The organism is Pseudomonas sp. NFACC32-1, from assembly GCF_900101215.1.
GTDB lineage: Bacteria > Pseudomonadota > Gammaproteobacteria > Pseudomonadales > Pseudomonadaceae > Aquipseudomonas.
This window is the reverse complement of the sequence record NZ_FMUL01000007.1, coordinates 229,619-283,507: the sequence shown is the minus strand read 5'-3', so window position 1 is coordinate 283,507 and position 53,889 is coordinate 229,619. Positions and strand designations below refer to the sequence as shown.

Here is a 53,889-nt window from a genome sequence, read left to right as displayed (position 1 = left end):
AGCTGAGGCGTGCTTTCTGCACTCCGTCGGCCAGGGCGGCACACAAACTCAATACGCCATCAATCGCCTGCTCCGGGGTGTCGGCGCTGGCGATATGGTCGATCAGTGCGGAGCCCACCACGACACCATCAGCCAACCGCGCAATAGCGGCGGCTTGCTCAGGCGTACGAATGCCGAAGCCGATGCTGATTGGCAAGTCGGTGTGCCGCCGCAGACGTGTGACGGCCTCTTCCACATGCTCCAGCGTCGCGGCACCAGCGCCGGTCACGCCCGCCACCGATACGTAGTACACGAAGCCCGAACTACCGTTGAGCACCGTAGGCAAGCGCACATCGTCAGTAGTCGGCGTGGTCAGGCGGATGAAATCCAGCCCAGCCGCCTGGGCCGGCTCGCACAGCTCGCTGTTGTGCTCGGGCGGCATGTCCACAACGATCAGGCCGTCGACCCCACTGTCCAGTGCCTCGCCGATGAAACGCTGCACGCCATAACGATGGATCGGGTTGAAATAACCCATCAGCACCAGAGGGGTCTGGGTGTTGTCCTTGCGGAACTCGCGAACCATCTGCAAGGTTTTGGCCAGATCCTGCCGAGCCCCCAGCGCACGGATGTTCGCCAACTGAATAGCCGGGCCGTCGGCCATTGGATCGGTGAAGGGCATGCCCAGCTCGATCACATCAGCGCCGGCCGCAGGCAGGCCCTTGAGAATTGCCAGCGAGGTGTCGTAGTCCGGGTCGCCGGCGGTGACGAAGGTCACCAGGGCGGCACGGTTCTGTTCCTTGAGTTCGGCAAAACGGGTTTGCAGGCGGCTCATCAGTGTTTCTCCTGCTGGGACTGTTCCATGTGGTGCATTACGGTTTGCATGTCTTTGTCGCCACGACCGGAAAGGTTGACCACCATCAGGTGGTCTTTCGGCAGGTTCGGCGCGCGTTTGAACACTTCCGCCAGGGCATGGGAGCTTTCCAGGGCCGGAATGATCCCCTCCAGGCGGCAGCACTTATGGAACGCATCAAGGGCTTCGGCATCGGTGATCGAGGTGTACTGGACACGGCCGATGTCGTGCAACCAGGCGTGTTCAGGGCCGATGCCCGGGTAGTCGAGGCCGGCGGAGATCGAATGGGCGTCGATGATCTGGCCGTCTTCGTCCTGCAGCAGGAACGTGCGGTTGCCGTGCAACACGCCGGGGACACCGCCGTTCAGGCTCGCCGCGTGCTTGCCGGTCTCGATGCCGTAGCCCGCCGCTTCGACGCCGATGATTTCGACGCTCTTATCGTCCAGGAATGGATGGAACAGGCCCATGGCGTTGGAGCCGCCGCCGATGCAAGCCACCAGGCTATCCGGCAGACGGCCTTCCTGGGCTTGCAGCTGATCGCGGGTTTCCTTGCCGATCACTGCCTGGAAGTCGCGAACCATGGCCGGGTACGGGTGCGGGCCGGCCACGGTGCCGATCAGGTAAAACGTGCTATCGACGTTGGTGACCCAATCGCGCAGGGCCTCGTTCATCGCATCCTTCAGCGTGCCGGTGCCGGCGACCACCGGGATCACCTCGGCGCCGAGCAGCTTCATGCGAAACACGTTGGCCTGCTGGCGTTCGATGTCGGTGGTGCCCATGTAGATCACGCAATCCAGACCGAAACGCGCGGCCACGGTAGCGGTCGCCACGCCGTGCATGCCAGCGCCTGTCTCGGCGATGATGCGTTTCTTGCCCATGCGCCGCGCCAGCAGGATCTGGCCGATGCAGTTGTTGATCTTGTGGGCGCCGGTGTGATTCAGCTCTTCGCGCTTGAGATAGATTTTTGCGCCACCGCAGTATTCGGTCAGGCGTTCGGCAAAATAGAGGGGACTTGGACGACCGACATAGTCACGCTGGAAGTAGGCCAGTTCCTCGAGGAACGCAGGATCCTGCTTTGCCACTTCATATTCGCGGGCCAGATCCAGGATCAGCGGCATCAGGGTTTCGGCCACATAACGGCCACCGAAGGCACCGAACAGGCCGTTGGCGTCGGGGCCGCTGCGAAGGTTGAAAGGGGTCGTAGGCTGGGTCATCGGGGCGCTCCAGGCAATGCGTAGAAGAACAATGAGCCCACTCTACCCCTGACATGCCACGCTGAAAACCGATAAGATCGCCGCAACCTGTCAGGAAATCTCACATATAAAATGAGTCATGACCTTCCTCCACTCAATGCCCTCAGGGCGTTCGAAGCCACCGCCCGCTTGAACAGCGTAAGCCAGGCGGCCGAGCAGCTTCACGTTACCCATGGGGCCGTCAGTCGACAACTGAAGGTGCTGGAGGAGCATCTGGGCGTCAGCCTTTTCGTCAAGGAAGGGCGCGGCCTTAAACTCACAGATGCCGGCGTTCGCCTACGCGACGCCAGCGCCGAAGCCTTCGAGCGGCTACGTACCGTTTGCGCCGAACTGACGCGAAGCACGGCGGATGCGCCTTTCGTATTGGGATGTTCGGGCAGCCTGCTGGCGCGCTGGTTCATTCCGCGGCTGGGCCGGCTCAATGCCGACCTGCCGGACTTGCGCCTGCATCTGTCCGCTGGCGAGGGCGACCTGGACCCCAGGCGGCCGGGACTGGATGCCTTGCTGGTGTTCGCCGAGCCACCCTGGCCAGTGGACATGCAGGTCTATGAACTGGTCAGCGAGCGGATCGGCCCGGTGATGAGCCCCCGTTATGCCGGCTTCGCTCGTTTACAGGCCGCACCGCCAAGGGCCCTGTCGGACGAGCCGTTACTGCATACCACCTCACGCCCCCAAGCCTGGCCGACCTGGGCACGACAAAACGGCCTCGACCCACAAACCCTGAGGTTGGGCCAAGGTTTCGAGCATCTCTATTATCTTCTGGAAGCTGCTGTCGCAGGGCTGGGCGTGGCAATCGCTCCCGAGCCGCTGGTCGCCGAAGATGTGCGCGCCGGACGCCTGGTCGCGCCATGGGGCTTCGATGAAACCCCGGCGCGACTGGCGTTATGGCTACCCAAGCGGGCGGCGGATGGCCGGGCGCGGCAATTGGCCCAGTGGCTCAGGCACGAGTTGAATCAACCGGCTCAGTGACCGCGTTTGCACAGCAGATAGGCGGCGAGCAAACCAATCGCCCCCACCGCGACACCTGCCGTGGTCCATGGGTGCTCCTGGGCGTAGTCACGGGTAGCGAGCCCGGTTTCACGGGTTTTAACCTTGACTTCCTCGTAGGCGTCGCTGAGCAGATGACGAGAATGTTTCAGCGCATTTTCGGCATTGGCCTTCAACGACTTGAGGGTCTTACGCGACTCGTCCGAAGCGTCGTCCTTCAGGGTCTCCAACGACTTGAGCAGACTCTCGATCTCCGCTTCCATGCTTTGCAACGAGGCTTTACGTAATGAAGTGCTGGCCATGGTGGCTCTCTCCTGCAGTGGTTGAGTGCGTGTGAAGTTGGGACTGCGAGGGTTTGTGAAAGTGCAGTAAATCTGAACTTCGAAGCGTAAACGGCACCACACGTAAGGCGAAAAATCGCTGCTAGGCTGTTAAAGACAACCAAGGAGAACGTCATGAGTGATCATCACACCTATAAGAAAGTCGAGCTGGTCGGCTCGTCTGCTACCAGCATCGAAGATGCCATCAACAATGCCCTGGCCGAAGCCAGCAAGAGCCTCAAGCACCTGGAATGGTTCGAAGTCACGGAAACCCGTGGTCATATCGAAAACGGCCGGGCCGCGCATTTTCAGGTGACACTCAAAGTCGGGTTCCGGATTGCAAATAGCTGATGAAGCTGTGAACTTGCACGCTGGCGGAGTGCCATAGGGAATGGCGATGCGCTATCCGACAAGCGCATCCGCTTTCTCGATACCAGCCCAGTCTGATCCGACCAAGGAGTGCGAGCGATGAAAAAGTTGATGGTGGCCCTGGGGTTACTGAGCCTTGCAGGTTCTGCGTTTGCGGCCGGTAAACCCTGCGAAGAGCTCAAGGGCGAAATCGCGGCGAAGCTTGATGGTAAAGGCGTGTCAGGTTATTCGCTGGAGATCGTTGATAAAGGCACAGCGTCCGATGGGGAAGTCGTCGGCAGCTGCGAAGGTGGTACAAAGGAAATCGTCTATAAACGTTGATTTCGCGTGTATGCAAAGCCGACGCATTGCGTCGGCTTTTTCATGGGCGCGATTCAGCCTTTCATGACCTGGGCCAGCACTTCATAGGAACGCAGGCGGTCGGCATGTTCATACAGGTCGCTGGTGAAGATCAGTTCGTCTGCCTGGGTCTGCTCGATCAGCACCTCCAGTCTGGCGCGGATCTTCTGCGGTCCACCCACCATGGCCAGGCCCAGGAAGTCGCCCACCGCTTCCTTCTCGTGGGGCAGCCACAGACCATTCATGGTTTCCACCGGAGGGCGCTGCACCAGGCTCTGGCCACGGATCAACGCCAGGATGCGCTGGTACACCGAGGTCGCCAGGTAATCGGCCTGTTCGTCAGTGTCCGCCGCCACTAACGGTACGCCAAGCATCACGTACGGCTTGTCGAGCGTCGCCGACGGCTTGAAATGGTTACGGTAGATGCGAATCGCCTCGTGCATGAAGCGCGGTGCGAAATGGGATGCGAAGGCGTAGGGCAAACCGCGTTCACCGGCCAGCTGCGCACTGAACAGGCTCGAACCCAACAGCCATACCGGCACGTTGGTGCCGGTACCGGGCATGGCGATGATCCGCTGATCGGGAGTGCGTGGGCCGAGGTAGCGCATCAGTTCGGCGACGTCATCCGGAAAATCATCCGCACTGCCGGAGCGTTCGCGGCGCAAGGCCCGGGCGGTCATCTGGTCGGAGCCTGGCGCGCGCCCCAGGCCCAGGTCGATCCGGCCAGGAAAAAGGCTCTCCAGCGTGCCGAACTGTTCGGCGATGACCAACGGCGCATGGTTGGGCAACATCACTCCGCCGGAGCCGACGCGAATGGTCGAGGTACCCCCTGCCAGATAACTCAGCAGCACCGCTGTCGCTGAACTGGCGATGCCATCCATGTTGTGATGCTCGGCCACCCAGAAGCGCGTATAGCCGAACTTTTCCACGTGCTGCGCCAAATCCAGGGAGTTGCGCAAGGACTGGCCGGCGTTGCCGTCCGCACGGACAGGGACCAGGTCGAGGGTTGAGAATTTCACGTCGGACAGCTGTTTCATGGGCCAGGATCTCCAACGGCGCTGGGGCTTTTCCACGGGCAAAAGCCTGCCGTTTACTAAAGGTGTGTTCCATGCAATGTGGGCATATACCCGAGTTTCAATAGCTGGATCGAATTTTCCTACTAAATCGGTCAGCTAATCGACAGGATGAACTTTATCGACCGGTCTATCCTCACAACCCTGACAACGGAAAACACCCTGGCGCGAATTCCTCGCGCCGGTTCTTGAGGAGGCAAACATGGCTATCGTTAAGAAAGCATCGGCACACTGGGAAGGTGACCTGAAAACCGGCATCGGCTCCATCTCGACGGAAACCGGCGTGTTGCGCGAAGCCCCTTATGGCTTCAAGGCGCGCTTCGAAGGCGGCAAGGGCACCAACCCTGAAGAATTGATCGGCGCGGCCCATGCGGGCTGCTTCTCCATGGCGTTTTCGATGATCCTGGGGGATGCCGGGCTCAAGGCCGACAGTATCGACACCAATGCCGAAGTGACCCTGGACCAGGTCGATGGCGGCTTTGCGATCACGGCGGTCAAGCTGATTCTCAAGGCGAAGATCCCCGGCGCGAGCCAGCAGCAGTTCGAAGAACTGAGCAACAAGGCCAAGGAAGGATGCCCGGTCTCCAAGGTGCTTAACGCCAAGATCACCCTGGACGCGACGCTGGTGGGCTGACGCGTGGAAACGGTCGCAGCCTTCAGGCGATAAAGGCTGCGACCTTGCAGGGTATCTGTCAGCCCCGCTCAAATTGTGGTCGAATGCACGCCAGCAGTTTCAGCGCCCAGGCAGTGCGCGCTGCAATGAGGAATTCGAGCATGAAACGACTTGCCCTGATGGTCATCGGTTGCGCATTGGCCTCATCGGCGCTCGCCGCACCCAGGTCCTGCGAAGAACTGAAGGCGGAAATCGAAGCGAAGATCCAGGCCAACAACGTGTCGTCCTACACCCTGGAAATCGTCGCCAACGAGGAAGTCCACGACGAGAACATGGTGGTGGGCAGTTGCGAAAATGGCACCAAGAAAATCATCTACCAGAAGAACGACCGTTAGAACACTTCAGGGGATACAACGGGCCTGGCGATCCTCGGCCACGATTTCCCGCCTGGCGTTATAGAGCCGGGCGCTTGGGGTGTAGGCCAGGTTACGCGCTTCCAGGCGATAGCGCTGGCCCGCCTCGAAATGATCGTACCGCACGGTCAGGTAGCACAGCCGTTCTTGCGGCTCGCTCAGCATTCCCAGGCCACCGCCGCTGAACACTTCAAAATCGAAGCGCGCTTCCAGTTCGTGACTGCCCGGCGAAACCTGGAAGAAGCGTCCGTCCTGCAGTCGCTGACCATCCAGCTTCTCGGCCATCAGCACCTTGCCACCTGGCATGGGCGTCGAAAAATCGATCCAGGCCATGTTCGGATCAACCGCAGGCAACGGGCTCGTGGCGCAACCGCCCAGAGCAGCGAGGGCGAATAACAGCATATGAATGCGCATGATCCAGGCTCTGTTCGAAAAGTCTTGAGACGAAGGTCAAGCAAGGCCGAAACAGCCGAGCAAGCGCAGTGTAGTGGAGTCCATGAGCATTGCGAGGTAGTTTTCAACGCAGCATGAACGAGTGTCAGGGCTTTGCGTACAGAGCCGGGACCTGGGCAGTCAGGCCCTGGGCACAGCGCCGATCAGCTTTGTTGGCAGCCCGCCGGCGTACCTTGGCCTACCACTTTGCGCTGTTGGTCATAAAGCTTGGCCCAGGGCCGAAATCCAATGTTGCCGGCCTGCAATTGATAGCGCTGGCCTGCGTTGAAATCCTCGAACTTCACATTCAGACGGCAATCGCGCCACAACGGCTCGGCATCCGGGCCGATGTTGCCGGGCTCGACGGCGAACTGATAACGCACCGTCAGCTCATGGCTGCCGGGCTGCACTTCGAAATAGCGTCGGTCGACGGATGTCATGTCATCGACCTCCAGAGCCTGCAGTGCGGTGTTCTGCTGGTTTCCCAGGTCGATCCAGGCTTGGGACGGATCAGGGTCAGGCAGACCGGCACAGCCGGTCAGCAACAACAGGCCACTTGTCAGCATCAAGACGCGCATAGCGAAGCTCCGGGCAGGCGGGATAGTCTTGTTGGTCAGACTTTTCCCAAGGTGATTCCAATTGATCAGGCCGCGTTCAAGCCATCGGTTACTCGACCGCGTTTTCCGGATTTTGTTTCCAGGCCTCCTGCTTTTGTTACTCAACGGTTGCTCCAGCGCCGGTTACTACAGCCAGCTCGTCGGTGGACAGCTGCGGCTGCTGCAGGCCCGCGAGCCTATCGACCAGGTCATCGCCGACCCGGCGCGCGATCCCCAACTACGGGCGCATCTGGTCCAGGCCCGGGCAGCCCGGGAGTTCGCCAGTTCGCACCTGCACCTGCCCGAGAACCAAAGCTATCGCCTGTATGCAGACATTGGCCGGCCATTCGTAGTCTGGAATGTCTTCGCCACGCCTGAATTTTCCCTGGCACCGCAAATCCACTGCTTCCCCATCGCCGGTTGCGTGGCGTATCGCGGTTACTACAGCCAGGGCGCCGCCCGTGGCGAGGCCGCGCTGCAGCGCCTGAAGGGCATGGACGTGGCGATTGGCGGTGTAGAGGCCTATTCGACGCTGGGCTGGTTCGACGACCCGATCCTCAGTTCGATGATGCACTGGGGCGATGAGCGCCTGGCAACGCTGATCTTTCACGAATTGGCACACCAGCGCTTCTACATAAAGGACGACACGGAATTCAACGAGTCCTTCGCCACCTTCGTCGAACAGGAAGGCACTCGCCAATGGCGGGCGAGCCGCGGGCTGGCGCCGGACACCGGTAAACGAATGCGTCAGCGCGATCAATTCATCCAACTGGTCCTCGACACACGTCAGCGGCTCGAACAGCTCTACACCCAACCTCTACCGGCCGAGCAGATGCGCCAGCGCAAGGCCCAGGAGTTCCAGCGCCTGCGCACCCACTATGAACACCTGCGCGACAGCCAATGGGCGGGTGACAAATACTTCGACGCGTGGGTCTATGCGCCGCTGAACAACGCGCGACTGTTGCCGTTCGGATTGTATAGCCGATGGGTGCCGGCTTTTGCGGCATTATTCAAGCAGGTAGACGGCGATTGGCTAGCGTTTTATACCGAGGTCGAAAAGCTGGGCAGGCTTGGGGCTCAAGAACGCAAAGCGGCACTGGAGGCGCTGATGGAGCAGGCCACTTCGCGAGCGAGCTGACTTCGCATTCGGTTGTTGGCAGTCAAGCTTTGGGCTTATAGCCAAGCCTTTGTAGACCAGATGACTGGCGAGAACAGACCCGCCAAATGCGGTCATTGCCGAACCAGCATCCCGGCTCATTGAACATAAATGCAGACGGGCACAGTGCAAGCGCCATGCTCGCCCGTTACGGTGATGTATTTGATAAGGCTGTTTTCCGGAATCCTTATGCTGATAGGAGCCTGGGGATAACTCACGCTGTCATAGCCGCGCGTGGGTTCAATGGACACCGGTGAACGGCCTTTCTGGCTGACTTCAATGGGTACTTTGCTTCTGTTCCAGACCTGCGCCGTCACCGGCTTCGTGACATCCGGAGGCTGGACAGTAGCCGCAGGCGTTTCGCCTTCGGGTAGACCGGCGGGTGCAACCGTTGTATCAGCATGGGTAGGTTGCAGGTATGACGCAAAGAGCAGGACCACCCAGCAGTGTCTTTTGACGTCCATTTCCGGTTCCCTTGGTCAGGTTGGAAAGTGCACAAAGCCAACGCGCATCATGGCCTCGATTAAACAATCCGTTTGACCGGCCGTCACCTGTAAGAACTAACAGGGCCTCTAGCGGAAAACGCGATCTTTCCAGGGTCTGGAAACCCTGAAGCTCCAAATGGAAAACCTGCACGTAGCTGGCGTGCAGGTGCACATTGCAAAGACCTGAGCTTGGCAACACCCAGGTCGTAGCCGGTCCTATGCCGTTTTCACGTTCATGGTGATCTTCGCGGTAAACACCTTCACATTCCCTTCATCAAAGATATCCACAGGAACGATCTTGTCTCCGGCTGTCTCCCAATCGATGCCATTGCCATCCGCAACGGCGCGAACATCTGATTTAGCTTTCGCCAGGTATTGCACCGTCATGCCCTTGGGAATCCATCTGGCGCCCGAAGGGATGGAGGCGTCGGTCATCATCCCGCCCGCCAATTCGGCGGCGTTGCACAGCGCGATGGCGTGTACCGAGCCCAGGTGGTTGGTGATTTCCTTGCGAAAGGGAACATTCACCACCGCATGCCCCTGGCTCAGCTCGGAAATTTCGGGCGCGATAGTGCTGAAGTAGGGCGCCATCTGACACGCCAGCTGACTGAACGCAGCGGGACCAACGCTGTTAAACATGCTTAGAGCCTGGCTCATAGGATTTCCTCTTGTTAGTTACAGAATAATATTCTGTAACGGAACAATATTCCGCATTTTCCAGGCCTGTCAAGCATCACTTTCCTCGCCAATCGATGTACCTTTACGCCTCTGGCAACCCGGCATTTTCTTTATGCATTCAAACGATCTGATCGAACGCGCCTTCCCCGGCAGGCGAGGCGAGCTCAAGCGCAGCATTCTGCGCCAGGCACTGGCCTGCTTTAACGAGACAGGTATCGAAGCGACAAATATCGAAACGATCCGCGCGAAATGCGAAACGAGCGTGGGGGCGATCTATCACCATTTCGGTAATAAAGAGGGCATTGTCGCCACTCTGTTTTTCACAGCCCTGGAGGATCAAGGCGCCCTGCGCGACAGCTATCTGCAAAAGGCCCAAACCGCTCAAGAGGGCGTCGTTGCCCTGGTTCACAGCTATGTCGAGTGGGTAGATGAGCATCCAGACATGGCGCGCTTCGTGTTCCAGAGCCGTTTTGCCGTTTCAAGCGGCCCGTTCCAGCAGCAATTGCTTTCGCGTAACAAACAGCGCAATAAGCAGCTACTGGAATGGATAAATGTGGAAGGTCGTAAAGAGTATTTCCGCCATATTCCCGCCGAGCTCTTGCCGTCGCTCATCATCGGTGCTGCAGAAAACTATTCGCGGGCCTGGCTTTCCGGAAGGGTCAGCAAAAGCCCTCGTGAATACAAGGATCTTCTGGCAGAAGCAGCCTGCAGAGCCATCATCTGATCTGCAGGCTTGCCTGCGCCTGCTCGGCAATCTGGTCTCTATCCGTTGTTGCCTGGCCGTGTCACGCGGTGACGGACGGGCACCTGAGGAGTATACCTGTCACCCGCGCATGAATGCCTGGTGCAACGCTTCCAAGGTCTGGAAGTGGAACGCCGGGTTTTGCGCGCTCAACTCTTCATGGCTTCCAAACCCATACCCCACCGCTGCCGCATCCAGCCCATTGCTGCGGGCACCAATCAAATCGTGCTTGCGGTCACCGATCATCAGGGTATTGGCCGGATCCAGGCCTTCCTCAGCCATCAAGTGAGCAATCAACTCGACTTTATTGGTACGGGTGCCGTCCAGCTCACTGCCGTAGATCACCTTGAAATGCCGGGCAAAGTCGAAGTGCCGGGCGATTTCCCGGGCGAAGACCCAGGGTTTGGAGGTGGCGATGTACAGCTGCCGGCCCTGCTCGCCCAGGGTTTGCAGTAAGGGCATCACGCCGTCGAAGACCCGGTTTTCGTACAGCCCGGTGACCTTGAAGCGCTCGCGGTAGAAGTTGACCGCTTCCCAGGCCCTGGCTTCGTCGAAGTCATAGAACTGCATGAATGCCTGCAGCAGCGGTGGACCGATGAAATGTTCCAGGCGAGAGAGGTCGGGCTCGTCGATGCCCAGTTTGCCCAGGGCGAACTGGATCGAACGGGTAATGCCCTCGCGCGGGTCGGTGAGGGTGCCGTCGAGGTCGAAGAGTACGGTCTGGTAATGCATGGCAATTCCTGGGGCAGCGTCACGATGTTTGCGAGAGCAGGCGCCCTTGCCACAATGGAAGGTTCGAACGACTCAGGCCTGGTCGTAGCCTTCGGCCAGGTGCAGATCCTTGAGTTTTACGTAGTTGGCTGCGCTGTAGGTGAAAAAGGCGCGTTCCTTGTCTGTGAGTGGCCGGGCCTGCTTGACCGGGCTGCCCACGTACAGAAAGCCGCTTTCCAGGCGTTTGCCCGGCGGTACGAGGCTGCCGGCGCCGATAATCACGTCGTCTTCGACAACCGCACCGTCCATGACGATGCTGCCCATGCCGATCAGCACCCGGCTGCCCACCGAACAGCCATGGAGCATGACTTTGTGGGCGATGGTTACATCATCGCCCACCAGCAAGGGGAAGCCATCGGGGTTGAAGGGGCCGGCATGGGTGATGTGTAGCACGCAGCCGTCCTGGACGCTGGTGCGGGCACCGATACGGATGCGGTGCATGTCGCCGCGAATGACCGTCAGCGGCCAGACGGAGCTGTCTTCGCCGATTTCGACGTCGCCGATCACCACCGCGGTGCTGTCGACAAAAGCGCCACGGGCGAGCCGCGGGGTGTGATTCTGGTACGTGCGGAGGGTCACGATAGGCTCTCTCTTCTGTATTGATAGCTGCGGTGAGGGGCGATTGTAATTAAGATGGGGCCATGTTTCTTCCAGCCAAGGTGCCCACCGTGAGCGTGAACAACCCTCTTTTGCAGCCCTACGACCTGCCGCCATTCTCGGCGATCCGTGCCGAACATGTGCAACCGGCCATCGAACGGATCCTGGCTGACAACCGTGCCGCCATCGCTGAAATTCTCAAGACCCAGGGCAGCCAGCCTACCTGGGCCGGCCTGGTACTGGCCATGGACGAGCTCAACGATCGCCTGGGCGCGGCCTGGAGCCCGGTGAGCCATTTGAATGCCGTTCGCAACAGCCCGGAACTGCGCGAGGCCTATGAGGCCTGCCTGCCGGCATTGAGTGCCTACTCCACGGAACTGGGTCAGAACCGCGAGTTGTTCCAGGCCTACGAGGCGCTGGCCAACAGCCCCGAAGCCGCCAGCTTCGACGTGGCACAGAAAACCATCCTGGAACATTCCCTGCGTGACTTCCGCCTGTCGGGCATCGACCTGCCGCCCGAACAGCAGAAGCGCTACGCCGAAGTACAAAGCAAACTGTCCGAACTGGGCAGCCGTTTCTCCAACCAACTGCTGGATGCCACCCAGGCCTGGACCAAGCACATCACCGAGGAAGCCGCCCTCGCCGGCCTGACCGACTCGGCCAAGGCGCAAATGGCCGCCGCAGCCCAGGCCAAGGAACTGGACGGCTGGCTGATCACACTGGAATTCCCCAGCTATTACGCGGTGATGACCTACGCCGAAGACCGCGCCTTGCGCGAAGAGGTCTACGCCGCGTACTGCACCCGGGCGTCCGACCAGGGCCCCAACGCCGGCCAGCACGACAACGGCCCGGTGATGGAGCAGATCCTCGACCTGCGTCAGGAACTGGCCCAACTGCTGGGCTTCGCCAATTTCGCGGAGTTGAGCCTTGCGACCAAGATGGCCGAGTCCAGCGATCAGGTCCTGGGCTTTCTGCGCGACCTGGCCAAGCGCAGCAAGCCGTTTGCCGCGCAGGACCTGGAACAGCTCAAGGCCTATGCCGCCGAGCAGGGCTGCCCCGACCTGCAAAGCTGGGACAGCGGTTTCTATGGTGAAAAACTGCGCCAGCAACGCTACAGCGTGGCCCAGGAAGCCCTGCGCGCCTACTTCCCGATCGACAAGGTACTGAGCGGCCTGTTCGCCATCGTGCAACGCCTCTATGGCATCGAGATTGCCGAACTGAAGGGCTTCGACAGCTGGCATCCGGACGTGCGCCTGTTCGAAATCAAGGAAAACGGCCAGCACGTCGGCCGCTTCTTCTTCGATCTCTATGCCCGCGCCAACAAGCGCGGCGGCGCCTGGATGGACGGCGCCCGGGACCGTCGCCGCACGATCGATGGCGTGCTGCAGAGCCCGGTCGCCAACCTGGTGTGCAATTTCACCCCGGCCGACAGCGGCAAGCCGGCGCTGCTGACCCACGATGAAGTCACCACGCTGTTCCATGAGTTCGGCCATGGCCTGCACCACCTGCTGACCCGCGTCGAACACGCCGGTGTGTCCGGCATCAACGGCGTGGCCTGGGACGCGGTGGAGCTGCCGAGCCAGTTCATGGAAAACTGGTGCTGGGAACCAGAAGGCCTGGCACTGATTTCCGGCCACTACGAAACCGGCGAGCCGCTGCCTCAGGACCTGCTGGAAAAAATGCTCGCGGCGAAGAACTTCCAGTCGGGCCTGATGATGGTCCGTCAGTTGGAGTTCTCGCTGTTCGACTTCGAACTGCACGCCACCCATGGCGATGGCCGCAACGTCCTGCAGGTGCTCGAAGGTGTGCGCGACGAGGTGTCGGTGATGCGTCCGCCGGCCTACAACCGCTTCCCCAACAGCTTCGCCCATATTTTCGCCGGCGGTTACGCGGCGGGTTACTACAGCTACAAATGGGCGGAAGTCCTGTCGGCCGACGCGTTCTCCAAGTTCGAAGAGGACGGCGTGCTCAACCCCGACACGGGCCGCGCCTTCCGTGAGGCGATTCTGGCCCGCGGCGGTTCCCGGGAACCGATGGTGCTGTTCGTCGACTTCCGTGGCCGCGAGCCATCGATTGACGCACTCTTGCGCCATAGCGGCCTGAGCGAGGACGCGGCAGCATGAGCGAGGGGCCTGTGATCACGAAGAAACGCTTTATCGCCGGGGCGGTCTGCCCGGCGTGCAGCGAGCCGGACAAGCTGATGATGTGGAACGAAGACGGTGTACCGCATCGCGAATGCGTGGCTTGCGGTTATTCCGATACGCTCAACGAACAAGGCCTGTCGGTGCCCAAGGAACTGGGTACCCGGGTCAATACATCGGCGCTCAAGGTGCCCGATGCGAAGGTCCAGGCGGTGCAGTTCTTCCCCAATCCCAAGTTGAAGAAAAAGACCGACTGAAACGTCATGTATCACCTGCGGGCCGTCCGGGTCGCAGGCGATACATATATACCGCCAACCCGCGCGCCTTCCTGCCCAGACTGTCCCTCCAGTCCAGACAGAGAGGTTTCCCATGCGCGACGATGACAATCCGCTGTTGCAGGCCCATGACCTGCCGCCCTTTGAGCAGATCCAGGCCGAACATTTCCTGCCGGCCCTCGAGCGGATCCTTGCGCAAAGTCGTGCCCAAGTGGCCGCGATCATCAAGACCCAAACGCCGTTTCCCACCTGGGATGACCTGGTGTTGGCCATGGACGAAATCCATGCGCGCCTGAAAACCTTCGACTACGTCCTCGATACCCTGGCCTCCACCCGAACGGAAGACGCCTGGACCCAGGCCTCACTGGACTGCCGGGAACGGCTACACGACTTCCAGCAATCACTGGCGAGGAATCCCGATCTGTTGCGCCTCTACCGACAGTTGGCGGACAGCCAGATCGCCAGGCACTTCGAACCCGCGCGAAAGCGAGCCCTGGAAAAGATCCTGCAGCGTTTTCACCAGCAAGGCCTGAACGGCTTGCCGGACGCTGTCCAGGCAGACTTGAACGCCTTGGAAAAGCGAATGCAGACGGCTCGGAATCTGTTTCTCGATCACTTGCACCAGGCCAACAAGGCCTGGAACACATCACTTGTCGATGAGGCTCAGTTGAGCGGCCTGCCACAGGGTTTCAGGCAGCGAATGGCGAACCAGGCACGGGAAGCCGGGCGCCCGGGTTGGTTGCTGACGCTCGATGATGAGTCGTTCGGCATCGTCACAACCTATGCCGACAGTCGCCTTCTGCGTGAACAGATCTACCTCGCCTACAGCACACGCGCATCGGATCGAGGGCCCCACGCCAGTCAGTTCGACAACGGCCCCGTCCTCTGGCAACTGCTGCAGGACCGCCGTCGCTATGCCAGCTTGCTGGGCTACACGGACTTTGCCCAGATGGCTATCGAGCCGGAACAAGCCGAGTCCACGGCGCAGGTCATGGCCTTCCTGCACGAGCAGCTCCAACGGCACCAGGACGCGTTCAGAGGAGATACCCAACAGCTCGAGGCATTCGCCGCCCGGCAAGGTTTCAGCGAGCTCCACCCATGGGATTACCCCTACCTGGCGGAAAAACTCCGCGAGCATACGACGGGCCTTTCAAGGCAGGCCCTGAGCGCCTGGTTCCCGATGCAATCTACGTTTTCACAATTGCTGCTGATCGCCAAGGACCTGTTCGGCGTGGAGTTCATCGAGCGCCGGGATGTGCCGACCTGGCATTCGGACGTTCGCCTTTTCGAAGCCAGGGAATGGGGAGAAACCATCGGCCATCTCTATTTCGACCCTTTCGAAGAGCCCGGCCGGGACGGTTATCCCAACACCACCACACTGCGCAATCGCCGCATCACCGCGGAGGGACGCCCCCGGCACCCGATCGCGGTCCTGCATGGCTGGTTGCCGCGCCCTGCCGACGACAAGCCGGTGTTGCTCAACCATATGCAGCTGCGCATCCTGTGCCATGAGTTCGGCCATTGCCTGCACCACCTGCTGACACGGGCAGAATATCGCGACATTTCGGGCATCACGGAACTCTCTCGCGATACCTGCGAGTTCGCCGGCATGTTGTTCGAGCAGTGGTGCTTCACCCGCGAGGGCCTGGTCCGCTTGTCGAGCCATCACCCGTCCGGAAAACCGCTGCCCGAGGAAGTCGCCGACCGGATACTGGCCTTCGTCGACACCCAGGCCAGCTGGGAAACCGCCGCGCTCTTGCGTAATGCGTTGTTCGATATCGAGCTGCACCGAAGCCACGGCGACGGGCGGACCGTCCAGCAAGTGTTCGACCAGATCAGTGCACAGGTGGGGCATCTGCCCACCACTGGCCAAGAACGTTGGCCCAACGCCCTGGATTACATGGTGACCGGCTACGCAGCCCGGATCTATGCCTATGTCTGGTCGAAGGAACTGGCCCTGAAAACGTTCCAGAGGTTCAAGCGCGACGGACTGTTCAACGGGACGACTGGCCGGGAGCTGCGTGAAACGGTCTTCGGCCTCGGCGATTCACGGCCGCTGTCAGAATCCGTCAGAGTATTTACCGGATCGGAGGCGATCATTGCCCCGGCAGCGTGAGATGCGGGGCCAGGGGTTGGGCCGTCGTGGTCGAGTTGACCCAGCTCTTGAGGGAGCAAAGGGCGAAGACGCTGGTACTGCAGTCACCGTTCGCCAACGCGGCGCGGAGCTTCTTGACGTCGGCGTGCATGACATAACGAATCCCGTCCTTGAAATGATGACTGTCACCAAAGCCACCTTCGGTCATTTCGTTCAAGGCATCCTCCTTGCTCCAGCCCTGCACCACCACCCGGTACATGGCAGCCACCAGCCCGGTGCGGTCGGAGCCGTGCTTGCAGTGCATCAGCACGGCCCCCTTGGCTTCGCCCGCCTGGATGGCCCGCAAGGCGCTGAGTATGTCGCTGTCATCGACATGATTGGTGCGGTAAGGCAGTTGCACACGGTCTATACCGGGCGTGGATAACCAATCGGCATCCGAGTCGGGCAGGAACGTGATGACCGTGCCGACCCCGAGCTTCGTCAATAACGGCACCGCAGAGCCATCCGGCAAGGCGCTGCGGTAGAGGGTTGGCGACATCTGATACAGGTCGTAGCGCCTCGCCACCGATTGAGCCCATTCGGCAGGCCGCGTCTCAACGGAGTCAGCCGCCTGGGCGGCGGGCTCGGCCAAGGCGATAAGCAACGCCAGGCAGAACAATGAATGGAGCTTGAACATGTAGGGCGACCGGACCTGGAGGATTCGAGGCGTCCAGTTTCGGCCCCGGCCGGTTAAAAACCTGTCGGCCAGACGTCAAAGCCATGTCAACGGATACCCGATCGGGTCTCGACTCGGCCGGGCTGCTCAATGGCACTGGTCTAAATGAATTCCAGCGAATACTGTATGCACATACAGCTTCGCGGAGTATCCCCATGTCAGCCTCTCTTCCACCCCGCGGTCGTGGCACCGCCGCCAACCCGCACAACCGCTTCGCGCCGAGTCGCTCGGTGGCCGAGGACGATGGCTGGTATCAGGAAGTACCGCCGACCCAAGGCACTGAAGTGCGCATCGAAATGGCGAAGACCATCATTACCCGCAACACCTCACCGGACATCGGTTTCGACCGCTCCATCAACCCCTACCGGGGTTGTGAGCACGGCTGCATCTACTGTTATGCACGGCCCAGCCATGCCTACTGGGACATGTCGCCCGGGCTCGACTTCGAGACAAAACTGATCGCCAAGACCAACGCCGCCGATGTGCTGGAAGAGCAATTGTCCAGGCGCGGTTATCAATGCGCGCCCATCGCCCTGGGCTCCAACACCGATCCTTACCAGCCGATCGAGCGCGAACAGCGCATCACCCGACAGATCCTCGAGGTGTTGCTGCGCTACCGTCACCCGGTGACGATCGTCACCAAGGGGTCGCTGATCCTGCGCGACCTGGACCTGCTGAGCGAGCTGGCCCGACAGCGCCTGGTCAGGGTCATGATCAGCCTGACCACCCTGGACGATGAGCTCAAGCGCATTCTCGAACCGCGCGCGGCGGCGCCCAAGGCTCGGCTGCGAGCAATCAGGGTCATGCGCGAGGCCGGTATCGCGGTGGGCGTGTTGTGTTCGCCGATGATTCCGATGATCAATGACAGCGAAATCGAAAGCCTGCTGGCCGAGGCCCATGCCGCCGGCGCGCAAAGCGCGTCCTATATCATGTTGCGCTTGCCGCTGGAGGTCGCACCGCTGTTCGAAGACTGGTTGCAGGCCCACTATCCGCAACGCGCCGCCCATGTCTTGAGCCTGGTGCGCCAGAGCCGCGGCGGCGAGCTCTACGACAGCCGGTTCGGGACGAGAATGCGCGGTGAAGGACCGTTCGCCGACCTGCTGGCCCAACGGTTCGCCAAGGCGCTCAAGCGCCTGGGCCTGGAGCGACGAGGGGGTTACGATCTCGATTGCGACGCCTTTTGTCCGCCGGGCCGACAGATGTCGTTGATTTGATTAAAGTTGACCTTGTGACATGGGCTGAGGATGATCGCACCTGCACTTTAGGTCATGCCTGTAATCCTTGTTCTAGAGCCATCGATTCAGTTTGAGTTAAGTTTCGGTCGCTACCTTGTCCATCGAGTGACTGACAGGTCGGGCAATTCGACCTGGACGTTTTTTAAACAGCCACTAGTGGCCACACAGGCCCCCGTCAAAGAGGATGAATCATGAGTGACAAGGATAAACAGCCGTTGGCTGCGTCGGCTTCAGCCCAACCCGAGGCGGAAACCGCCGATGCAGCGCTGCAGCATATTGTTGACGGCTTTTTGCATTTCCATCACGAGATCTTTCCGCAGCAGGAAGAGCTCTTCAAGAAACTCGCCACCGCCCAGAAACCCAGGGCGATGTTCATCACCTGCGCCGACTCGCGCATCGTGCCCGAGTTGATCACCCATAGTTCTCCAGGCGATCTGTTCGTGACCCGAAACGTCGGCAACGTCGTTCCACCTTACGGACAGATGAACGGCGGCGTCTCCACCGCCATCGAATACGCCGTGCTGGCCCTCGGGGTGCAGCACATCATCGTCTGTGGCCATTCCGATTGCGGCGCCATGCGCGCGGTACTCAACCCCGATACCCTGGAAAAGATGCCCACCGTCAAGGCCTGGCTGCGCCACGCCGAAGTGGCCAAGACCATGGTCCACGACAATTGCCCGTGCGGCGACGAAAAACAGACCATGCCCGTGCTCACCGAAGAGAACGTGATCGCGCAGCTGCAGCACCTGCGAACGCATCCTTCGGTGGCTTCTCGCATGGCCAGCGGCCAGTTGTTCATCCACGGCTGGGTGTACAACATCGAGACCAGCGAGATCAAAGCCTTCGATGCGGACAAGGGATGTTTCCTGCCGCTTGATGGCAGCCATCCGATTCCGGTGGCGACGCCCAAAGCGCGCTTCTAACCACTCCTAAACATCCTTGCATGGTTCAAGCCTTGCTGCTCTTCGAGCGGCCGGGCCTTGCCATGCCTGAAGAAAACTGCGGGAGAGTCGCCATGCGTGCTGCTCAATTGAAAGCTGTTCTGCCACGGGAGCTATTGGCTTCCGTGGTTGTGTTTCTGGTGGCGCTGCCGTTGTGCATGGGCATCGCCATTGCATCCGGCCTGCCGCCAGCCAAGGGGCTGATCACCGGTATCGTCGGTGGCCTGGTGGTGGGTTTCCTCGCCGGTTCCAAGCTGCAGGTCAGCGGGCCGGCTGCGGGCCTGGCGGTGTTGGTTTTCGAGCTGGTGCGCCAACACGGCGTAGGCATGCTCGGGCCGATCCTGCTGCTGGCCGGTTTTCTGCAATTGCTGGCCGGACGCTTTCGCCTGGGGTGCTGGTTCCGCGTAACGGCGCCGGCGGTGGTGTACGGGATGCTGGCGGGTATCGGCGTGCTGATCGTGCTGTCCCAGGTCCATGTGATGCTCGATGCGGCACCCAAGCCGTCGGGCCTGGATAACCTGGCCGCATTCCCTGGCGCGGTGGCCCAGGCGTTGCCGTCCTTCGGCTGGCAGGCCGGATTGCTCGGGCTCTCGACGATTGCAGTGATGTGGCTGTGGGAAAAACTGCGTCCCCACAGCCTGCGCTTCATTCCCGGTGCTTTGCTGGGTGTCGGCCTGGCGACCGCCGCCAGCCTGCTGCTGGCTTTGCAGGTCAAGCGTGTGGAAGTGCCGGCGAACATGGCCGAAGCCATTGATTGGCTGCGCCCCGCGGACCTGCTGAACCTGGCCGACCCCGCCGTACTGATCGCCGCATTCGCAGTGGCCTTCATCGCCAGCGCCGAAACCCTGCTGTCAGCAGCCGCCGTCGATCGCATGCACAGCGGTGAACGTGCCGACTTCGACCGGGAACTGTCGGCGCAAGGTATCGGCAACATGCTGTGCGGCCTGCTCGGCGCCCTGCCGATGACCGGCGTGATCGTGCGCAGCTCGGCCAACGTCCAGGCCGGCGCCACCACGCGGATGTCGACGATTTTCCACGGCCTGTGGTTGCTGCTGTTCGTGTTGTTGCTATCCAGCGTGCTGCAAAGCATTCCGGTGGCGAGCCTGGCGGGTGTGCTGGTGTACACCGGTTTCAAACTGGTGGACCTCAAGGCCTTTCGCGGCCTGGGCCGTTACGGCCGGATGCCGATGTTCGTTTACGCCGCGACGGCGTTGGCGATCATCTTCACCGACCTGCTGACCGGTGTGCTGATCGGTTTCGGCCTGACCCTGGCGAAACTGGCCTGGAAAGCCTCGCGCCTGAAAATCAGCCTGATCGACTTGCCCCAGGACGGTGAGATGGAACTGCGGTTGGTGGGTGCGGCGACCTTCCTCAAGGTGCCAGCCCTGACCCAGGTGCTGAACACCATTCCAGAAGGTGCGACGGTGCATGTGCCGCTCAACAACCTGAGCTACATCGACCACTCCTGCCTGGAACTGCTCGAAGAATGGAGCCGGGCCAATGCCAGCAAGGGTTCGAAGCTGCTGATCGAATCCCGCGGGCTCAAGCGCAGGCTGGAGGGGCGATTGCGCACGACCGTGGGGGTTGGCGCGGCTTCTGCCTGACACCCAGAAAATCCTGTGGGAGCGAGCTTGCTCGCGATAGCGACGTGTCAGCCAGCTGCGAGGTGGCTGGTCCAATGCCATCGCGAGCAGGCTCGTTCCCACAAAGATTTAAGTTGCCCTGATGGATCAAGCCGCCGGCTGGTCCAACTCCAGCCCCACGCCCAGGCGCCGGGACATGCACGGCCAGCGCTTCCAGGCCGCGCCGGTTTCCGGGCTGCTGAGCTTCTCGCGGTAGCTCTCTACCGACTCCAGTGCAAACGTCTCGTCGTTGAGCATCTCATCGAACGTGTGATGCACCACTTCATCGAGTTGGTTGGCGAATTGCTCACCGATCAGCTGGTGAGCAATCAGATTGGCGACCGTCATGTCCAAGGGGATCAGTGGCTGGCCGAAATGCTTGATGTACAGGTCGTTGACCTCTTCGACAAACCGGTGCGCCAGGTAGGCTTCGTCCAGCAGGCTGTCGAGCCCGACGTGCCCGGCCATGATGGTCGGCGGCTGGAGGAAGTACTGTTCGGCGATCTTCAGTACCGGTTTGATCTGCGACTCGATACCCGCTTCCCTGGCGACATCGTTGGCGGCGTCCAGCAGGTCGGGGACTTCGTCGATATAGGCGGCGACAAAACGCGCCAGGACGTCGTTGGCGTTCGCGTCCGGCAATTGAATGGCACGGTGCAGGTTCGGCAGTTGCTCCGTCAATTGACGGGTCAACTGGCCGGTCTCGGCTTCATGTTGTTGGGCTTTTTGGATCTGCTCGCGCAATGCGGCGGTGTTCATGACAACTCCAGGAAAACAAAGGCAATGAAATAGGGAAGACATAACTTAGCTGGCGTAAAAACACTCCTAAGACCCATTTGTCATAAATACCCCTTGCTTGATGCATCAGCGCTATATCGATTTGCCATCACTCAGGTTCGCATCCTTCTCCATTCGCGGGCTCGGGCGCAAGTCCCGTCTGTTTCAAGCGATTTACGCCATCGCGTTGCGAGGTTGCAGTCGCTGTCTATACTCGGGTTGGAATGGAGTTAGCTGATGAACCCGATGTTAGGCAGCAAGGCAACGGCGCAATGAGTTCGTAGTCTGATGTAGCCGCTCCCTTGCCGAAGGCGTGACGCCTACGGGATAACAAGAACGATAAGGGGAACCCGCAATGATGCGACATCCACATGTATGGATGGGCCTCCTGTTGTGTTCGATTTTCAGCCAGGCACAAGCGGCCTGGACTGTGAATATGGCGCCTGGAGCGACACAGATCAGCAATGCAGTATTCGACCTGCACATGACCATCTTCTGGATCTGTGTAGTGATCGGCATCATCGTCTTCGGGGCCATGTTCTGGTCGATGATGATGCACCGCCGCTCGACGGGCCAGAATGCGGCCCACTTCCACGAAAACACCCGCGTCGAAATCCTCTGGACCATCGTGCCGTTCCTGATCCTGGTGGCCATGGCGGTTCCCGCCACCGCCACGCTGATCAAGATGTACGACTCCAGCGAATCGGAGATCGACATCCAGATCACCGGGTATCAGTGGAAATGGCACTACAAGTACCTGGGCCAGGACGTGGAGTTCTTCAGCAACCTGGCCACCCCCACCGAACAGATCCATAACCAGAGCGCCAAGGGCGAACACTACCTGCTGGAGGTCGACAAGCCGCTGGTGCTGCCGGTCGATGCCAAGGTGCGCTTTTTGGTGACCTCCGCCGACGTGATCCACTCCTGGTGGGTGCCGGCCTTCGCGGTCAAGCGCGATGCGATCCCCGGCTTCGTCAACGAAGCCTGGACCCGCGTCGACAAGCCCGGCCTGTACCGTGGCCAATGCGCCGAGCTGTGCGGCAAGGACCACGGCTTCATGCCCATCGTGGTGGAGGTCAAGAGCAAGCCCGACTATGAAAAATGGCTGGGCGAACGCAAGGCCGAAGCCGCGCAGCTCAAGGAGCTGACCAGCAAGGAATGGACCCTCGAAGAACTCAAGGAACGTGGCGACAAGGTCTACCACACCACCTGCGTGGCCTGTCACCAGGCTGAAGGCCAGGGATTGCCGCCGATGTTCCCGGCGCTCAAGGGGTCGAAGATCGCCACCGGGCCGATCAAGGATCACCTGAACATTGTCTTCCACGGCAAACCCGGCACCTCCATGGCCGCGTTCGGCAAACAGTTGTCGGAAGTCGATATCGCCGCGGTCGTGACCTATGAACGCAACGCCTGGGGCAACAACAAGGGCGACATGGTGACGCCCAAAGAAGTGCTGGAACTCAAACAGGCGCAAAGCCAATGAGCCGGCCTGACGTGTGTTCCCGCAACCGGGCGGGGCTCGTTGCCCCGCGCCGTCCAGCCCATTCGTTCGAAGGAGACAGGACATGAGTGCTGTGATCGATGACCACGGTCATGCCGGCGCCGACCACGCCCACGGCCCCGCCAAGGGCCTGATGCGCTGGGTACTGACCACCAACCACAAGGATATCGGCACGCTGTACCTGTGGTTCGCATTCTCCATGTTCCTGCTGGGCGGCTCGTTCGCCATGGTGATCCGCGCCGAGCTGTTCCAGCCCGGCCTGCAGATCGTGCAGCCGGAATTCTTCAACCAGATGACCACCATGCATGGCCTGGTGATGGTCTTCGGCGCGGTGATGCCGGCCTTCGTCGGCCTCGCCAACTGGATGATCCCGCTGATGATCGGCGCGCCGGACATGGCCCTGCCGCGCATGAACAACTTCAGCTTCTGGCTGCTGCCGGCGGCGTTCCTGATGCTGGTGTCGACCCTGTTCACCCCCGGGGGCGGGCCGAACTTCGGCTGGACCTTCTATGCGCCGCTGTCCACCACCTACGCACCGGAAAGCGTGACGTTCTTCATCTTCGCCATCCACCTGATGGGGATCAGCTCGATCATGGGCGCGATCAACGTGATCGCCACCATCCTCAACCTGCGCGCCCCCGGCATGACCCTGATGAAGATGCCACTGTTCGTCTGGACCTGGCTGATCACCGCGTTCCTGCTGATCGCGGTGATGCCGGTGCTGGCCGGCTGCGTGACCATGATGCTGATGGACATCCACTTCGGCACCAGCTTCTTCAGTGCCGCCGGCGGCGGTGATCCGGTGCTGTTCCAGCATGTGTTCTGGTTCTTCGGCCACCCCGAGGTGTACATCATGATCCTGCCGGCCTTCGGTGCCGTCAGCTCGATCATTCCGGCCTTCGCCCGCAAGCCGCTGTTCGGCTACACCTCGATGGTCTACGCCACGGCGGCCATTGCGTTCCTGTCGTTCATCGTCTGGGCGCACCACATGTTCGTGGTGGGCATTCCGCTGGTGGGCGAGCTGTTCTTCATGTACGCCACCCTGCTGATCGCCGTGCCCACCGGGGTGAAGGTGTTCAACTGGGCCAGCACCATGTGGCAAGGCTCGCTGACCTTCGAGACGCCGATGCTCTTTGCCGTGGCGTTCGTGATCCTGTTTTCCATCGGTGGTTTCTCCGGGCTGATGCTGGCCATCGCACCGGCGGACTTCCAATACCAGGACACCTACTTCGTGGTCGCCCACTTCCACTACGTGCTGGTGCCCGGTGCGATCTTCGGCATCTTCGCCTCGGCCTACTACTGGCTGCCGAAATGGACCGGCCACATGTACGACGAAACCCTCGGCAAGCTGCATTTCTGGCTGTCCTTCGTGGGCATGAACCTGGCCTTCTTCCCGATGCACTTCGTGGGGCTGGCGGGCATGCCACGGCGGATTCCCGACTACAACCTGCAGTTCGCCGACTTCAACATGGTCTCGTCCATCGGCGCGTTCATGTTCGGCACCACGCAGATCTTCTTCCTGTTCATCGTGATCAAGACCATCCGTGGCGGCGAGCCGGCACCGGCCAAGCCGTGGGATGGCGCCGAAGGACTGGAATGGAGCGTACCGTCGCCGGCGCCGTATCACACCTTTACCACGCCGCCGGAAGTGAAATGAGATGACTCATGCAACCCCTGTGGGAGCGAGCTTGCTCGCGATAGCGGTCTTCCTGGCACACCGCGTCGCCTGCATCGCGAGCAAGCTCGCGCCCACAGGAATACGGATGAGGAACGAGGATCATGGCTGATTCGATTTCACTGAAAAAACTGGTCACCCGGCTGTTGCTGGTGGTGGTGGCCATGTTTGTCTTCGGATTCGCCCTGGTGCCGATCTACGACGTGATGTGCAAGGCGTTCGGCATCAACGGCAAGACCGGCGGACAGTACGAAGGCGAGCAGACCGTCGACGAGTCGCGGCAGGTGCGCGTGCAGTTCCTGTCGACCAACGCCGTGGACATGGTCTGGGACTTCTACCCCAGGGGCGATGAGCTGGTGGTCAAGCCCGGGGCGGTGAACGAAATGGTCTTCGTGGCCCACAACCCCACCGACCGGCCAATGAGTGCCCAGGCCGTGCCGAGCATTTCACCGAGCAACGCGGCGGCCTATTTCCACAAGACCGAATGCTTCTGTTTTACCCAGCAAGTGCTGCAACCCGGCGAGCGTATCGAAATGCCCATGCGCTTCATCGTCGACCGGGAAATGCCCAAGGAAGTGAAGCACCTGACGCTGTCCTACACGCTGTTCGACATCACTGCTCGTCATCCACCGGTGGCCGTAAACACTGACCGATAGCGTGCCCGATAAGGAGAACAATAAATGGCAACTCATGAGCACTATTACGTTCCGGCCCAGAGCAAGTGGCCGATCATCGCCACGGTCGGGATGTTCGTCACGGTGTATGGCCTGGCGACCTGGTTCAACGACCTGAAAGCCGCGCGCCCGGATTCCCACGGCCCGCTGATCTTTTTCGTCGGTGGCCTGTTGCTCGCCTACATGCTCTTCGGTTGGTTCGGCGCGGTCATCAAGGAAAGCCGCGCCGGCCTGTACAGCGCGCAGCTCGACCGCTCGTTCCGCTGGGGCATGAGCTGGTTCATCTTTTCCGAAGTGATGTTCTTCATCGCGTTCTTCGGCGCCCTGTTCTATGTGCGCATGGTGTCGGCGCCGGGCCTGGCCGGCGAAGGCAGCAAGGGCCTGTCGGAGATGCTCTGGCCGAACTTCGAATACGTCTGGCCGCTTTTGAACAACCCCGATCCGAAACTCTTCCCGCCGCCCAAGGACGTGATCAGCCCCTGGGGCCTGCCGCTGCTCAACACCGTGTTGCTGGTCAGCTCCAGCGTCACCGTGACCATCGCCCACCATGCCCTGAAGAAAGGCCATCGCGGCGCGTTGAAACTCTGGCTGGCGATCACCGTGCTACTGGGGTGCGCGTTCCTGGGCTTCCAGGCCGAGGAATACATCCACGCCTATAAAGAGCTGGGCCTGACCCTGGGTTCGGGGATCTACGGTGCGACGTTCTTCATGCTCACCGGCTTTCACGGCGCCCACGTCACCATCGGCACGATCATCCTGTTCGTGATGCTGATGCGCATCATGCGCGGGCACTTCGACAACGAGCACCAGTTCGGCTTCGAGGCCGCGAGCTGGTACTGGCACTTCGTCGATGTGGTGTGGATCGGCCTGTTCATCTTCGTCTACGTGCTCTGAGACCACCGTCACCAAGGCGCGTGAGAGACCAACTGGCCGCTGAAGAAACCCCAGGCGATCAAGCCGACGGTGACAGCGGCCAGGCCGACCCGCACCGCCAGGGCGATGACCAGGCGATTGGAATCGCTTTCGTCCTTGACCAGAAAAAACAGGCCACTGAACAGGCTGGCAATCGTGGCAATCAGCATCAGGACGATGGCTGCTTTGAGCATCAGGAACACTCCGGGGGGACGCGATGCACGTGAGTATAGCTATCTCGTTCGACAGCTTTGGGGCGGCGCCATGAAAGGCTTCCGGCCAGGCATCCTGCCGTCGCTGGTGGTGGCCGTGCTGGTACCGGTGATGGTGTGCCTGGGGTTCTGGCAACTGAGCCGGGGCGAACAGAAACGCGTGCTCATGGACACCTATGCCGAGCGCCGGGTGGCGCCGCCGATGGCCAGCGTCGAACTGCCGCAAACCCAGGATCCGGCCTTTCGCAGGGTCAGCCTGCACGGCCAGTTCGACGCCGCCCACAGCATCCTGCTGGACAACCGCCAGCACGACGGCAAGGTGGGCGTCGAGTTGCTGCAACCTTTTCTCGACCAGGCGAGCGGACAGTGGCTGCTGGTCAATCGTGGCTGGCTGCCCTGGCCCGACCGCCGCACCCCACCGGTCTTCAGCACCCCCGAACAACCGGTGAGCCTGCAGGCCTGGGTCTACGTCGCGCCGGGCGCCACCTTCCAGCTCCACGCCGACCCGGTGGATGCGCCGTGGCCGCGACTGGTCACCGCCATCGAACCGGACAAGCTCTGGGCCGAACTGGATCGCCACGGCTTCGCCTATGAACTACGGCAACAAAGCGGCCCCGGCGCCTACCGGACCGATTGGCCGGTGGTGGCCATGGGGCCGGAAAAACACCTCGGCTACGCCGTGCAGTGGTTCGCCATGGCGGCGGCGCTGTTCGGCCTGTTTCTTTATCTTGGATGGCATAACGCAGGGAGACACCATGGGAACCACCATGAATCCAACCAACACGTCTGAGGCCGCCACCGCGCGCAATCGGCGCAAAGGACGCGTGCAGCTACTGTTGATCGTGCTGGGGGTGATCGGTCCGATGATCCTGGCCACCGGCATGTACAAATTCCAGTTCTGGGTACCGGAAAGCCGCAGCTACCACGGCGAGCTGATCGGCACCGGCCAGACCCGCGCCGAAATCGGCGTACAGGCCGACGAACAGCGCTGGCAGATCCTCGTCACCGCGCCGCAGGAATGTTCGGTGGACTGCCGGCAGCTGGTGTACCTGGCCCGGCAGGTGCAGATCGGCCTGGGCCGCGATGCCTCCCGCGCCAGCCACGCCCTGGCGGCCGCCCAACCGCTGGATGCCGAATACGGCGCCCAGCTGCAGCGCGAATACCCGCAACTGCAACGCTACCCGCTGGACCTGCCGGCCTATCAGAAAGGCGCCCAGGGTTCCGGCGGTGCCCAGCTGTGGATCATCGATCCCCACAGCAACCTGGTGCTGCGCTATGACGCCCGGGTCAAGGGCAAGGACCTGCTCAACGACCTGCGACACCTGCTGAAACTGTCGAACATCGGATGAGGGCATCGACATGGCCAAACCAGGATTTCGCCTCGCGCTGTTTGCCACACTGCTGGCACTGATCGTCGTACTGCTGGGCGCCTACACCCGACTGACCCACGCCGGCCTCGGTTGCCCCGACTGGCCCGGTTGCTACGGCTTCATCAGCGTGCCCAAGAGCGAAGCCCAACTGGCCCATGCCGAACTGCACTTTCCCGACGCGCCGGTGGAAGCCCACAAGGGCTGGAACGAGATGGTCCATCGTTATTTCGCCGGCGCGCTGGGGTTGATGATCGCAGTGCTGGCCGCCCGCGCCTGGATGGACCGGCGTCGTCCCGGCCAGCCGTTGAAGCTGCCGCTGTTCCTGCTGGCGGTGGTGTTCGCCCAGGCGGCGTTCGGCATGTGGACCGTGACCCTGAAGCTCTGGCCCCAAGTGGTCACCGGACATCTGCTGGGTGGGTTCGCCACCTTGAGCCTGCTGTTCCTGCTCACCTTGAGATTGTCCGGCGTACTGCCGGCGCTGACCGTGCCCAAGCGCCTGCAACACTGGGCCACCGCCGGGCTGCTGCTGGTGATCGGCCAGATCGCCCTCGGCGGCTGGGTCAGCTCCAACTACGCCGCCGTGGCCTGCATCGATTTCCCCACCTGCCACGGCCAATGGCTGCCACCAGCCGACTTCGCCAACGGCTTTCACCTGACCCAGCACATCGGCCCGAACTACCTGGGCGGGCAACTCGATAGCGACGCCCGCACCGCCATCCACCTGACCCACCGCATCGGCGCGTTGCTGGTGACGCTGGTGCTGCTGGGCCTGGCCTGGCAGTTGAAGAGCGTCGGCATGACTCGGCTGGCCGGCCTGGTGCTGGCGGCCCTGGCGGCGCAGATCACCCTGGGCATCAGCAACGTGCTGTTCCACCTGCCGCTGCCGGTGGCCGTGGCCCACAACGCCGGGGGCGCCGCACTGCTGCTGACCCTGGTGCTGGTCAATTATCACGCCCGCACCAGCCTGGTCCGGGTCAAGCATCAGGTCCCGCTGCGCTGGCGGTTCAACCCGCATAAACACGGCGTCGCCCCCATCACGATAAAAGGAGAGATGCCATGGCAACCTTGACCGGTGAACGCCACAGCCAGGCGATCTGGCGCGATTACCTGGAGCTGACCAAACCCAAGGTCGTGGTGCTGATGCTGATCACCTCCCTGGTGGGCATGTTCCTCGCCACCCGCGCCGGCGTACCGTGGACGGTGCTGGTGTTCGGCAACCTGGGCATCGCCCTGTGCGCCGGCGGCGCGGCGGCGGTGAACCATGTTGTGGACCGGCGCATCGATGCGGTGATGGCCCGTACACACAAGCGACCACTGGCCGAAGGCCGGGTCTCGCCGGCCGCGGCCCTGACGTTCGCCCTCGCCCTGGCGGTGGCCGGACAGGCCTTGCTGCTGGCCTTCACCAACCCGCTCACGGCGTGGCTGACCCTGGCTTCGCTGCTGGGTTATGCGGTGGTCTATACCGGGTTCCTCAAGCGGGCGACACCGCAGAACATCGTCATCGGCGGCCTGGCCGGCGCGGCGCCACCGCTGCTGGGCTGGGTGGCGGCCACCGGGCATGTCAGTGCCGAGCCGCTGCTGCTGGCGCTGATCATCTTCGCCTGGACCCCACCGCACTTCTGGGCCCTGGCGATCCACCGTAAAGAGGAATACGCCAAGGCCGATATCCCGATGCTGCCGGTGACCCATGGCGAGCACTACACCAAGGTGCATATCCTGCTGTACACCCTGGTGCTGCTGGCGGTGAGCCTGATGCCCTTCGTGATCCAGATGAGCGGCCTGCTCTACCTGATTTGCGCCCTGGTACTCGGCGCGCGGTTCCTGCAATGGGCCGTGGTGTTGTACCGTGGCAGTCGGCCGCACGCCGCGATCAACACCTTCAAGTACTCTATCTACTACTTGTTCCTGCTGTTCATCGCCCTGCTTGTCGATCACTACCTATTGTTGAGCCTATGACCCGAACCCAGAAAACCGTCTTTATCCTCGCGGCCGTGATCGCGCTGATCCTCGGCCTCACCGTCAATAAAGTACTGTCCGGCAAAGGCGAGGGCGACCCGACGGGGTTGATCGACGCCGGCATCATCCTGCTGCCCCAGAGCCGCAACCTGCCGGACGTGAAAATGACCGACCAGGACGGCCAGCCCGTGGCGATGGACGAGCTCAAGGGCAAATGGAGCCTGCTGTTCTTTGGCTACACCTTCTGCCCGGACATCTGCCCGACCACCCTCGCCCAACTGCGCCAGATCAAAAGCGAGCTGCCGAAGGAGGCTGTGGATAAGTTGCAGATCGTACTGGTGAGCGTCGACCCGAACCGCGACACGCCCAAGCAGCTCAAGCAGTACCTGGGCTACTTCGACCCGCAGTTCAAAGGCCTGACCCCTTCATCCATCGAAGACCTGCAGAAGCTGGCCAACGCGGTGAGCATTCCCTTCATCCCGGCGGACACCAGCAAGCCCAACTACACGGTGGATCACAGCGGCAACCTCGCCGTCATCGGCCCGGACGGCAGCCAACGCGGCTTCATCCGCGCCCCGTTGAACAACCAGAAACTGGTGGCGCAGTTGCCGGAAATGCTCAAACGCAAATAGCCCCCCAGGGGCATGCCGCTCAACCAAGCCATGCCGATCCCTTGCGGTGAGGAAGTCCCTTGTGGCGAGGGGATTTATCCCCGCTGGGCTGCGCAGCAGCCCCCCAAAAAGCTGAATGCGATCTACATGGCACAACGCGATGGCTGGGTCAGGCCGAGGGCCTTGTGCCCCCGCTCCCACACCGGATGGTGGTGAACACACTATCTGCAACAGCCCCCAACCCCTGTGGGAGCGAGCTTGCTCGCGATGAAATCGACACGGTTCCAGACCAAAACAAGTCACCCGCATCGCCGACAAACCCTGCTCCTACAGACCCCTCCTACACACCTCCGCCAAGCCACGCCTCCTTGCGCCTTTGCCTACAACTACGCCAGAATCCGCCCGCTTGTGCGCCTTGTCCCTGGGTTCTATTGTCGTTCCTGCCACTGCCCATCAGTGGTCGGGTTTAGTAGCCCGGTTCACATCACGGTTGCACAAGTCTCATCGACAGGCATTAGCCTATTCTCGATGGTGGCTGTGCGCATGGCGCCTTCGGGCGCGCCGGGTTTGGTGTGATCACCGGTCTACTAACTTGCGCACAGCCGCCTCCATCCGTTTAGTAGCGAAATGGTGCGGCCCCATTAGAGGATCACACCAATGTTCAAAGTAACTCCGAACCCTCCAGAAACAGACCCCACTACACAGTCCGCAAAAGCCAAGGCCAGGAAACAAGAAGAAACCACCAAACGCGTGCTCGATCACTACTTGCAGCCCAAGCCTGATCCATCCAAAGACGAACCGAAACCGGGGCAGGTTTTCAGCGTTGTGAAGGGACTCGATAACGAATGCTTGCTCGCTAATCTCAGTGAAACGCTGGCTTCGGCTGATGCGATGGTGAGTGATCTGGCGTTTGATCTGGATGGATCGAGGCGTCATTTGGCGCTGGGGATTCAGCAGATGATTGAGCTGAGTTCGTTGTTGGCGAATCGGGTGTTGGATAATGTGGAGCCGGGGAGGTAGATAAAGGTCCACCAATGAAAAACCCAGCGCTCAGCGCTGGGTTTTGATTCTTCCATCTACTGAAACTTCTGCTAATTTAAAGACCTGCCATGCTTTTTAAGTTCAATTTTCTTCGCCTTATCGAAAGAAATTTTTAACGCACTGCATAATGCTTGTTTTTGAGGCTCGTCAGTATGGAACATGTACATATGATTGAACCCCAACGTTTGTAGCACTCCAAATGCGTATGGATTGTGATCAAGATCGCTCGCCAGTTTTTTAATTAAATCCATTGGCATCATGCCTGGGCGCAACAACAAACTTGCAGCTTCAATTAGACGATAGGCATTAGTACTATTTTCCCCAACCACTCTGGCAATATCCTCCCGCAACTTATCTGAGGACACGAAAGATCCGGCTGATGCCACAACACCGGTAGCGACCCAACCAAACACATTAAACACTTTTCGCTTTACTCGCCTTTCAGCCTCTTCAGAAGAAAGGTTCTTATTTGCAGCCTGCTCTACAAGCTTCAATTCGCTAACGAATGCCGGAATATCTACGGAAATCTCTTCCAATAGCAGTCTAAGAGCACGTAAAGGGCCATCAAAAACTTCTTTGATCATTTCCTGCTTGTGGGGCCTTTCGAGGGAACCGTAATAATTCTTTAGTATCAGGCCTAATATTTCTGCCGTCTTGTGCAATAAATTCCATTTTGAAGCGATACTGAGTGCATCGTACTCGCGGACGTCAAGCTCTTTATCGTTTTCGTTTAGGGTGTCACTGTACGCCCTGGCCGCGGATTGATTATGGTCAACGTCAGGCGGATCAAGTGTTAACTGGGAGGACTGCTCCACCAAGTCACTCAGAAATGAAGTGTCGCCATTGAGTTCTATAGGACGCTTGTCACTAAAGCACTCTCGTAAAACTTGACATATTTGACTTATGACCCACTTATTTTCCACATGATGCGTTAAAAACATCACGGCATTAGCTCGATCTCGCAGATATAACTTCTTACATGACTCTTCAACCCAAGCACTAATATTTGGGTCATCTAAATTTTTAGAAAGATATCGACCCATGAAAAAATAATAAATATATGGATAGGCGAAGGAATAGTTATCTCCTCGCTTAGCAAGGATTCTTGCCTTTGTAAGCATTGAGAGTCTATCGGAAAGATCAACCGAAACGAAACGCTCAGAGAACGTTCTATTGAAAACATCTAGTTCTATTTTTTCCAGTTCCTTCTGAGATAACTCATTGAATCTCCAAGCTAAAATCGAGAGATAATTAAAGTGTTCATCGAGCTCTTTTGGCCTTACACCAACTTCACCAAGACTTTTCGTTATTAAGTATTGATAGTAGAAGCTTAGCCCGCTATTTTGAATCTCACCGTGCCGATGTTGTTCGCTACTTTGCAAAAGAATTAACAAATAAATTGGATGCTCGGGCACGAGTTGTTTCCCGATCACAGAATTCACAATCGACTCTACTTCATCAATGCGCTTATCCATTTCTTGCTTTGTTGATACCGCCGAAAGACTGCACCACTTTTTAATTAACTGATGGCGAAGCTTTAAGCCAAACCTCATCAACTCAAAACCATCGAAATCTGAAAGCGCCGTCGTAGTATCACTTGATGCAAGATTTGTAATTTCAAACCCACTCGCTGCGGTGATGCAAATCCCAGAAAAATGGACCGAGATGTATTCAAGTAGAACAGGAATGGTCTGAGTTCCTGATTTTATCCTATCAATGTCATCAAGAAGCACGATCCTTTTTTCTTTGGATAGATTTCTGACCGACTCAGGATTAGAGTACTGGGCCGTAATTGCTTTATCAATGCGACGTTCCGCTTCTTGGCGCCCCCCAATAGTGATGTCGCTCAGCGAAAGATAGACGGGAGCATATCCTAGCGCAATAAGCTCTCTGAAGTAATTATATAGCAGCGTTGTTTTTCCGGATTTTTCATCGCCATATACCATGATTCTTTTATTGTTGGTCAGGCCACCGATAATTTTCTGGGCTGATTGCGCACGCTGCGCATGGATATCCTCATCCTTCCAATCCCTAATATCGGGCCATACAAACACATCCTCAAGCTGCAATCGTTCTTTCGCTGAGTGTGTAAAATTTCCACCGGGATCGCACAGAGTCCGCATAAAGCTCGGCGTTATATTAAGCGCACCATGGATTAGTGAATCATCGGACCACTTCCTAGTGGAGACCTCGCCAATTTGCGTGGCTCGTGTGTTCCCAACAACGTAAGAGCGACTTGAGACTTCTTTGCACTCCAAGTCAAAAAGATAAGAGCTAAACCCAGGCTCTACACCCTGTTCATGCGGCAATAATGCGGCTGACTCCATGAAAATAGAGCTTCCAGAGTTTTGATCGTCAATTACACCAATATTACCAACGTGCTCGTGCCCACTTAAAATAGCGGTACAACTTAACCGTAGGCGCTTTCTTAGTTGTTGATAAGCGGATTGTGAATACCAATTAAACGGGTGATGAATTAGCGCTAAGTGTAGGTTTGCTGGAGATGCGAGCTGACTATCAAATCGGGAGACAGGATATGCTAATTCACCTTGTTTTTCCTCCAATCGAGACATCCAAGCAGCATTCAGAGAGGATATTCTAATGCAAAAGTCACCCACTAAAATTTCTTGCTGCCAAAAGAGTTTTGAAAACTTTTCAGCTGAAGGACTCAAAGAATCATCCAAAAATTTGAAGAAATGACTTTGCGCCGAAGCGCATACTTCGACTAGAGACTCATCTTCGGCCTTCGTTGGGCTTTCTATTACCGCATCGATTAGAGTTTCTCTAACTGTATTTTTTGGTATGAGAACGCAATCATGATTACCAGGGACTATAGAGATGTATACGGGCTTTCCTGTTTCATTTTCTATGGCCGAGACAAGAGGATCGATTAAATGCTTTTTAGCTAAAGTGTATTGCTCTTCTGCCCCCGAAAAAGCTACATCACCAGTGAGCGCAATTAAGCATGCATCGGCATCGCGTGCATCAGAGAAGCAAGCGCTGGCAATAATTGGGGCTTTTTTTAATGACGCATCACTCGAGTTCTTTACATGGATATCACTAATATGTATTACTGCAAGCTTGCTCATAAAATCCCTTACTTAACCGTGCTTATACTTTTTCAGATAGTAAATCGGGCCCTTTCACACATCATCACAAGAAAGGGGTAATACCTTTGCTATATCCATTACGTACACCAGAAGAAAAAAAGCCACCGCATTCAGACTTACGTACGCAACCGTCACACTCTGGCACGTACTCGTTCTTCCAATCGCTTATGGACTTACGGTAGTAAGGAAGCACATCGTCGTTCACCAGGCACAATTGGTGGTTATAGACAGACACGTTCATTCGATAAGCAGCCAAGATACCTACAGCTTCACTCAGAACGTCTCGGTAGTCTGCGGGGTCGATCCACAAGGCTTCCAGATTGGCCCGCGTGAAGCCGATCATTTCCAATCCCATCAGCGTCACGTGGTCAACGAAGAGTAGATTTCGCGCAATGTACTCGCACAGTTGCGGCAGGCGACTGATCGACTGTTTGTGCAGGACGATTCGAATTTCAACCTTCTGGTTCAGCCGCTTGAGGTTGAGGATGCCTTGAACCGTTTCGTGAAATGCTCCAGGTGCCTGCACGATGTAGTCATGCAAGTCTGGATCATCAGAGTAAAGCGGGATCCCGATCATGATGTCGGGATGATCGACCTCTGCGTACTGGCGAGCAAATGACTCATCGGCGAACGTGCGCCCGTTTGAGAGCACATGCACGACAGTTCTGGGGAGGTAGGACTTCATCATCCGAATGAGATTGATGAATCGAGCCCCGGCCAGCGTTGGTTCTCCACCTGAGAACCCTACCTCGGTTGTTTCTCCGGGGATCAAGGGAATCAGTGCTTCGAGTTCATCGAGGATCCAGCTGTCGTCAATGATCTTGGGTGGTTGAGAGCACATGAGGCAATAGTGGTTGCACTGCTCGGTCACCAACAACGAGTTATGTCTGGAATTGGCCCTGAAGAGCACCCGAATCGCCTGACCGTCCAGCCGAATGATGTCCCCGTGCCCCAGGTAGTTATAGTCGTTGGGCAGTAAGGTAAATGAACTCTTCCCTTCCAGCTCCTGCACGCGCCATTCAAGACCTTCGGGAATCAAATAGTGCAGGTAGCCTTCAGGCAATTCCTGTTCAGAAACCAAAAATGCTCGCGTTGCCCGCAGCACCATTGGGATCGCCGGATTTGTGCTGACCTGCAGTAGCAATGGACGATCCTGGACTTCGACCAGTTGGATTCGCCCGACTTTCCCAGCGAGTTTCAGCATGCGTTAGCCCATTGCATGAAGAGGCGGCGAGTAGAGGCGTCTGAGTTCATCAGGCCGATAAGGTGTTTGAAGATCGACATGTTCCGCTTGCAGAACGAGGACTCAGCCTTTCTGCCTAGAACGTCCTTGAATATGGCGTGATGGAACACTGGTTCGGCGCCGCAGTAGGGTTCAAAAGCGCAGTCGGAACACATTGGCGCGCTCAGAGTGAATGATTGTTCCAAGGCATCGAGCAGTACATCGGAAAGAATGATGTCTTCGTAGCTGTCAGTCAGGATATTGCCCAATCGGAACGTCTGATCCCCCATTTCTGCAAGCATTCGACTCTCGTCTGAGGCATAGACTGAACCGTCATAGTTGAAGACGATCGCTGCGATACCAGCCCCTGCAGGATTCATCAGGTCGACGTAGCCTGGGTCATTGCTGGTCAGCATTTTCTTGAGAATCAGGGATGCATAGTGCTCAACGAAAGGGATGCCGGCTTTGTTGAGTTCAAGGATGTAGGCAAGCCCTTCTTTATAGAACTCCAGCCACCGCTCCGTATCGTAGGTCATGAATTTGCGTGTTTTTATGGCGAAGCCATACGGAGAAAGCGCCCGCAGGAAGATACCGTTGAAACCAAGTCGAACGTACTCGTCGATGATTTCTCTGACACGAGGCAGGCTCTTGTCAGTGGTTGTCATCAGAGCGCTAACTTTGTCCACGCCCAGGACATTGCGAGCCTTGGCCAAGCCTGCTTCGAAACGTTCGAAACTGTCACGACCGACGCGTGGCCGATTTGCATTGTGCAGGTCTGCTGGGCCATCGAGTGAGGTCGAAAGGATAATGTCGTGCTTGTGGCAGAACGCGAGGACGTCGTCGGTGAGCAGCGACAACGTGGTAGCAATGACGAACTCAAGATCACGCTTTTCCTCCAGGTTCCGTCGCTTTGCAGCCTCTACTACGTAGCGCACCATTTCGAAATTCAAAAGTGGTTCGCCGCCCTGGAACTCGATCTTGATCGCAGGATTGGGAGATCGAAAGACGAAATCCAAAGCCTTGTCCGCCATATCTGGCGTCATGTCGAAGGAAGTTGCACCATCCATTTGCCGCGAAACCTGGCAATAAGGGCAGCTGTGGTCACAGCGCAGTGTCACCACAAAGATGTGCAAGCTGGTGAACCCTGTCAGTCGCGATAGTCTCGTACGTAGTTTCAATGCGAGCAAATCGAGGGGCGCCTGCTCGTCGGCATAACGGATGAAATGCTTGGCGCGCAGCGATGCGAAGAGCGGATGCTCCGTTGCAAGATCTTTGGCGATAAGGACGTGCAACTCTGGCTTTGCCACCTCCAGGTACTCGCCGGTCATGTTGGTAATGACGTAGTTATTACCTTCAAGACGGTCGAACTTGAACGGCAGCAATTCGTATTTGGCGCTCCGGGTATAGGCATCCAGCCCCTGAAATTTACTCACTTGGGTTCAGCCTGGCGTTGGAGAAGGCCAGCCCTATTATGAGGTTGCGGATAGGGGCGGTTTCAGCCTGAAGCTGAGCACGCAACTGATAGTCGAGCACGTCCTTTCGGAACTCTTCAACGGCACGCTCAAAGGTTCCCTGCTCAGTTGTGATATTGCCAATCAGCGTACAGAGAATGTTATCGCCGTCGACTTTCAGGTCGAGAGTGAAGGCGTGCATAGCACGGTATGCCGCCTTCTGTATTGCTTCGGCTCCGTACAGCTGACTGTCGAAGGTCAGCTCCGCGAGGCCGGCCATTAGCGGCTCGAGTAATGCGAGCTGTGGGAACTATGGGACGCGTGTGATCTATGCGAATAATGGGCAGCGACCATCTGGCCATCTTCACCGCGCTTGAGGATAAAACTGAAGAGGTTGTCACCTTGGCGACCGGTGACCATCTGCTCGCCAACATTGACGATTGGCAGTGCCGCGACTTGGTTCTCAAGGGCAGTGCTTTCATCTGCCTTATCAGTGTTGGTCGTCGGAATGGAGGCCGATGCTTGGTTGGCGGTGACAGCGGCAGTCAGAGTGGCAAGGGGCAGCAGAAAATCACGCTTTTTCATTTCAACATCCCTGTGAATGGTGTGGTTATATATCACTATAGAGCCGTTTCGATTTAAGGCAAAGTGCCATTAATCGACTTTAGCACCCACATCTTCAAAAAGACCGTTACCCACAGCTGTGAAGCCCATAGAAAACGGAGACAAATTCACTTTGTCTCCGACGTAGCGATATCAGGCCTATCCTCCGCCAGCGCTGTGGACCGGTCGATCTCGACCGGCCCGTGACGCCGCTTTCCTGCCTTCTAATCGGCTACTTAACCCAAAGACTCCCTAACAGGCGTAGTCCCCCGCCCAATCAACCGCCCCAACACCCCACTCTCATCAAACAACGCCCCTTTAGCCGCCGCCGCATCAGAATCCGCCAGCAACGCCGCCAACCCCGCCGGCAATCCCACACTGACCAACACCCCCTCAAACTCAGCCTGCGGCAAATTCTGATAAACCACCGGCTTACCCGTTTTCTGGCTGATCAACGCAGCCAGTTCGGTCAACGTATAGCTGCTATCCCCCGCCAGTTCATAGACTTTGCCCGCCTGCCCTTCAGTGGTCAGCACCACCGCGGCGGCTTGGGCGTAGTCGGCACGGGGCGCGGAGCTGATGCGGCCCTCGCCGGCGCTGCCGAGCAGGACGCCATGTTCCACGGCGCTCGGTACGTTCGCCAGGTGGTTTTCGGTGTACCAGCCGTTGCGCAGCAATACGTGGGGCACGCCCGAGGCCTTCAAGGCGGCTTCGGTATCGCGGTGTTCAGCGGCCAAGCCTAGGGTGGAGGTGTCGGCGTGCAGGACACTGGTGTAGGCCAGGAGCGCGACACCCGCGGCCTTGGCGGCATCGATCACGGCGCGGTGTTGGGCGGCGCGGTTGCCCAGTTCATTGGAGGAGATCAACAGCAGTTTATCGACGCCGTTGAGCGCGGCAGTCAATGTGGCCGGCTGGTTGTAGTCGGCGGTGCGGACCACCACGCCCCGTGCGGCCAGGTCCTGGACTTTGCCGGGGTCTCGGACCAGGGCGACGATTTGCCCGGCGGGCACGCGTTCAAGCAAGGACTGGATAACGAGACGGCCCAGTTGGCCGGAGGCTCCGGTGATGGCGATCATGACAAATACCTTGATGGGGAAAGGACGAAAAGCCATCCTAGGGACCAAGGTAACTTTTTGTAAGTACGTACATAAAGGTAAGTATCGTGGACACAGCCACCGAAAATTCCGAGTCGTTTAGCGCCGCTGTCCGACGCGGCGACGTACTGAGCGCCGACTGCCCTTCTCGCGAAGTTCTCAAACACATGACCAGCCGCTGGGGCGTGCTGGTGCTGGTCATCCTGCTGGGCGGAATGCACCGCTTCAGCGAGCTGCGCCGCAAGATTGGCGGGGTCAGTGAGAAGATGCTGTCGCAGACGTTGCAGGAGCTTGAAGCGGATGGGTTGGTCAGCCGCAAATCGCTGCCGGTGGTGCCGCCGCATGTGGAGTACCGCTTGACGCCGTTGGGTCGGGAGGCGGCGGAGCATCTTGAGGTGATGGTGAATTGGATCGAGGAGAAGATTCCGCAGATTATGGCGGTGCGGCGGGGTCGGTTGGAGGGTGGAGCGCGGGAGTGATTGGGCTGCTCGACGGAGCCCCGCTCACTCTCAGGCCAGATGCCTGTCGATCAACCTCGCCACCTCATCGGCATGTGTAAAGCCCAGGCTGTGATCGGCGCCAGGAAACACATGCAGCTCCGCGCGGGGCAGCAGACGAGCAAGACGCTGGCCGACACGAACCGGGCTGATCGGGTCCGCATCACCCCACAGGAGCAGAACCGGCATGCGCAACTCGGCCAACCGCAGCGTGAGGTCGGTGTGGTCGTCGAGAAACCACCTCGGCAGCGTGGGGTTGGCGGCGGCAAATTCCAGGCGCCAGTCCTGCGCGTCCAGATCGGACATATCCACGCCGCCGGAGGTGACGGTCAGCGTCAGATGGGTGATCAGCTCGGGACGCTCAAGCGCGACAAGCACCGCGACGATACCGCCCATGGATTGCGCCACCAACGCGGTGGGCTGGTCGATTTCGGTCAGCACGCGGGTCGCCAGGTCTTGCATGCCGGCGATGTCAGGCGAGGGTGGCGTGTCGCCAAAGCCGGGCCAGCCGATATGGCGTTGCTGTGCTGGGTGGGTCAGGCGTTGGGCGACTGGATGCCAGAATTGGGTGTTGCCTGAGGCTCCGGGGAGGAAGAGGAGTTTGGTGGGGGAAGGGGGCATGGGCTGGCGCTTGCTCGGGAACATTGCAGGTTTCACACCTGACGCCGCATATATTCCGCGAAAAGTGGAACCGTGAAATTCAGGTAACCGTGATCGGTGCTGTAGATCATACCCTTGGAAATGATGTTGGCCCGAGTCGGTCCAAGTGATGATTGGGAACGTCCCATCGCCTTCGCAATATCAGCGATGGCATAAGGGCCGTCACCCAGCTCGGACATGGTCTTCACAAACTGCACTTCCGAAGGTGTAAGCCGATCAATGCGGACCCTGAAGAAACCCGCGTCAAGAGAGGCCAATGTCTCGGCATAAGAGTGCTCGACATCGTCAACAGTAATTTCAGGCCCCTCGGCGTTGTTCCATGCAGTGGAAGCCCACTCTTGAAGGAAGAAAGGATAGCCCTGCGTCCGATCAACGATACTGTCCAGAGCTGCAGTGTCTATAGAGGCTTCCTCCTCCACGATCGGCTTTTGAACAGCTTGAACAGCAGACGCTTGATCAAGCGCCCCCACCTCCGGATAAAGGAAAAGCCGCTCGGCATATGACTTCGCTTCACCCGCCAGCCGGGCGACTTGCGGAAGACCAGCACCGACCAGCAATACCGGAAGCCCTTCTTGCGACATGTGATGGATAGAGACAATCAGCGCCGATAGATCTGCTTCGGTGAGGTATTGCACTTCATCAATGAGCAGAATCCAGCCTTTGCCGGCGGCCTGTGCCGCTTCACCTATTACAGTAAAAAGATCTGGAAGATCGTATTGAAGATTTCCGCTATCCGCGAGGCCGGGCTCAGGCTCGACACCGATCTCAATGCCGCCGATATCAATCTTGAAAATGGATGCAAAACTGCGGAGCCCTTTCAGCCCACGATTGGCGATTTGCTTGGCAGCCTCAACGCTGGATAGCGCGCGCATGACCTTTCGCATTTCAGGGTAAAGAAGACGCGCAAGGCTTTCACGTTCTGGCGACTCGACCTTGGAGACGAGAAGGCCTTCTTGCTTTGCAATTTTTCCTATCTCATTCAACAGGACTGTCTTACCCGTGCCCCTCAACCCAAGGAGCATGATGGAACGCGCACTTCGCCCATTGATGGCCCGTCCACAGGCAATTCTTGCTGCCTCAAGAATCTGGTCGCGCCCCGCCAATTCAGGGGGCCTGCTGCCCGCGCCGGGCGCAAACGGATTACGGTAGGGATCCATGTCGACCTCACAAAATAGCAAAATCTATAGAAAGATAGCCAAAGCTAGCCTAACAAGCTAGCTTTGGCTATACATTGCTAGCATCCAATAGATGTGGATTTATTTCTGATGTTTTCCATGCGTGCTGCGCACTGGAACGCCAGTCCGGTCAAGCGGGAGCAAACTCCCTCGCCACAGGGCAAATCTGCCCCCTTGTTTCAGCCAACCTGCTCAAACCGCCGCCGCCTCATGAACAACCCCATCCCAATCGCCACGGCAAAAGCCGCCCACAACCCCAGATCAAACCCCAACAAGCGGCTCTGACCTGCGCCAAAGGAACCAACCGCACCCGCCGCCACCAACGCCACTCCCAGCCACTTGCGCAGCAGATACGGCTTGAGAAACCGATCGAGCAGAAAGGACACCAGCAAGGCAATGACCAATTGAGTAATGTCGGACATGTACGTCTCCAGTCAGGTCTTGATGATTAACGTCGAAAGGGTGCGTTGCGGGCCGATACCGCCGTTGACCTGCGCCTCGATGCTGACCAGCACATCGCCCGCATGGTAGGTGGGTAGGGTTTCATTGACATACCTGCGCACACCAGCCCCTACAGTTGCCGCCACGGAGGAGGGGGCCACAGCCTTGGCGGCGGCAGCGAAAGCAGTGGTGGCAAGATTGGCGATCGTGGTGCGTTGGGCATTGAGGGCATCGCCCTGTTGCCGGGTCAACGGCTTGGAGATGCCGATCATCATCAAGCACGGCAGGTTCTTGGCCTGCATCTTGTCGTATACCTCGACGACCTTGCTGTTGACGTCATAGTGGGCGCTTTTCGCTTCGCCAAAATGCAGCTCGCGCAGACGTCCGCGTTCACTGTCGGTGAGGGTGATCTGCGAGACGTTGAAGACGATCCCGTGATTGCCCATGTATTGGAAAGTCCCTTCGAACTTCATCGCCCGTATCCTTTCGAGACAAAAGGGGGCGATTTTCTATAAGGTGCAGATTGGATTCAAATCATTTCATCAAAGGGACAGATTTGCCTTCAAGCAAACCCATCCCCCTCCCTATCACACCACCGAAGCCTCAACCCCTCTGGAACGCCAGGCAAAACCCAGCACCATCAGCAGCCCCACCCCCGCCATCGCCGCGCCGGCCAGGGGGATCGCCGGGTAGCCCAGCCCGGCGTTGATCACCGCGCCACCCAGGGCCGCGCCGATGGCGTTGCCGAAATTGAAGGCCCCGATATTCACCGCCGAGGCCAGGTTGGGAGCGTCCTTGGCGGCTTCCATCACGCGCATCTGCAAGGGCGGTACCAGGGCGAAGCTGGCGATGCCCCAGACCAGGATGGCCACGCTGGTCGGCAGCGACCAGCGCATCAGGACGGTGAACGCCAGCAAGACGACGATGAGCACGCTCAGGGAAACGATCAGGGTGCGGTCTATCGAACGATCGGCCGCCCTGCCGCCCCACATGTTGCCCAGTGTCAGCCCCACGCCAAACAGCACCAGCATGGCGGTGATGAAGGGGGTGGATGCGTGGGTTTCGCTGCTCAGGATCGGCGCAATGTAAGTGAAGACGGTGAACATCGCCCCCGAGCCGACCACGGTGAGGGCCAGCGCGGCCAGTACCGGGCCACGGCCGAGCACGCGGATTTCCGCCGCTGCGCCGCCGCTTTTCGGCAGTGGTACATCGGGCAGGGCGAACCACAACGCGACCATGGCCAGCACGCCGAGACCGGTGATGCCCCAGAAGGCCGTGCGCCAGCCGAACAGATCGCCAAACCAGGCGGCCAGCGGCACGCCGCCGATGGTCGCCAGGGTCAGGCCCATGAACATGGCGGCGACCGCTCCTGCGCGTTTTTCCGGGGCGACCACGCTGGCGGCGACAATGGAGCCAACGCCAAAGAACGCGCCGTGGTTCAGCGAGGTCACCACCCTGGCCGCCAGCAGGCTGTAGTAGTCGGTCGCCAGCGCCGACATCAGGTTGCCCAAGGTGAATATGGCCATCAACCCGATCAACAGATAGCGCCGGGGGACCCTGCCGGTGGTCAGGGTCATCAGCGGCGCGCCCAGCAGCACGCCCATGGCGTAAGCACTGACGAGCAAGCCTGCCGCCGGAATGGAAACGCCGAGGTCCGCCGCGATGCCGGGCAACATGCCCATGGGGGCGAACTCGGTGACGCCGATGCCAAAGGCACCGATAGCGAGTGCGACGAGTGGAGGATTGATCTGCATGGAAGACTCCTTATCTGTGCCGCAGATGCTACGATCCTGGATTTCCTGGCGGTAGATCGCTTTTTCTACAAACACTTATGCGCAAGGAGCACAAATGGACATTCAGGGCCGGTCAGGTGAAATGACGGTGTTCGCCACGGTGGCCCAGGAAGGCAGCCTCTCGGCGGCCGCGCGAGCGCTGGGGCTGACCCCCTCGGCGGTCAGCCGGATCATCGCGCGCACCGAGCAACGGCTTGGCACCCGCCTGCTGTTGCGCACGACCCGGGCGATCACGTTCACCATCGAGGGCGAGGCTTACCTGCGCGCCGCCCGGCGGATCCTGGCCGACATGGCCGAGGTCGAAGAAGCCATTGCCGACCAGGGCGTACCCAAGGGGCGTCTGCGGGTCAGTGCGGCCCTCGGCCACGGGCGGCAGACCATCGTTCCGCTGGTGGCGGCGTTCAGTGCCCGCTACCCGAATATCGTCATCGACCTCAGCCTGGGGGACGAAGTGGTGGATATTCTCGCCGGTCAGGCCGACGTGGCAGTGCGCTTCGGCCATCTGCCCGACAGCCCGCTGACGGCACGCAAGATCGGTGAAACCGGCCAGGTGGTGGTGGCCTCGCCGCAGTACCTGGAGCGCCATGGCACACCTCAGGAGCCGGAAGAGTTGTTGAGCCACAACTGCCTGCGCTTCAACTTCCGCCGCGCCGAACCCAACTGGCCATTCATCCGCAACGGGAAAGCGTTTTCTCTGAAGGTCAGCGGCAACATCGAATGCAGCAGTGGCGAGGCGCTCGCCCGACTGGCACGGGTAGGCGCCGGCATTGCTCGTATCGGCGAGTTCAGCGTGGCCGAGGATCTGCGGCGCGGCGATCTGGTACCGCTGCTGGAGCCTTGGAACCCCGGCGATAGGGAACCGATCCATGCCGTGTTCGTGGGCGGTGCGGCGATGCCGGCGCGGGTGCGGGTGTTCGTGGATTTCCTGGTGGAGCATCATCGGATGTAAGCCGACCCAACCCTCTTTGGCCCTCATCGCCGGCAAGCGCCCTCGCCACGAAACGCTTCCCAATGAAAAAAACCGGCCTACCGAGCCGGGTTTTGGGTGCTTCTCGAAACAACAGACGGATAAGCGAACCGGGCCTTTGGCGCCCAAGACCCGGTTCAGTGGAGTCAGCCCTTGGAACTGGCTTGGGCCGCTTCGATGATCAGCTCCGCGACTTTATCCGGGTTGGACGTCATCACCACGTGGGAGGCGCCTGGGACGGTGACGGTCTTTTTCGAGCCCGCACGGTCGGCCATGAACTTAAGGGCCGCTTCGGGGATGTTTTTATCCGCCGAACCGTAGATGAACCAGGACGGCGTTTTTTTCCAGGCCGGTTCGCCAGACGCTTCCTTCAAGGCCGCCTCGCTGATGGGCCGTTGGGTGGCGGCCATCAATGCGGACTCGGCCACCGGCACGTCGGCGGCAAACTGTTGGCCGAATTTGTCCTGCTGGATGTAGAGATCCTTGTTGCCGTCGTCCAACTGCACCGGAGCGGCCAGGGTCGGTCCGAGGGTACCGCCAGGGTAGCGGCCGGACAGCTCGATGGCGGTTTCGCCTTTGTCCGGCGCGAAAGCCGCGACATAGACAAGCGCCTTGACCCGTGGGTTGCCGTGCACCGCGTTGGTGATCACGGCGCCACCGTAGGAGTGACCCACCAGGATTACCGGGCCGGGGGTCTGCTCGACGATGTCGGCGACGTAGTCGGCGTCCTGCTTCACACCACGCAGCGGGTTGGCGGCGGCCACCACCGGGTAACCCTGGTTCAGCAACCGGGCGGCGACGCCATTCCAGCTGGACGACTCGGCGAACGCGCCATGCACCAGCACGACGGTAGGCTTGGTGGCATCGGGTTGCGCGGCGGTGCTGTGGAGCGATGTCAGAGCCAATGCGGCGGTGACGGTGACGGCCAAGAGCGATTTGAGCTTGAACATGATCATTCCTTTTCTGTTATGGCTATTGTTGTGCTCATGTCCCGGGCGGCACATGAGCGGATGCGATGGGCTTACTTGCCCAGGAAGTCCAGCAGATCCTGGTTGAGGCGGTCCTTGTGGGTGTCGGTCAGGCCGTGCGGCGCGCCCGGATAGACGATCAACTCGGCGTTGCGCACCAGCCTGGCGGCGGCATGGGCGGAGGCGTCGATCGGGACGATCTGATCATCGTCGCCGTGCACGATCAGTGTCGGGACGTCGAACGTGGCCAGGTCGGCGCGAAAGTCCGTCGCCGAGAACGCCGCGATGCAGTCATAGGTGTTTTTGTGGCCCGCTTGCATGCCCTGCACCCAGAACGAATCGATCAGCCCCTGGGAGACTTTCGCCCCGTCGCGGTTGAAGCCGAAGAACGGACCCGACGCGATGTCGCGATACAGCTGCGAGCGGTTGTCCAGCGAGGCCTGGCGCAGGCCGTCGAACACTTCGATCGGCAGGCCGCCTGGGTAGTCTTCGGTCTTGAGCATCATCGGCGGAACGGCGCTGATCAGTGCGGCCTTCTTCACTCGGTCGGTACCGTGGCGGCCGATATAGCGGGTGATTTCGCCGCCACCGGTGGAGAACCCCACCAGGGTGATGTCGTTGAGGTCCAGGGTGTCGATCACGGTGGCCAGGTCATCGGCGTAGTGATCCATGTCGTTACCTTCCCACGGCTGGCTGGAGCGGCCATGGCCGCGACGGTCGTGGGCGATCACCCGATAGCCTTTGTCAGCCAGGAACAGCATCTGGGATTCCCAGCTGTCGGAATTCAGCGGCCAGCCGTGGCTGAAGGTGACGACTGGCCCATCTTTCGGGCCCCAGTCTTTGTAGTAGAGCTGTACGCCGTCCTGAGTGGTGATATAGCTGCCGGCCTGGGCCTGAGGAGTCTGGGTGCGAGTGCTCATTTTTGTTTCCTTGTTTTTAGGCAGTCGGAATGACTGCTTCCGAGAAATCTATCGAAGCGATATGTCGTGTCTGAGAAGGCGGCTTCGTTTGCTGTGGATCGCAGGTCTATCAGGAGGCGACCGCCCCTCGGCGCATCGACGCCTGCCTGGCTTGGCTGCGTTTGTTGGCCATGGCCAGCTTGCCCACCAGGCGGATCGCCACGGCGGCGCAGGTGATGCCGAAGGGCAGCACGTACCAGTCGCTCATCGGGATGCGTTTGAAGTTGGAGAAGGCAAACACAGCGGCGATGATCCACATGCCGGTGACGTGCAATGTCTTCCATGCCTTGGGTCCCAGCAGTCGGGCTGGCCCTTTGAATGACGTCAGTGCCATCAGCAGGATGAAGGCGTAGGCGGTGCCGCCCGGGATGTTGTTGGCAACGGTGCGGGCCGGCCAGAACTCGGTGTTGAGCTGCCCATACCCGTAGATCAGTACGGCATGTATCAGGTGGGAGAAGGCAAAGGCGAGGCCGATGAAGCGCCTCTCACGAACCAGTGCCTTGGAAAGTGGTGAAGGCACCAGTACGGCGAAGGCCGATGCGGTGAACGCGATCAGGAACAGTACGAAGGAAGAACGGGCGGTGGCGCGGATGGCGCTGCGCAGTCCCTCCACCAGGTCAGGTTGCACCGCCACGGTCGCGATGCTCATCGCCACCACCAGGGCGGCGATCAGGCCGAACAGTTGCCAGCCCTGGGGGCGGTAGGATTGGGTATTCATCGCAAGTTCTCCTGTCGTGAGGGCTCGCCATTCGGGGATCCGGTGGCGAGTCGATGGGGAGAATTCTTGCAGCGGCATGTATACCGGCTATGTTCGACAACCGGCGGTTATACGTTCTTATGAGTATGTGAATGGGCTGGATACAGTGGCTTACAAATGGCCCCTGGATCCGGCCGGTAGAGGCTGCACACAAGGTGCAGCCAGCACGGCCTACAGATCGACGCTGAAGTCGAGGGTCACGCAAAGACCACCGCCGTCGCGGTTGCGCAGGCTCAGCGAGCCGCCAATCGCGTTGGCCAACTGCTGAGAGATGGCAAGGCCCAGGCCGGTGCCGCCAGTGCTGCGGTTGCGTGAGCTTTCCACCCGGTAGAACGGCTTGACCACCTCGGCCAGGATCTCCTCGGGAATCCCCGGCCCTCGGTCAAGCACCTTGATGGAAACGCCTGTGCTGGCGTTGCCGCAGATTTCCACTTCGGCGGTGCCGGCGTACTTCAGCGCGTTATCCACCAGGTTCACCAGGATACGACGCAGGGCATGGGGTCTTGTCTCGATGACCGCGCCGTTCTTGCCGATCAGGCTGACCTCTCGACCGGTGTCCTGGTAGTCGCACACCAGGCTGTCGAGAAAGGAGTCCAGGCTGATACGGCAACTGGTTTCAGTCGCGCCATGGACGCTGCGCGCATAAGCGACACCTTCACGCACCAGGTGCTCGATTTCGTCCAGGTCGTTGCCCAGTTTGTCTTTCTCGACCGAGTCATCCATGAACTCGGCGCGCAGCTTCATGCGCGTAATGGGCGTCTGCAGGTCATGGGAAATGGCCGCGAGCAATTGCATGCGTTCTTTCAGGTACGCGGCGATACGCGCCTGCATGCTGTTGAAGGCCCGGGCGGCATACGCCACTTCCCGGGGGCCGTTTTCATCCAACTGCACCGGGTGTGCGTTCGGGTCGAGGTTCTCGACCGCCTCGGCGAGGCGGCTGAGGGGGCGGATCGCGATCCGCACGGCAAGCCAGGTGCAGCCGATCATCAACACCAACTGACCGAACAGGACAAAGGGCAACCAGGGCGACAACGGCCTGACCGAAGGGCGCACATCGATGGTGACCGGGCTGCCGTCAGCCAGTCGCACCTGGGCCTGGAAATGCTGGCGAGGGCCGGGGATCTCGACGAAGGTCAGGTCATAGTTGCGGCCCAGGGAGGCCTGCAGTGACTGCGCCGCAGTCGCAGCGAGATCGTTCGAGGCAAGTGCAATGCCAGGGTCGTGCTCGCGCAGCAGATAGTCATAGTTGCGACGCTGCAGGCGTTTGGTCCACTCCAGGCGCTCGGCGGCCGGCAGACGGTCGAGAATGGCGATGGACGTCGCTGTGTCGTGTTCGAAGTTGCCCAGCATCGCCGTCTTGGTGCTCTGGTAGCGTTCGTAGTACTGGGCTGCGAACGTCAGGGATTGGGCGAGGATCAGACCGACAAGGAACACCAGCCACAGCCGCGAGGCCAGCGTGCGGGGCCATTGCAAGGCGAGCTTCATGCCTGTTCCCCAAGCACTTCCACCGCAAAGGTAAAGACGTAGCCTTCGTTGCGCACAGTCTTGAGGTAGAGGGGTTCGCGCGCGTCATCCATCAAACGCTGCCGCACGCGGCTGACCAGCAGGTCAATGGAGCGATCGAAGATGTCCGCGTCACGGCCCTGGGTCAGGTTGAGCAGTTGGTCGCGACTCAGTACCCGCTGGGGATGATCGAGAAATACCCGCAGCAGCCTGTACTCGGCGCCGCTCAGGGAGACGAGCGTGTCGTCTTCATCGAGCAGATGGCGGGCGGTGGTGTCCAGGCGCCACCGGCCGAACTTGAGCAGGCGGCCGCTTTCGGTGACGACGAAGTTGGGCGGCAGCATGCGGGTACGCCGAAGCACGGCATTGATCCGCGCCAGCAGCTCCCGGGCAGCGAAGGGTTTGGCCAGGTAGTCGTCGGCCCCCATCTCCAGGCCAATGATGCGGTCGGTCTCGTCGGTGCGAGCCGTCAGCATCAGCACGGGGGTCGCCTTGTGTTTTCCGGCGCGCAGTTCGCGACACAGCAGCAGCCCGTCATCCCCCGGCATCATGATGTCGAGCACGATCAGATCCACCTGGTTGGTTTCGAGAAAGGCCCGCATCTGGCGCCCATCGGCAACCACGGTGGTGCGCAGACCGTTTTTCTTCAGGTAGTTGCCGACCAGCTCCCTGATTTCCCGATCATCATCCACGATCAATACGTGATCGACATGTTCCATGCCCTGCTCTCCGAAATGCGCGCATCAGTTGCGCAGTATGGCGATGCTTTGCTGCCGGATGGCAGGGCACCGCAGTTCAGCCTGTCCAGACCGAGGCCAAGCAAAAACAGTGGCGATTGTATCGCTCTGTATCGCAACCCACCTCAGATACGTAACCCATCCAACCGAGGTATTTCTCGACACAGCCGAGATACCTCCCAGGCCTTTAATGAGCTCCATCGAGACAACATGAATCGCCTCGATGACGCCATCGAACTCATTGAAGGAAAACGACCATGAACCTGAAAACCATTGCCACTGCTTGCCTGATGACCGCCCTGAGCGCCGGCGCATTACCCGCCATGGCCCAAGCCAACGCAGCAAGCGAAACCTACTCCTACGGCACCCACCTGGACATTGCGAAAGTGGTTTCGCTGACCGAAGACGCTGGCCAGACCTGCGGGTTGGTGAATGCGCACATCACCTACCTCGACTCCATGGGCGAACAGCGAGCCCTGACATACCTCAAGCAGGCAGCCGATTGCAACAATCAAGGGGGCTGAGGTGGGAGCTCAGGGATGGCGATCCAGTTTCCTGAGGAACACCGCCATCTCTTTTTCCGCCTGTTTGTCGCCATGGGCGCGGGCGGCCTCAAGGCCTTGTTCCCAGGCACGACGTGCTGCCGCCAGGTCGCCTTGCCCTTGATGAGCCTTGCCCAGCAGTTTCCATGCGGCTGAATATTTGGGATCGAATTCGACGCAGCGCTGCAGGTGTTCGGCGGCGCGGGTGAATTCGCCGAGGTCCAGGTACCCCTTGCCCAGGCCGAAGCGCAGCAGTGCGTTATCCACGCCCTTGGCGAGCATTTTTTCCAGGGAGTCGAGCATGGCGGCGTCCTTATTGGTTGTGTCAGGGGTTGATCCGTTGGCTGCTAGATAGCTATCGCGAGCAGTCTGGCTCCCACAGGGGTCGGCGTTGTTCACAACATTTGTGAGCAATGAAGATCCTCTGTGGGAGCGAGCCTGCTCGCGATGAGGCCCTTTGCGTCACTGCGCATCCCGGATCAGAAGAAACTCAACCCCACGTGGAACAGCTTCTCGACGTCGCGAATGTGCTTCTTGTCCACCAGGAACAGGATCACATGGTCGCCGGCCTGGATCATGGTGTCGTCATGGGCGATCAGCACTTCTTCATCGCGGATGATCGCGCCGATGGTGGTACCCGGTGGCAGGCCGATGTCGCGGATGGCCTTGCCGATGACCTTGCTGGACTTGGCGTCGCCGTGGGCGATCGCCTCGATGGCCTCGGCCGCGCCACGACGCAGGGAGTGCACGCTGACAATGTCGCCACGCCGCACGTGGGCCAGCAGGGTGCCGATGGTTGCCAGCTGCGGGCTGATGGCGATGTCGATCTCGCCGCCCTGGATCAGGTCGACATAGGCCGGGTTGTTGATGATGGTCATCACCTTCCGCGCCCCCAGGCGCTTGGCCAGCAGCGACGACATGATGTTGGCTTCGTCGTCGTTGGTCAGGGCCAGGAAGATGTCGGCGTCGGCGATGTTTTCTTCCAGCAGCAGGTCACGGTCCGAGGCGCTGCCTTGCAATACCACGGTGCTGTCGAGGGTGTCCGAGAGATAACGGCAGCGCGCCGGGTTCATCTCGATGATCTTCACCTGGTAACGGCTTTCGATGGCTTCGGCCAGACGCTCGCCGATCTGCCCGCCACCGGCGATCACGATGCGCTTGTTTTTCTCGTCGAGGCGACGCATTTCGCTCATCACCGCGCGGATATTGGCCTTGGCGGCGATGAAGAACACTTCGTCGTCGGCTTCGATCACCGTGTCGCCCTGAGGCAGGATCGGCCGGTCACGTCGGAAAATCGCCGCGACCCGCGTTTCCACATTGGGCATGTGCTGGCGCAGCTGGCGCAACTGCTGCCCTACCAACGGGCCGCCGTAGTAGGCCTTGACCGCCACCAGTTGCGCCTTGCCTTCGGCAAAGTCGATTACCTGCAAGGCGCCGGGGTGCTCGATCAGGCGCTTGATGTAGTTGGTCACCACCTGCTCGGGGCTGATCAACACATCCACCGGAATCGCTTCGTTGTCGAACAGGTCGGCGCGGGTCAGGTAGGCCGCTTCCCGCACCCGGGCGATCTTGGTCGGGGTGTGGAACAGGGTGTGGGCCACCTGGCAGGCCACCATGTTGGTTTCATCGCTGTTGGTCACGGCCACCAGCATGTCGGCATCGTCGGCGCCGGCCTGGCGCAGCACTGTCGGCAGGGAACCGCGTCCTTGCACGGTACGGATATCGAGACGATCGCCCAGGTCCCGCAGGCGCTCGCCGTTCGTGTCGACCACGGTGATGTCATTGGCCTCGCTGGCCAGATGCTCAGCCAGCGAACCCCCCACCTGCCCTGCACCGAGGATGATGATTTTCATCCGGTCACTCCTATCGAATCGGTCTTAACCGCGTGTGGCGGCGATCTTGATCAGCTTGGCGTAATAAAACCCATCGTGGCCGCCCTCCTGGGCCAGCAACTGGCGGCCGTGTGGCTGCTTCAGGCCGGCCTGGCTGGCGATGTCCAGCTCCCGGGCGCCCGGAGTCCGGGCGAGGAAGGCGTCGATCACCTCGGTGTTCTCGGTCGGCAACGTCGAACAGGTGGCATAGAGCAGGATGCCGCCCACCTCGAGGGTCAACCACAGGGCATCGAGCAATTCGCCCTGCAGAACCGCCAACGCGGCGATGTCGTCCGGCTGGCGGGTGAGCTTGATATCAGGGTGGCGACGGATCACGCCGGTGGCCGAACACGGTGCATCCAGCAGGATCCGCTGGAACGGCTTGCCGTCCCACCAAGAAGCGGTGTCGCGGCCATCGGCAGCGATCAGCTCGGCTGCCAGGCCCAGGCGTTCGAGGTTCTCCTTCACCCGCACCAGGCGCTTGGCTTCCAGGTCCACGGCCACCACACCGGCCAACCCGGGCTCGGCTTCGAGGATGTGGCAGGTCTTGCCCCCCGGGGCGCAGCAGGCGTCCAGCACCCGTTGGCCTGGCGCCAGGTCCAGCAGGTCGGCGGCCAGTTGCGCGGCTTCGTCCTGGACGCTGATCCAGCCCTCGGCGAACCCCGGCAGCGTGCGTACGTCCCCCGGAGTTTCCAGCAGGATGCCGTCGCGGCTATAGACGCAGGGCCTGGCCGGGATGCCCGCCTCGCCCAGCAAAGCCAGGTAGGCATCGCGGGTGTGATGGCGGCGGTTGACCCGCAGGATCATCGGCGGATGGGCATTGTTGGCGGCGCAGATGGCCTCCCATTGCTCGGGCCAGAAGGCCTTCAGGGACTTCTGCAGCCACCGCGGATGGGCGGTGCGCACCACCGGGTCATGTTCCAGCTCGGCCAGCAGGCTTTCGCTTTCGCGCTGGGCGCGGCGCAGCACGGCATTGAGCAGGGCCTTGGCCCACGGCTTCTTCAACTTGTCGGCGCAGCCTACGGTCTCGCCGATGGCGGCGTGGGCCGGAACGCGGGTGTAGAGCAACTGATAGAGCCCCACCAGCAGCAGGGCTTCGACGTCGGCATCGGCAGCCTTGAACGGTTTCTGCAAGAGCCTGGCGGCCAGCGCTGACAACCTCGGCTGCCAGCGGGCGGTGCCGAAGGCCAGGTCCTGGGTGAAACCGCGGTCGCGGTCTTCGACCTTGTCCAGCTGGGTCGGCAGGGAACTGTTGAGCGAGGCTTTGCCACTGAGGACCGCGGCAAGCGCCCTGGCGGCGGCCAGACGCGGGTTCATGAGGCGTCCGCCACGTGGCCCAGCACGGTGCCGACGGCAAATTTCTCACGGCGACTGTTGTACAAATCGCTGAAATTCAGCGCCTTGCCGCCGGGCAATTGCAGACGCGTCAGACACAAGGCCTGCTCGCCGCACGCGACAACCAGACCGTCCTTGCTGGCATCGAGGATCTGCCCGGGGGAGCCCGCACCTTCGGCGAGGCGGGCGGCCAGCACCTTCAGCGTCTCGCCGCCCAGCGTGCTGTGGCAGATCGGCCAGGGATTGAAGGCGCGCACCAATCGCTCCAGCTCGATGGCCGGACGGCTCCAGTCGATGCGGGCCTCATCCTTGTTCAACTTGTGGGCGTAGGTGGCAAGGCTGTCATCCTGCACTTCGCCGGCCAGCGTACCGGCAGCCAGGCCGGCGATGGCCTGGACCACGGCCGGCGGGCCGATGAGCGCGAGACGGTCATGCAGGCTGCCGCCGGTATCGTCGGCGCCGATGGGGGTCGTCACCTTGAGCAGCATCGGCCCGGTGTCCAGGCCGGCTTCCATGCGCATCACGGTCACGCCACTCTCGGCATCGCCCGCTTCCACGGCGCGCTGGATCGGCGCCGCACCGCGCCAGCGCGGCAACAGTGAAGCGTGGCTGTTGATGCAACCCAGGCGCGGAATGTCCAGCACCACCTGAGGCAGGATCAGGCCATAGGCGACCACCACCATCAGGTCCGGCTTCAGCGCGGCCAGTTCAGCCTGGGCCTGTGGGTCACGCAGGGTCGGCGGCTGCGAGACGGGCAGGCCATTTTCCAGGGCCAGTTGCTTGACCGGGCTGGGCATC

Annotated in this window: 59 protein-coding genes (2 of these 59 only partly in view); 26 read left to right on the top strand and 33 right to left on the bottom strand. The window is 60.0% G+C overall.

What is annotated here, in order from left to right:
* Positions 1-811 carry the 5' portion of a tryptophan synthase subunit alpha gene (gene trpA, locus BLP99_RS14100; protein ID WP_072398033.1) on the bottom strand. The gene continues 2 nt to the left of window position 1, outside the view, so the window shows 811 of its 813 coding nt (coding positions 1-811); its start codon is at positions 809-811; only part of the stop codon is in view: it crosses the left edge, with 1 base visible at position 1.
* Positions 811-2,043, bottom strand: a complete 1,233-nt coding sequence (trpB, locus tag BLP99_RS14095; protein WP_072398034.1) for a tryptophan synthase subunit beta — start codon at positions 2,041-2,043, stop codon at positions 811-813. Before trpB ends, trpA begins: the two co-directional genes overlap by 1 nt.
* Before the next feature lie 111 nt (positions 2,044-2,154).
* Between trpB and BLP99_RS14090 the strand changes: the two genes are divergently transcribed.
* Entirely contained in the window at positions 2,155-3,051 is an 897-nt protein-coding gene (locus tag BLP99_RS14090) for a LysR family transcriptional regulator (RefSeq protein ID WP_076405808.1), read from the top strand.
* On the opposite strand, the gene BLP99_RS14085 is transcribed toward BLP99_RS14090, so the two are convergent.
* The gene (locus BLP99_RS14085) at positions 3,045-3,371 is read right to left on the bottom strand and encodes an ElaB/YgaM/YqjD family protein (RefSeq protein WP_072398036.1); all 327 of its coding nucleotides are present in this window, start codon (positions 3,369-3,371) and stop codon (positions 3,045-3,047) included. The genes BLP99_RS14090 and BLP99_RS14085 overlap by 7 nt on opposite strands.
* 153 nt (positions 3,372-3,524) lie before the next feature.
* On the opposite strand from BLP99_RS14085, the gene BLP99_RS14080 reads away from it, so the two are divergent.
* Positions 3,525-3,740, top strand: a complete 216-nt coding sequence (locus BLP99_RS14080) for a dodecin (protein ID WP_072398037.1) — start codon at positions 3,525-3,527, stop codon at positions 3,738-3,740.
* Positions 3,741-3,857: 117 nt separating this feature from the next.
* On the top strand, positions 3,858-4,079 hold the full coding sequence (locus BLP99_RS14075) for a DUF1161 domain-containing protein (protein WP_072398038.1): 222 nt from the start codon (positions 3,858-3,860) through the stop codon (positions 4,077-4,079).
* Positions 4,080-4,132: 53 nt separating this feature from the next.
* On the opposite strand, the gene BLP99_RS14070 is transcribed toward BLP99_RS14075, so the two are convergent.
* Positions 4,133-5,134, bottom strand: a complete 1,002-nt coding sequence (locus tag BLP99_RS14070) for an LLM class flavin-dependent oxidoreductase (RefSeq protein WP_072398039.1) — start codon at positions 5,132-5,134, stop codon at positions 4,133-4,135.
* A gap of 238 nt (positions 5,135-5,372) precedes the next feature.
* Between BLP99_RS14070 and BLP99_RS14065 the strand changes: the two genes are divergently transcribed.
* Together BLP99_RS14065 and BLP99_RS14060 are read left to right on the top strand one after the other, a co-directional pair.
* Entirely contained in the window at positions 5,373-5,804 is a 432-nt protein-coding gene (locus BLP99_RS14065) for an OsmC family protein (protein WP_072398040.1), read from the top strand.
* Between the two features lie 140 nt (positions 5,805-5,944).
* Complete coding sequence (locus BLP99_RS14060) at positions 5,945-6,178, top strand: DUF1161 domain-containing protein (protein ID WP_072398041.1); 234 nt, start codon at positions 5,945-5,947, stop codon at positions 6,176-6,178.
* 6 nt (positions 6,179-6,184) lie between these two features.
* On the opposite strand, the gene BLP99_RS14055 is transcribed toward BLP99_RS14060, so the two are convergent.
* A complete protein-coding gene (locus BLP99_RS14055; protein WP_072398042.1) occupies positions 6,185-6,610 on the bottom strand; it encodes a PA0061/PA0062 family lipoprotein in 426 nt (141 codons plus the stop codon).
* 182 nt (positions 6,611-6,792) lie between these two features.
* Positions 6,793-7,206 carry a PA0061/PA0062 family lipoprotein gene (locus BLP99_RS14050; RefSeq protein WP_072398043.1) on the bottom strand — a complete coding sequence of 138 codons (414 nt, stop codon included), beginning with the start codon at positions 7,204-7,206 and terminating at the stop codon, positions 6,793-6,795.
* A gap of 61 nt (positions 7,207-7,267) precedes the next feature.
* Between BLP99_RS14050 and BLP99_RS14045 the strand changes: the two genes are divergently transcribed.
* A complete protein-coding gene (locus tag BLP99_RS14045) occupies positions 7,268-8,362 on the top strand; it encodes an aminopeptidase (RefSeq protein WP_092180581.1) in 1,095 nt (364 codons plus the stop codon).
* Positions 8,363-8,478: 116 nt separating this feature from the next.
* On the opposite strand, the gene BLP99_RS26225 is transcribed toward BLP99_RS14045, so the two are convergent.
* Both BLP99_RS26225 and BLP99_RS14040 read right to left on the bottom strand, forming a co-directional pair.
* Positions 8,479-8,844, bottom strand: coding sequence for a hypothetical protein (locus BLP99_RS26225; RefSeq protein WP_072398045.1), 366 nt, complete (start codon positions 8,842-8,844; stop codon positions 8,479-8,481).
* A 237-nt stretch (positions 8,845-9,081) separates the two neighbouring features.
* Complete coding sequence (locus BLP99_RS14040) at positions 9,082-9,522, bottom strand: hotdog fold domain-containing protein (RefSeq protein ID WP_072398046.1); 441 nt, start codon at positions 9,520-9,522, stop codon at positions 9,082-9,084.
* A gap of 133 nt (positions 9,523-9,655) precedes the next feature.
* Here BLP99_RS14040 and BLP99_RS14035 point away from each other — a divergent pair, with 133 nt between their 5' ends.
* Positions 9,656-10,267 carry a TetR/AcrR family transcriptional regulator gene (locus BLP99_RS14035; RefSeq protein WP_072398047.1) on the top strand — a complete coding sequence of 204 codons (612 nt, stop codon included), beginning with the start codon at positions 9,656-9,658 and terminating at the stop codon, positions 10,265-10,267.
* 99 nt (positions 10,268-10,366) lie between these two features.
* Here the strand turns inward: BLP99_RS14035 and BLP99_RS14030 are convergent, their stop codons facing one another.
* Positions 10,367-11,017 (bottom strand): HAD family hydrolase, encoded by a 651-nt coding sequence (locus BLP99_RS14030; RefSeq protein ID WP_072398055.1) that lies wholly within the window; start codon positions 11,015-11,017, stop codon positions 10,367-10,369.
* A gap of 72 nt (positions 11,018-11,089) precedes the next feature.
* Positions 11,090-11,635: a gamma carbonic anhydrase family protein gene (locus BLP99_RS14025; RefSeq protein ID WP_072398056.1), complete on the bottom strand. Its 546-nt coding sequence runs from the start codon at positions 11,633-11,635 to the stop codon at positions 11,090-11,092.
* 62 nt (positions 11,636-11,697) lie between these two features.
* On the opposite strand from BLP99_RS14025, the gene prlC reads away from it, so the two are divergent.
* The 3 genes from prlC (at position 11,698) to BLP99_RS14010 (ending at position 16,185) form a co-directional block, all read left to right on the top strand.
* Positions 11,698-13,776, top strand: coding sequence for an oligopeptidase A (gene prlC, locus BLP99_RS14020; protein ID WP_176776506.1), 2,079 nt, complete (start codon positions 11,698-11,700; stop codon positions 13,774-13,776).
* A complete protein-coding gene (locus BLP99_RS14015; RefSeq protein WP_024778466.1) occupies positions 13,773-14,051 on the top strand; it encodes a YheV family putative zinc ribbon protein in 279 nt (92 codons plus the stop codon). Before prlC ends, BLP99_RS14015 begins: the two co-directional genes overlap by 4 nt.
* Before the next feature lie 112 nt (positions 14,052-14,163).
* Positions 14,164-16,185 carry a M3 family metallopeptidase gene (locus BLP99_RS14010; protein ID WP_092180578.1) on the top strand — a complete coding sequence of 674 codons (2,022 nt, stop codon included), beginning with the start codon at positions 14,164-14,166 and terminating at the stop codon, positions 16,183-16,185.
* Here the strand turns inward: BLP99_RS14010 and BLP99_RS14005 are convergent.
* Positions 16,166-16,840: a phosphatase domain-containing protein gene (locus BLP99_RS14005; RefSeq protein WP_092180575.1), complete on the bottom strand. Its 675-nt coding sequence runs from the start codon at positions 16,838-16,840 to the stop codon at positions 16,166-16,168. The genes BLP99_RS14010 and BLP99_RS14005 overlap by 20 nt on opposite strands.
* 194 nt (positions 16,841-17,034) lie before the next feature.
* Between BLP99_RS14005 and BLP99_RS14000 the strand changes: the two genes are divergently transcribed.
* The 3 genes from BLP99_RS14000 to BLP99_RS13990 all read left to right on the top strand — a co-directional run bounded on the left by BLP99_RS14000 (position 17,035) and on the right by BLP99_RS13990 (position 20,659).
* Positions 17,035-18,093, top strand: coding sequence for a PA0069 family radical SAM protein (locus BLP99_RS14000; RefSeq protein WP_072398059.1), 1,059 nt, complete (start codon positions 17,035-17,037; stop codon positions 18,091-18,093).
* A 212-nt stretch (positions 18,094-18,305) separates the two neighbouring features.
* Positions 18,306-19,037 carry a carbonic anhydrase gene (locus BLP99_RS13995; protein WP_072398060.1) on the top strand — a complete coding sequence of 244 codons (732 nt, stop codon included), beginning with the start codon at positions 18,306-18,308 and terminating at the stop codon, positions 19,035-19,037.
* A gap of 92 nt (positions 19,038-19,129) precedes the next feature.
* Positions 19,130-20,659: a SulP family inorganic anion transporter gene (locus tag BLP99_RS13990; protein ID WP_092180572.1), complete on the top strand. Its 1,530-nt coding sequence runs from the start codon at positions 19,130-19,132 to the stop codon at positions 20,657-20,659.
* Between the two features lie 126 nt (positions 20,660-20,785).
* On the opposite strand, the gene BLP99_RS13985 is transcribed toward BLP99_RS13990, so the two are convergent.
* Positions 20,786-21,436, bottom strand: coding sequence for a hypothetical protein (locus tag BLP99_RS13985; RefSeq protein WP_076405819.1), 651 nt, complete (start codon positions 21,434-21,436; stop codon positions 20,786-20,788).
* A gap of 373 nt (positions 21,437-21,809) precedes the next feature.
* Between BLP99_RS13985 and coxB the strand changes: the two genes are divergently transcribed.
* The 4 genes from coxB to BLP99_RS13965 all read left to right on the top strand — a co-directional run bounded on the left by coxB (position 21,810) and on the right by BLP99_RS13965 (position 26,198).
* Positions 21,810-22,937: a cytochrome c oxidase subunit II gene (coxB, locus tag BLP99_RS13980; RefSeq protein ID WP_072398070.1), complete on the top strand. Its 1,128-nt coding sequence runs from the start codon at positions 21,810-21,812 to the stop codon at positions 22,935-22,937.
* Between the two features lie 82 nt (positions 22,938-23,019).
* Positions 23,020-24,612, top strand: coding sequence for a cytochrome c oxidase subunit I (gene ctaD / locus BLP99_RS13975; protein WP_072398072.1), 1,593 nt, complete (start codon positions 23,020-23,022; stop codon positions 24,610-24,612).
* A gap of 122 nt (positions 24,613-24,734) precedes the next feature.
* A complete protein-coding gene (locus BLP99_RS13970) occupies positions 24,735-25,286 on the top strand; it encodes a cytochrome c oxidase assembly protein (protein ID WP_072398074.1) in 552 nt (183 codons plus the stop codon).
* Positions 25,287-25,310: 24 nt separating this feature from the next.
* A complete protein-coding gene (locus tag BLP99_RS13965; RefSeq protein WP_053149528.1) occupies positions 25,311-26,198 on the top strand; it encodes a cytochrome c oxidase subunit 3 in 888 nt (295 codons plus the stop codon).
* Between the two features lie 8 nt (positions 26,199-26,206).
* Here BLP99_RS13965 and BLP99_RS13960 read toward each other — a convergent pair whose 3' ends face one another.
* Positions 26,207-26,410: a twin transmembrane helix small protein gene (locus tag BLP99_RS13960; protein ID WP_072398076.1), complete on the bottom strand. Its 204-nt coding sequence runs from the start codon at positions 26,408-26,410 to the stop codon at positions 26,207-26,209.
* A gap of 70 nt (positions 26,411-26,480) precedes the next feature.
* Between BLP99_RS13960 and BLP99_RS13955 the strand changes: the two genes are divergently transcribed.
* The 6 genes from BLP99_RS13955 (at position 26,481) to BLP99_RS13930 (ending at position 31,385) form a co-directional block, all read left to right on the top strand.
* Complete coding sequence (locus tag BLP99_RS13955) at positions 26,481-27,218, top strand: SURF1 family protein (RefSeq protein WP_092180569.1); 738 nt, start codon at positions 26,481-26,483, stop codon at positions 27,216-27,218.
* Positions 27,184-27,777: a hypothetical protein gene (locus BLP99_RS13950; RefSeq protein WP_092180566.1), complete on the top strand. Its 594-nt coding sequence runs from the start codon at positions 27,184-27,186 to the stop codon at positions 27,775-27,777. Before BLP99_RS13955 ends, BLP99_RS13950 begins: the two co-directional genes overlap by 35 nt.
* A 10-nt stretch (positions 27,778-27,787) precedes the next feature.
* Positions 27,788-28,867, top strand: coding sequence for a COX15/CtaA family protein (locus tag BLP99_RS13945; RefSeq protein WP_072398090.1), 1,080 nt, complete (start codon positions 27,788-27,790; stop codon positions 28,865-28,867).
* Positions 28,855-29,754, top strand: a complete 900-nt coding sequence (cyoE, locus tag BLP99_RS13940) for a heme o synthase (protein WP_092180563.1) — start codon at positions 28,855-28,857, stop codon at positions 29,752-29,754. Before BLP99_RS13945 ends, cyoE begins: the two co-directional genes overlap by 13 nt.
* A complete protein-coding gene (locus BLP99_RS13935) occupies positions 29,751-30,386 on the top strand; it encodes an SCO family protein (protein ID WP_092180560.1) in 636 nt (211 codons plus the stop codon). Before cyoE ends, BLP99_RS13935 begins: the two co-directional genes overlap by 4 nt.
* A gap of 636 nt (positions 30,387-31,022) precedes the next feature.
* On the top strand, positions 31,023-31,385 hold the full coding sequence (locus tag BLP99_RS13930; RefSeq protein ID WP_092180557.1) for a DUF6124 family protein: 363 nt from the start codon (positions 31,023-31,025) through the stop codon (positions 31,383-31,385).
* Positions 31,386-31,456: 71 nt separating this feature from the next.
* Here BLP99_RS13930 and BLP99_RS13925 read toward each other — a convergent pair whose 3' ends face one another.
* From BLP99_RS13925 to BLP99_RS13900, 6 genes are all read right to left on the bottom strand, one after another.
* The gene (locus BLP99_RS13925; protein WP_092180555.1) at positions 31,457-34,495 is read right to left on the bottom strand and encodes an STAND family AAA ATPase; all 3,039 of its coding nucleotides are present in this window, start codon (positions 34,493-34,495) and stop codon (positions 31,457-31,459) included.
* Positions 34,496-34,559: 64 nt separating this feature from the next.
* A complete protein-coding gene (gene hxsC / locus BLP99_RS13920) occupies positions 34,560-35,720 on the bottom strand; it encodes a His-Xaa-Ser system radical SAM maturase HxsC (RefSeq protein ID WP_092180553.1) in 1,161 nt (386 codons plus the stop codon).
* Positions 35,714-37,171 (bottom strand): His-Xaa-Ser system radical SAM maturase HxsB, encoded by a 1,458-nt coding sequence (gene hxsB, locus BLP99_RS13915; protein WP_092180551.1) that lies wholly within the window; start codon positions 37,169-37,171, stop codon positions 35,714-35,716. Before hxsB ends, hxsC begins: the two co-directional genes overlap by 7 nt.
* Positions 37,164-37,469, bottom strand: coding sequence for a His-Xaa-Ser system protein HxsD (gene hxsD, locus BLP99_RS13910; protein WP_072432248.1), 306 nt, complete (start codon positions 37,467-37,469; stop codon positions 37,164-37,166). The genes hxsB and hxsD overlap by 8 nt, the downstream gene beginning before the upstream one ends.
* Entirely contained in the window at positions 37,469-37,774 is a 306-nt protein-coding gene (gene hxsA2 / locus BLP99_RS13905; protein WP_072432249.1) for a His-Xaa-Ser repeat protein HxsA2, read from the bottom strand. The genes hxsD and hxsA2 overlap by 1 nt, the downstream gene beginning before the upstream one ends.
* A gap of 254 nt (positions 37,775-38,028) precedes the next feature.
* Positions 38,029-38,868: an SDR family oxidoreductase gene (locus BLP99_RS13900; RefSeq protein WP_092180549.1), complete on the bottom strand. Its 840-nt coding sequence runs from the start codon at positions 38,866-38,868 to the stop codon at positions 38,029-38,031.
* Positions 38,869-38,954: 86 nt separating this feature from the next.
* On the opposite strand from BLP99_RS13900, the gene BLP99_RS13895 reads away from it, so the two are divergent.
* A complete protein-coding gene (locus BLP99_RS13895) occupies positions 38,955-39,365 on the top strand; it encodes a winged helix-turn-helix transcriptional regulator (RefSeq protein WP_256327855.1) in 411 nt (136 codons plus the stop codon).
* 30 nt (positions 39,366-39,395) lie between these two features.
* Here BLP99_RS13895 and BLP99_RS13890 read toward each other — a convergent pair whose 3' ends face one another.
* From BLP99_RS13890 to BLP99_RS13870, 5 genes are all read right to left on the bottom strand, one after another.
* Positions 39,396-40,004, bottom strand: a complete 609-nt coding sequence (locus tag BLP99_RS13890) for an alpha/beta fold hydrolase (RefSeq protein ID WP_092180584.1) — start codon at positions 40,002-40,004, stop codon at positions 39,396-39,398.
* A gap of 32 nt (positions 40,005-40,036) precedes the next feature.
* Positions 40,037-41,200 carry an ATP-binding protein gene (locus BLP99_RS13885; RefSeq protein ID WP_092180545.1) on the bottom strand — a complete coding sequence of 388 codons (1,164 nt, stop codon included), beginning with the start codon at positions 41,198-41,200 and terminating at the stop codon, positions 40,037-40,039.
* Positions 41,201-41,397: 197 nt separating this feature from the next.
* Positions 41,398-41,640, bottom strand: a complete 243-nt coding sequence (locus BLP99_RS13880; RefSeq protein ID WP_092180543.1) for a hypothetical protein — start codon at positions 41,638-41,640, stop codon at positions 41,398-41,400.
* 12 nt (positions 41,641-41,652) lie between these two features.
* Entirely contained in the window at positions 41,653-42,132 is a 480-nt protein-coding gene (locus tag BLP99_RS13875) for a hypothetical protein (RefSeq protein WP_092180541.1), read from the bottom strand.
* A gap of 114 nt (positions 42,133-42,246) precedes the next feature.
* Positions 42,247-43,413 carry an MFS transporter gene (locus BLP99_RS13870; RefSeq protein ID WP_072398141.1) on the bottom strand — a complete coding sequence of 389 codons (1,167 nt, stop codon included), beginning with the start codon at positions 43,411-43,413 and terminating at the stop codon, positions 42,247-42,249.
* A gap of 94 nt (positions 43,414-43,507) precedes the next feature.
* Between BLP99_RS13870 and BLP99_RS13865 the strand changes: the two genes are divergently transcribed.
* Positions 43,508-44,401: a LysR family transcriptional regulator gene (locus BLP99_RS13865; RefSeq protein ID WP_072398142.1), complete on the top strand. Its 894-nt coding sequence runs from the start codon at positions 43,508-43,510 to the stop codon at positions 44,399-44,401.
* A 164-nt stretch (positions 44,402-44,565) separates the two neighbouring features.
* Here BLP99_RS13865 and BLP99_RS13860 read toward each other — a convergent pair whose 3' ends face one another.
* The 5 genes from BLP99_RS13860 to BLP99_RS13840 all read right to left on the bottom strand — a co-directional run bounded on the left by BLP99_RS13860 (position 44,566) and on the right by BLP99_RS13840 (position 49,325).
* Positions 44,566-45,375: an alpha/beta fold hydrolase gene (locus BLP99_RS13860; protein ID WP_092180539.1), complete on the bottom strand. Its 810-nt coding sequence runs from the start codon at positions 45,373-45,375 to the stop codon at positions 44,566-44,568.
* A gap of 65 nt (positions 45,376-45,440) precedes the next feature.
* Positions 45,441-46,307 (bottom strand): alpha/beta fold hydrolase, encoded by an 867-nt coding sequence (locus BLP99_RS13855; RefSeq protein WP_072398150.1) that lies wholly within the window; start codon positions 46,305-46,307, stop codon positions 45,441-45,443.
* Positions 46,308-46,416: 109 nt separating this feature from the next.
* Positions 46,417-47,064: a ferric reductase-like transmembrane domain-containing protein gene (locus BLP99_RS13850; RefSeq protein ID WP_072398151.1), complete on the bottom strand. Its 648-nt coding sequence runs from the start codon at positions 47,062-47,064 to the stop codon at positions 46,417-46,419.
* A gap of 210 nt (positions 47,065-47,274) precedes the next feature.
* Positions 47,275-48,588, bottom strand: a complete 1,314-nt coding sequence (locus BLP99_RS13845) for an ATP-binding protein (RefSeq protein WP_092180537.1) — start codon at positions 48,586-48,588, stop codon at positions 47,275-47,277.
* Positions 48,585-49,325 carry a response regulator gene (locus tag BLP99_RS13840; RefSeq protein ID WP_072398154.1) on the bottom strand — a complete coding sequence of 247 codons (741 nt, stop codon included), beginning with the start codon at positions 49,323-49,325 and terminating at the stop codon, positions 48,585-48,587. The genes BLP99_RS13845 and BLP99_RS13840 overlap by 4 nt, the downstream gene beginning before the upstream one ends.
* A 275-nt stretch (positions 49,326-49,600) precedes the next feature.
* Between BLP99_RS13840 and BLP99_RS13835 the strand changes: the two genes are divergently transcribed.
* Positions 49,601-49,867, top strand: coding sequence for a DUF2790 domain-containing protein (locus BLP99_RS13835; protein ID WP_072398155.1), 267 nt, complete (start codon positions 49,601-49,603; stop codon positions 49,865-49,867).
* 9 nt (positions 49,868-49,876) lie between these two features.
* Here BLP99_RS13835 and BLP99_RS13830 read toward each other — a convergent pair whose 3' ends face one another.
* From BLP99_RS13830 to fmt, 4 genes are all read right to left on the bottom strand, one after another.
* Positions 49,877-50,188 carry a tetratricopeptide repeat protein gene (locus tag BLP99_RS13830; RefSeq protein WP_072398157.1) on the bottom strand — a complete coding sequence of 104 codons (312 nt, stop codon included), beginning with the start codon at positions 50,186-50,188 and terminating at the stop codon, positions 49,877-49,879.
* 176 nt (positions 50,189-50,364) lie between these two features.
* Positions 50,365-51,738 (bottom strand): Trk system potassium transporter TrkA, encoded by a 1,374-nt coding sequence (gene trkA, locus BLP99_RS13825; RefSeq protein ID WP_072398176.1) that lies wholly within the window; start codon positions 51,736-51,738, stop codon positions 50,365-50,367.
* A 24-nt stretch (positions 51,739-51,762) separates the two neighbouring features.
* Complete coding sequence (gene rsmB, locus BLP99_RS13820; protein WP_076405841.1) at positions 51,763-53,073, bottom strand: 16S rRNA (cytosine(967)-C(5))-methyltransferase RsmB; 1,311 nt, start codon at positions 53,071-53,073, stop codon at positions 51,763-51,765.
* Positions 53,070-53,889: the 3' portion of a methionyl-tRNA formyltransferase gene (gene fmt, locus BLP99_RS13815; protein ID WP_072459516.1), read on the bottom strand. It continues 140 nt past the right edge of the window; 820 of the gene's 960 nt are visible here — the last part of the coding sequence; the start codon falls outside the window, past its right edge; the stop codon is at positions 53,070-53,072. The genes rsmB and fmt overlap by 4 nt, the downstream gene beginning before the upstream one ends.

Excerpts from the sequence above, each read along its gene's own strand:
- trpB (WP_072398034.1), bottom strand. The coding sequence starts at position 2,043 with ATGACCCAGCCTACGACCCCTTTCAACCTTCGCAGCGGCCCCGACGCC.
- BLP99_RS14090 (WP_076405808.1), top strand. The coding sequence starts at position 2,155 with ATGAGTCATGACCTTCCTCCACTCAATGCCCTCAGGGCGTTCGAAGCC.
- BLP99_RS14085 (WP_072398036.1), bottom strand. The coding sequence starts at position 3,371 with ATGGCCAGCACTTCATTACGTAAAGCCTCGTTGCAAAGCATGGAAGCG.
- BLP99_RS14080 (WP_072398037.1), top strand. The coding sequence starts at position 3,525 with ATGAGTGATCATCACACCTATAAGAAAGTCGAGCTGGTCGGCTCGTCT.
- BLP99_RS14075 (WP_072398038.1), top strand. The coding sequence starts at position 3,858 with ATGAAAAAGTTGATGGTGGCCCTGGGGTTACTGAGCCTTGCAGGTTCT.
- BLP99_RS14070 (WP_072398039.1), bottom strand. The coding sequence starts at position 5,134 with ATGAAACAGCTGTCCGACGTGAAATTCTCAACCCTCGACCTGGTCCCT.
- BLP99_RS14065 (WP_072398040.1), top strand. The coding sequence starts at position 5,373 with ATGGCTATCGTTAAGAAAGCATCGGCACACTGGGAAGGTGACCTGAAA.
- BLP99_RS14060 (WP_072398041.1), top strand. The coding sequence starts at position 5,945 with ATGAAACGACTTGCCCTGATGGTCATCGGTTGCGCATTGGCCTCATCG.
- BLP99_RS14055 (WP_072398042.1), bottom strand. The coding sequence starts at position 6,610 with ATGCGCATTCATATGCTGTTATTCGCCCTCGCTGCTCTGGGCGGTTGC.
- BLP99_RS14050 (WP_072398043.1), bottom strand. The coding sequence starts at position 7,206 with ATGCGCGTCTTGATGCTGACAAGTGGCCTGTTGTTGCTGACCGGCTGT.
- BLP99_RS26225 (WP_072398045.1), bottom strand. The coding sequence starts at position 8,844 with ATGGACGTCAAAAGACACTGCTGGGTGGTCCTGCTCTTTGCGTCATAC.
- BLP99_RS14040 (WP_072398046.1), bottom strand. The coding sequence starts at position 9,522 with ATGAGCCAGGCTCTAAGCATGTTTAACAGCGTTGGTCCCGCTGCGTTC.
- BLP99_RS14035 (WP_072398047.1), top strand. The coding sequence starts at position 9,656 with ATGCATTCAAACGATCTGATCGAACGCGCCTTCCCCGGCAGGCGAGGC.
- BLP99_RS14030 (WP_072398055.1), bottom strand. The coding sequence starts at position 11,017 with ATGCATTACCAGACCGTACTCTTCGACCTCGACGGCACCCTCACCGAC.
- prlC (WP_176776506.1), top strand. The coding sequence starts at position 11,698 with ATGTTTCTTCCAGCCAAGGTGCCCACCGTGAGCGTGAACAACCCTCTT.
- BLP99_RS14015 (WP_024778466.1), top strand. The coding sequence starts at position 13,773 with ATGAGCGAGGGGCCTGTGATCACGAAGAAACGCTTTATCGCCGGGGCG.
- BLP99_RS14010 (WP_092180578.1), top strand. The coding sequence starts at position 14,164 with ATGCGCGACGATGACAATCCGCTGTTGCAGGCCCATGACCTGCCGCCC.
- BLP99_RS14005 (WP_092180575.1), bottom strand. The coding sequence starts at position 16,840 with ATGTTCAAGCTCCATTCATTGTTCTGCCTGGCGTTGCTTATCGCCTTG.
- BLP99_RS14000 (WP_072398059.1), top strand. The coding sequence starts at position 17,035 with ATGTCAGCCTCTCTTCCACCCCGCGGTCGTGGCACCGCCGCCAACCCG.
- BLP99_RS13995 (WP_072398060.1), top strand. The coding sequence starts at position 18,306 with ATGAGTGACAAGGATAAACAGCCGTTGGCTGCGTCGGCTTCAGCCCAA.
- BLP99_RS13990 (WP_092180572.1), top strand. The coding sequence starts at position 19,130 with ATGCGTGCTGCTCAATTGAAAGCTGTTCTGCCACGGGAGCTATTGGCT.
- BLP99_RS13985 (WP_076405819.1), bottom strand. The coding sequence starts at position 21,436 with ATGAACACCGCCGCATTGCGCGAGCAGATCCAAAAAGCCCAACAACAT.
- coxB (WP_072398070.1), top strand. The coding sequence starts at position 21,810 with ATGATGCGACATCCACATGTATGGATGGGCCTCCTGTTGTGTTCGATT.
- ctaD (WP_072398072.1), top strand. The coding sequence starts at position 23,020 with ATGAGTGCTGTGATCGATGACCACGGTCATGCCGGCGCCGACCACGCC.
- BLP99_RS13970 (WP_072398074.1), top strand. The coding sequence starts at position 24,735 with ATGGCTGATTCGATTTCACTGAAAAAACTGGTCACCCGGCTGTTGCTG.
- BLP99_RS13965 (WP_053149528.1), top strand. The coding sequence starts at position 25,311 with ATGGCAACTCATGAGCACTATTACGTTCCGGCCCAGAGCAAGTGGCCG.
- BLP99_RS13960 (WP_072398076.1), bottom strand. The coding sequence starts at position 26,410 with ATGCTCAAAGCAGCCATCGTCCTGATGCTGATTGCCACGATTGCCAGC.
- BLP99_RS13955 (WP_092180569.1), top strand. The coding sequence starts at position 26,481 with ATGAAAGGCTTCCGGCCAGGCATCCTGCCGTCGCTGGTGGTGGCCGTG.
- BLP99_RS13950 (WP_092180566.1), top strand. The coding sequence starts at position 27,184 with ATGGGAACCACCATGAATCCAACCAACACGTCTGAGGCCGCCACCGCG.
- BLP99_RS13945 (WP_072398090.1), top strand. The coding sequence starts at position 27,788 with ATGGCCAAACCAGGATTTCGCCTCGCGCTGTTTGCCACACTGCTGGCA.
- cyoE (WP_092180563.1), top strand. The coding sequence starts at position 28,855 with ATGGCAACCTTGACCGGTGAACGCCACAGCCAGGCGATCTGGCGCGAT.
- BLP99_RS13935 (WP_092180560.1), top strand. The coding sequence starts at position 29,751 with ATGACCCGAACCCAGAAAACCGTCTTTATCCTCGCGGCCGTGATCGCG.
- BLP99_RS13930 (WP_092180557.1), top strand. The coding sequence starts at position 31,023 with ATGTTCAAAGTAACTCCGAACCCTCCAGAAACAGACCCCACTACACAG.
- BLP99_RS13925 (WP_092180555.1), bottom strand. The coding sequence starts at position 34,495 with ATGAGCAAGCTTGCAGTAATACATATTAGTGATATCCATGTAAAGAAC.
- hxsC (WP_092180553.1), bottom strand. The coding sequence starts at position 35,720 with ATGCTGAAACTCGCTGGGAAAGTCGGGCGAATCCAACTGGTCGAAGTC.
- hxsD (WP_072432248.1), bottom strand. The coding sequence starts at position 37,469 with ATGGCCGGCCTCGCGGAGCTGACCTTCGACAGTCAGCTGTACGGAGCC.
- hxsA2 (WP_072432249.1), bottom strand. The coding sequence starts at position 37,774 with ATGAAAAAGCGTGATTTTCTGCTGCCCCTTGCCACTCTGACTGCCGCT.
- BLP99_RS13900 (WP_092180549.1), bottom strand. The coding sequence starts at position 38,868 with ATGATCGCCATCACCGGAGCCTCCGGCCAACTGGGCCGTCTCGTTATC.
- BLP99_RS13890 (WP_092180584.1), bottom strand. The coding sequence starts at position 40,004 with ATGCCCCCTTCCCCCACCAAACTCCTCTTCCTCCCCGGAGCCTCAGGC.
- BLP99_RS13885 (WP_092180545.1), bottom strand. The coding sequence starts at position 41,200 with ATGGATCCCTACCGTAATCCGTTTGCGCCCGGCGCGGGCAGCAGGCCC.
- BLP99_RS13880 (WP_092180543.1), bottom strand. The coding sequence starts at position 41,640 with ATGTCCGACATTACTCAATTGGTCATTGCCTTGCTGGTGTCCTTTCTG.
- BLP99_RS13875 (WP_092180541.1), bottom strand. The coding sequence starts at position 42,132 with ATGAAGTTCGAAGGGACTTTCCAATACATGGGCAATCACGGGATCGTC.
- BLP99_RS13870 (WP_072398141.1), bottom strand. The coding sequence starts at position 43,413 with ATGCAGATCAATCCTCCACTCGTCGCACTCGCTATCGGTGCCTTTGGC.
- BLP99_RS13865 (WP_072398142.1), top strand. The coding sequence starts at position 43,508 with ATGGACATTCAGGGCCGGTCAGGTGAAATGACGGTGTTCGCCACGGTG.
- BLP99_RS13860 (WP_092180539.1), bottom strand. The coding sequence starts at position 45,375 with ATGATCATGTTCAAGCTCAAATCGCTCTTGGCCGTCACCGTCACCGCC.
- BLP99_RS13855 (WP_072398150.1), bottom strand. The coding sequence starts at position 46,307 with ATGAGCACTCGCACCCAGACTCCTCAGGCCCAGGCCGGCAGCTATATC.
- BLP99_RS13850 (WP_072398151.1), bottom strand. The coding sequence starts at position 47,064 with ATGAATACCCAATCCTACCGCCCCCAGGGCTGGCAACTGTTCGGCCTG.
- BLP99_RS13845 (WP_092180537.1), bottom strand. The coding sequence starts at position 48,588 with ATGAAGCTCGCCTTGCAATGGCCCCGCACGCTGGCCTCGCGGCTGTGG.
- BLP99_RS13840 (WP_072398154.1), bottom strand. The coding sequence starts at position 49,325 with ATGGAACATGTCGATCACGTATTGATCGTGGATGATGATCGGGAAATC.
- BLP99_RS13835 (WP_072398155.1), top strand. The coding sequence starts at position 49,601 with ATGAACCTGAAAACCATTGCCACTGCTTGCCTGATGACCGCCCTGAGC.
- BLP99_RS13830 (WP_072398157.1), bottom strand. The coding sequence starts at position 50,188 with ATGCTCGACTCCCTGGAAAAAATGCTCGCCAAGGGCGTGGATAACGCA.
- trkA (WP_072398176.1), bottom strand. The coding sequence starts at position 51,738 with ATGAAAATCATCATCCTCGGTGCAGGGCAGGTGGGGGGTTCGCTGGCT.
- rsmB (WP_076405841.1), bottom strand. The coding sequence starts at position 53,073 with ATGAACCCGCGTCTGGCCGCCGCCAGGGCGCTTGCCGCGGTCCTCAGT.